53 protein-coding genes and 6 tRNA genes (1 of these 59 running past the window's edge) are annotated in these 57671 nt (G+C 55.2%); 44 read left to right on the forward strand and 15 right to left on the reverse strand.

Features of this window, described 5'->3' with window-relative positions:
* Positions 1-10: 10 nt before the first annotated feature.
* Positions 11-87: transfer RNA gene (locus tag BJ887_RS00980), tRNA-Asp, on the forward strand.
* Positions 88-140: 53 nt separating this feature from the next.
* Positions 141-216 (forward strand) — tRNA-Trp (locus tag BJ887_RS00985).
* Between the two features lie 98 nt (positions 217-314).
* Here the strand turns inward: BJ887_RS00985 and hdfR are convergent.
* Positions 315-1136 (reverse strand): HTH-type transcriptional regulator HdfR, encoded by an 822-nt coding sequence (gene hdfR / locus BJ887_RS00990; protein WP_014172169.1) that lies wholly within the window; start codon positions 1134-1136, stop codon positions 315-317.
* Between the two features lie 118 nt (positions 1137-1254).
* On the opposite strand from hdfR, the gene BJ887_RS00995 reads away from it, so the two are divergent.
* On the forward strand, positions 1255-1593 hold the full coding sequence (locus BJ887_RS00995) for a DUF413 domain-containing protein (RefSeq protein ID WP_014172168.1): 339 nt from the start codon (positions 1255-1257) through the stop codon (positions 1591-1593).
* Between the two features lie 27 nt (positions 1594-1620).
* Here BJ887_RS00995 and BJ887_RS01000 read toward each other — a convergent pair whose 3' ends face one another.
* Entirely contained in the window at positions 1621-3141 is a 1521-nt protein-coding gene (locus BJ887_RS01000; RefSeq protein WP_121339078.1) for a YifB family Mg chelatase-like AAA ATPase, read from the reverse strand.
* A gap of 339 nt (positions 3142-3480) precedes the next feature.
* Here BJ887_RS01000 and ilvL point away from each other — a divergent pair, with 339 nt between their 5' ends.
* The 7 genes from ilvL to ilvA all read left to right on the forward strand — a co-directional run bounded on the left by ilvL (position 3481) and on the right by ilvA (position 10031).
* On the forward strand, positions 3481-3579 hold the full coding sequence (ilvL, locus tag BJ887_RS01005; RefSeq protein ID WP_001311244.1) for an ilv operon leader peptide: 99 nt from the start codon (positions 3481-3483) through the stop codon (positions 3577-3579).
* Between the two features lie 86 nt (positions 3580-3665).
* Positions 3666-3716 carry a peptide IlvX gene (ilvX, locus tag BJ887_RS01010; RefSeq protein ID WP_102046757.1) on the forward strand — a complete coding sequence of 17 codons (51 nt, stop codon included), beginning with the start codon at positions 3666-3668 and terminating at the stop codon, positions 3714-3716.
* A 2-nt stretch (positions 3717-3718) separates the two neighbouring features.
* The gene (ilvG, locus tag BJ887_RS01015; protein WP_025202771.1) at positions 3719-5365 is read left to right on the forward strand and encodes an acetolactate synthase 2 catalytic subunit; all 1647 of its coding nucleotides are present in this window, start codon (positions 3719-3721) and stop codon (positions 5363-5365) included.
* Positions 5362-5625 carry an acetolactate synthase 2 small subunit gene (ilvM, locus tag BJ887_RS01020; protein WP_014172166.1) on the forward strand — a complete coding sequence of 88 codons (264 nt, stop codon included), beginning with the start codon at positions 5362-5364 and terminating at the stop codon, positions 5623-5625. Before ilvG ends, ilvM begins: the two co-directional genes overlap by 4 nt.
* A gap of 18 nt (positions 5626-5643) precedes the next feature.
* Positions 5644-6573 (forward strand): branched-chain-amino-acid transaminase, encoded by a 930-nt coding sequence (ilvE, locus tag BJ887_RS01025; protein ID WP_121339080.1) that lies wholly within the window; start codon positions 5644-5646, stop codon positions 6571-6573.
* 60 nt (positions 6574-6633) lie between these two features.
* Positions 6634-8484, forward strand: a complete 1851-nt coding sequence (ilvD, locus tag BJ887_RS01030; protein WP_014172164.1) for a dihydroxy-acid dehydratase — start codon at positions 6634-6636, stop codon at positions 8482-8484.
* 2 nt (positions 8485-8486) lie between these two features.
* Positions 8487-10031 carry a threonine ammonia-lyase, biosynthetic gene (gene ilvA, locus BJ887_RS01035; RefSeq protein WP_121339101.1) on the forward strand — a complete coding sequence of 515 codons (1545 nt, stop codon included), beginning with the start codon at positions 8487-8489 and terminating at the stop codon, positions 10029-10031.
* Here ilvA and ilvY read toward each other — a convergent pair.
* The gene (ilvY, locus tag BJ887_RS01040; protein ID WP_020882896.1) at positions 10028-10918 is read right to left on the reverse strand and encodes an HTH-type transcriptional activator IlvY; all 891 of its coding nucleotides are present in this window, start codon (positions 10916-10918) and stop codon (positions 10028-10030) included. The two genes, ilvA and ilvY, sit on opposite strands and share 4 nt — an antisense overlap.
* Positions 10919-11071: 153 nt before the next feature.
* Here ilvY and ilvC point away from each other — a divergent pair, with 153 nt between their 5' ends.
* On the forward strand, positions 11072-12547 hold the full coding sequence (ilvC, locus tag BJ887_RS01045) for a ketol-acid reductoisomerase (RefSeq protein WP_014172161.1): 1476 nt from the start codon (positions 11072-11074) through the stop codon (positions 12545-12547).
* 68 nt (positions 12548-12615) lie between these two features.
* On the opposite strand, the gene ppiC is transcribed toward ilvC, so the two are convergent.
* Complete coding sequence (gene ppiC, locus BJ887_RS01050) at positions 12616-12897, reverse strand: peptidylprolyl isomerase PpiC (RefSeq protein ID WP_008501570.1); 282 nt, start codon at positions 12895-12897, stop codon at positions 12616-12618.
* Positions 12898-12982: 85 nt separating this feature from the next.
* On the opposite strand from ppiC, the gene rep reads away from it, so the two are divergent.
* Positions 12983-15007, forward strand: a complete 2025-nt coding sequence (rep, locus tag BJ887_RS01055; RefSeq protein ID WP_014172160.1) for a DNA helicase Rep — start codon at positions 12983-12985, stop codon at positions 15005-15007.
* A 48-nt stretch (positions 15008-15055) separates the two neighbouring features.
* On the opposite strand, the gene gppA is transcribed toward rep, so the two are convergent.
* Positions 15056-16540: a guanosine-5'-triphosphate,3'-diphosphate diphosphatase gene (gene gppA, locus BJ887_RS01060; protein WP_121339082.1), complete on the reverse strand. Its 1485-nt coding sequence runs from the start codon at positions 16538-16540 to the stop codon at positions 15056-15058.
* 6 nt (positions 16541-16546) lie between these two features.
* Positions 16547-17812, reverse strand: a complete 1266-nt coding sequence (rhlB, locus tag BJ887_RS01065; protein ID WP_014172158.1) for an ATP-dependent RNA helicase RhlB — start codon at positions 17810-17812, stop codon at positions 16547-16549.
* A 144-nt stretch (positions 17813-17956) separates the two neighbouring features.
* Between rhlB and trxA the strand changes: the two genes are divergently transcribed.
* The 17 genes from trxA to BJ887_RS01150 all read left to right on the forward strand — a co-directional run bounded on the left by trxA (position 17957) and on the right by BJ887_RS01150 (position 33112).
* Positions 17957-18286 carry a thioredoxin TrxA gene (gene trxA / locus BJ887_RS01070; RefSeq protein ID WP_004386384.1) on the forward strand — a complete coding sequence of 110 codons (330 nt, stop codon included), beginning with the start codon at positions 17957-17959 and terminating at the stop codon, positions 18284-18286.
* Between the two features lie 341 nt (positions 18287-18627).
* A complete protein-coding gene (gene rho / locus BJ887_RS01075; protein ID WP_008501566.1) occupies positions 18628-19887 on the forward strand; it encodes a transcription termination factor Rho in 1260 nt (419 codons plus the stop codon).
* Positions 19888-20129: 242 nt separating this feature from the next.
* Complete coding sequence (wecA, locus tag BJ887_RS01080; RefSeq protein WP_014172155.1) at positions 20130-21233, forward strand: UDP-N-acetylglucosamine--undecaprenyl-phosphate N-acetylglucosaminephosphotransferase; 1104 nt, start codon at positions 20130-20132, stop codon at positions 21231-21233.
* Between the two features lie 13 nt (positions 21234-21246).
* Positions 21247-22293, forward strand: a complete 1047-nt coding sequence (gene wzzE / locus BJ887_RS01085; protein ID WP_020882894.1) for an ECA polysaccharide chain length modulation protein — start codon at positions 21247-21249, stop codon at positions 22291-22293.
* Positions 22294-22349: 56 nt separating this feature from the next.
* Positions 22350-23480 (forward strand): non-hydrolyzing UDP-N-acetylglucosamine 2-epimerase, encoded by a 1131-nt coding sequence (wecB, locus tag BJ887_RS01090; protein ID WP_014172153.1) that lies wholly within the window; start codon positions 22350-22352, stop codon positions 23478-23480.
* On the forward strand, positions 23477-24739 hold the full coding sequence (gene wecC / locus BJ887_RS01095) for a UDP-N-acetyl-D-mannosamine dehydrogenase (protein WP_121339084.1): 1263 nt from the start codon (positions 23477-23479) through the stop codon (positions 24737-24739). The genes wecB and wecC overlap by 4 nt, the downstream gene beginning before the upstream one ends.
* On the forward strand, positions 24736-25413 hold the full coding sequence (gene rffC, locus BJ887_RS01100; RefSeq protein ID WP_044867830.1) for a dTDP-4-amino-4,6-dideoxy-D-galactose acyltransferase: 678 nt from the start codon (positions 24736-24738) through the stop codon (positions 25411-25413). Before wecC ends, rffC begins: the two co-directional genes overlap by 4 nt.
* A 4-nt stretch (positions 25414-25417) precedes the next feature.
* The gene (gene rffA, locus BJ887_RS01105) at positions 25418-26548 is read left to right on the forward strand and encodes a dTDP-4-amino-4,6-dideoxygalactose transaminase (RefSeq protein WP_020882890.1); all 1131 of its coding nucleotides are present in this window, start codon (positions 25418-25420) and stop codon (positions 26546-26548) included.
* Between the two features lies 1 nt (position 26549).
* On the forward strand, positions 26550-27800 hold the full coding sequence (wzxE, locus tag BJ887_RS01110) for a lipid III flippase WzxE (RefSeq protein WP_014172149.1): 1251 nt from the start codon (positions 26550-26552) through the stop codon (positions 27798-27800).
* On the forward strand, positions 27797-28876 hold the full coding sequence (locus tag BJ887_RS01115; RefSeq protein ID WP_121339086.1) for a TDP-N-acetylfucosamine:lipid II N-acetylfucosaminyltransferase: 1080 nt from the start codon (positions 27797-27799) through the stop codon (positions 28874-28876). Before wzxE ends, BJ887_RS01115 begins: the two co-directional genes overlap by 4 nt.
* The gene (wzyE, locus tag BJ887_RS01120) at positions 28873-30225 is read left to right on the forward strand and encodes an ECA oligosaccharide polymerase (RefSeq protein ID WP_020882888.1); all 1353 of its coding nucleotides are present in this window, start codon (positions 28873-28875) and stop codon (positions 30223-30225) included. The genes BJ887_RS01115 and wzyE overlap by 4 nt, the downstream gene beginning before the upstream one ends.
* Before the next feature lie 12 nt (positions 30226-30237).
* Positions 30238-30978: a lipopolysaccharide N-acetylmannosaminouronosyltransferase gene (gene wecG / locus BJ887_RS01125; protein ID WP_047356050.1), complete on the forward strand. Its 741-nt coding sequence runs from the start codon at positions 30238-30240 to the stop codon at positions 30976-30978.
* A 197-nt stretch (positions 30979-31175) separates the two neighbouring features.
* The gene (locus BJ887_RS01130) at positions 31176-32561 is read left to right on the forward strand and encodes an amino acid permease (protein WP_014172144.1); all 1386 of its coding nucleotides are present in this window, start codon (positions 31176-31178) and stop codon (positions 32559-32561) included.
* Positions 32562-32663: 102 nt separating this feature from the next.
* Positions 32664-32740 (forward strand) — tRNA-Arg (locus BJ887_RS01135).
* 67 nt (positions 32741-32807) lie between these two features.
* Positions 32808-32883, forward strand: a tRNA-His gene (locus BJ887_RS01140).
* A 21-nt stretch (positions 32884-32904) separates the two neighbouring features.
* Positions 32905-32991, forward strand: a tRNA-Leu gene (locus tag BJ887_RS01145).
* Positions 32992-33035: 44 nt separating this feature from the next.
* Positions 33036-33112: transfer RNA gene (locus tag BJ887_RS01150), tRNA-Pro, on the forward strand.
* A gap of 506 nt (positions 33113-33618) precedes the next feature.
* Here BJ887_RS01150 and BJ887_RS01160 read toward each other — a convergent pair.
* From BJ887_RS01160 to hemC, 5 genes are all read right to left on the reverse strand, one after another.
* Entirely contained in the window at positions 33619-34830 is a 1212-nt protein-coding gene (locus BJ887_RS01160) for an MFS transporter (protein ID WP_121339088.1), read from the reverse strand.
* Between the two features lie 170 nt (positions 34831-35000).
* Positions 35001-36200, reverse strand: a complete 1200-nt coding sequence (gene hemY, locus BJ887_RS01165; protein WP_032679218.1) for a protoheme IX biogenesis protein HemY — start codon at positions 36198-36200, stop codon at positions 35001-35003.
* A 2-nt stretch (positions 36201-36202) separates the two neighbouring features.
* Positions 36203-37396: a uroporphyrinogen-III C-methyltransferase gene (hemX, locus tag BJ887_RS01170; RefSeq protein WP_121339089.1), complete on the reverse strand. Its 1194-nt coding sequence runs from the start codon at positions 37394-37396 to the stop codon at positions 36203-36205.
* Positions 37397-37417: 21 nt separating this feature from the next.
* Positions 37418-38158, reverse strand: coding sequence for a uroporphyrinogen-III synthase (gene hemD, locus BJ887_RS01175; RefSeq protein ID WP_121339090.1), 741 nt, complete (start codon positions 38156-38158; stop codon positions 37418-37420).
* Positions 38155-39096, reverse strand: coding sequence for a hydroxymethylbilane synthase (gene hemC / locus BJ887_RS01180; protein ID WP_032669623.1), 942 nt, complete (start codon positions 39094-39096; stop codon positions 38155-38157). The genes hemD and hemC overlap by 4 nt, the downstream gene beginning before the upstream one ends.
* Positions 39097-39442: 346 nt before the next feature.
* On the opposite strand from hemC, the gene cyaA reads away from it, so the two are divergent.
* Positions 39443-41986 (forward strand): class I adenylate cyclase, encoded by a 2544-nt coding sequence (gene cyaA, locus BJ887_RS01190; protein ID WP_014172138.1) that lies wholly within the window; start codon positions 39443-39445, stop codon positions 41984-41986.
* A 43-nt stretch (positions 41987-42029) separates the two neighbouring features.
* Here the strand turns inward: cyaA and cyaY are convergent, their stop codons facing one another.
* Positions 42030-42350, reverse strand: a complete 321-nt coding sequence (cyaY, locus tag BJ887_RS01195; RefSeq protein WP_014172137.1) for an iron donor protein CyaY — start codon at positions 42348-42350, stop codon at positions 42030-42032.
* A gap of 135 nt (positions 42351-42485) precedes the next feature.
* Here cyaY and BJ887_RS01200 point away from each other — a divergent pair, with 135 nt between their 5' ends.
* From BJ887_RS01200 to corA, 8 genes are all read left to right on the forward strand, one after another.
* The gene (locus BJ887_RS01200) at positions 42486-42689 is read left to right on the forward strand and encodes a lipoprotein (protein ID WP_025202779.1); all 204 of its coding nucleotides are present in this window, start codon (positions 42486-42488) and stop codon (positions 42687-42689) included.
* A gap of 35 nt (positions 42690-42724) precedes the next feature.
* Positions 42725-43549, forward strand: a complete 825-nt coding sequence (dapF, locus tag BJ887_RS01205) for a diaminopimelate epimerase (protein WP_020882883.1) — start codon at positions 42725-42727, stop codon at positions 43547-43549.
* Positions 43546-44253 carry a DUF484 domain-containing protein gene (locus tag BJ887_RS01210; RefSeq protein ID WP_014172135.1) on the forward strand — a complete coding sequence of 236 codons (708 nt, stop codon included), beginning with the start codon at positions 43546-43548 and terminating at the stop codon, positions 44251-44253. The genes dapF and BJ887_RS01210 overlap by 4 nt, the downstream gene beginning before the upstream one ends.
* Positions 44250-45152 carry a tyrosine recombinase XerC gene (gene xerC / locus BJ887_RS01215; RefSeq protein ID WP_014172134.1) on the forward strand — a complete coding sequence of 301 codons (903 nt, stop codon included), beginning with the start codon at positions 44250-44252 and terminating at the stop codon, positions 45150-45152. Before BJ887_RS01210 ends, xerC begins: the two co-directional genes overlap by 4 nt.
* Complete coding sequence (gene yigB / locus BJ887_RS01220) at positions 45152-45868, forward strand: 5-amino-6-(5-phospho-D-ribitylamino)uracil phosphatase YigB (protein ID WP_025202780.1); 717 nt, start codon at positions 45152-45154, stop codon at positions 45866-45868. The genes xerC and yigB overlap by 1 nt, the downstream gene beginning before the upstream one ends.
* Positions 45869-45948: 80 nt before the next feature.
* Positions 45949-48111, forward strand: a complete 2163-nt coding sequence (gene uvrD, locus BJ887_RS01225; RefSeq protein WP_020882882.1) for a DNA helicase II — start codon at positions 45949-45951, stop codon at positions 48109-48111.
* A 149-nt stretch (positions 48112-48260) separates the two neighbouring features.
* Positions 48261-48317 carry a YsgD/CorL family protein gene (ysgD, locus tag BJ887_RS22990; RefSeq protein ID WP_212743980.1) on the forward strand — a complete coding sequence of 19 codons (57 nt, stop codon included), beginning with the start codon at positions 48261-48263 and terminating at the stop codon, positions 48315-48317.
* Between the two features lie 151 nt (positions 48318-48468).
* Positions 48469-49419, forward strand: coding sequence for a magnesium/cobalt transporter CorA (gene corA / locus BJ887_RS01235; protein ID WP_020882881.1), 951 nt, complete (start codon positions 48469-48471; stop codon positions 49417-49419).
* A gap of 42 nt (positions 49420-49461) precedes the next feature.
* Here the strand turns inward: corA and rarD are convergent, their stop codons facing one another.
* Together rarD and yigI are read right to left on the reverse strand one after the other, a co-directional pair.
* Positions 49462-50358: an EamA family transporter RarD gene (rarD, locus tag BJ887_RS01240; protein ID WP_014172130.1), complete on the reverse strand. Its 897-nt coding sequence runs from the start codon at positions 50356-50358 to the stop codon at positions 49462-49464.
* A gap of 51 nt (positions 50359-50409) precedes the next feature.
* On the reverse strand, positions 50410-50877 hold the full coding sequence (yigI, locus tag BJ887_RS01245; RefSeq protein WP_014172129.1) for an acyl-CoA thioesterase YigI: 468 nt from the start codon (positions 50875-50877) through the stop codon (positions 50410-50412).
* Positions 50878-51038: 161 nt separating this feature from the next.
* Here yigI and pldA point away from each other — a divergent pair, with 161 nt between their 5' ends.
* The 3 genes from pldA (at position 51039) to rhtC (ending at position 54510) form a co-directional block, all read left to right on the forward strand.
* Positions 51039-51908, forward strand: coding sequence for a phospholipase A (gene pldA / locus BJ887_RS01250; RefSeq protein ID WP_020882880.1), 870 nt, complete (start codon positions 51039-51041; stop codon positions 51906-51908).
* A gap of 90 nt (positions 51909-51998) precedes the next feature.
* On the forward strand, positions 51999-53828 hold the full coding sequence (gene recQ, locus BJ887_RS01255) for an ATP-dependent DNA helicase RecQ (RefSeq protein ID WP_121339091.1): 1830 nt from the start codon (positions 51999-52001) through the stop codon (positions 53826-53828).
* A 61-nt stretch (positions 53829-53889) separates the two neighbouring features.
* Complete coding sequence (rhtC, locus tag BJ887_RS01260; RefSeq protein WP_014172126.1) at positions 53890-54510, forward strand: threonine export protein RhtC; 621 nt, start codon at positions 53890-53892, stop codon at positions 54508-54510.
* Here rhtC and rhtB read toward each other — a convergent pair.
* The gene (rhtB, locus tag BJ887_RS01265; RefSeq protein ID WP_014172125.1) at positions 54507-55127 is read right to left on the reverse strand and encodes a homoserine/homoserine lactone efflux protein; all 621 of its coding nucleotides are present in this window, start codon (positions 55125-55127) and stop codon (positions 54507-54509) included. The genes rhtC and rhtB overlap by 4 nt on opposite strands.
* Before the next feature lie 109 nt (positions 55128-55236).
* Here rhtB and pldB point away from each other — a divergent pair, with 109 nt between their 5' ends.
* The 3 genes from pldB to BJ887_RS01280 all read left to right on the forward strand — a co-directional run.
* Positions 55237-56229: a lysophospholipase L2 gene (gene pldB / locus BJ887_RS01270; protein ID WP_020882879.1), complete on the forward strand. Its 993-nt coding sequence runs from the start codon at positions 55237-55239 to the stop codon at positions 56227-56229.
* A gap of 32 nt (positions 56230-56261) precedes the next feature.
* Positions 56262-57062: a sugar/pyridoxal phosphate phosphatase YigL gene (gene yigL / locus BJ887_RS01275; RefSeq protein ID WP_020882878.1), complete on the forward strand. Its 801-nt coding sequence runs from the start codon at positions 56262-56264 to the stop codon at positions 57060-57062.
* A gap of 82 nt (positions 57063-57144) precedes the next feature.
* Positions 57145-57671 carry the 5' portion of a carboxylate/amino acid/amine transporter gene (locus BJ887_RS01280; protein WP_020882877.1) on the forward strand. The gene runs 373 nt beyond the window's last position, so only the first 527 of its 900 coding nucleotides appear in the window; its start codon is at positions 57145-57147; the stop codon falls past the right edge of the window.

Below are 57671 nucleotides of genomic sequence, written 5' to 3' on the forward strand. Positions count from 1 at the left end.
AGTCTTCGGTGGAGCGGTAGTTCAGTCGGTTAGAATACCTGCCTGTCACGCAGGGGGTCGCGGGTTCGAGTCCCGTCCGTTCCGCCACTTATTAAGACATTAAGCCTGCCTACCCGGCAGGCTTAATGGCAAAAGACTTTAGGGGCGTAGCTCAGTTGGTAGAGCACCGGTCTCCAAAACCGGGTGTCGCGAGTTCGAGTCTCTCCGCCCCTGCCATATATAATCCTTTGCTTCGGCAAAGGATTTTTTTTTGCCTGAAAGACGCCGAGTCCCCTTTTCAGACGTTGCAGCCAGCATTTCTGCTGGCGCATGCATCAATCCATGATGTTGATTTTCAGAAGATCTTTTATCTGCGATTGCTTATCGCTGTTCTGGAGCCAGATGGCATACAGCGGTCTGGAAAGCGTGGTGGAGTCCACAACGGTATGCAACCCGGGTTTCGTGTCTGCCCAGCGAACAGGTAACCAGGTGCACCCCTTCAGCAAGGAGAGCTGCTGACAGGCGATCTCCGCAGAGCTGGTTGTTAACTGTGGCACATCATCCGGAGCAATCAATCCCGCCTCGTGTTGCTGGAAATCCGGCCCCCACTCCAGACGCAGATAGGTCAGGTCGGCTTTCATCATTGAAGGCTCGGAGGCATAAAGCGCAAGGCCAAACTGGCCAACAATCTGGCTGCTAAATTCGTCCATTTTGGGGGCTTCGGTCGTGATCAGAAGATCCAGCTGGCGTTCGTGCAGTTGCTTAACGAGCGACTGACGTTGCGCAATCCGCGCTTCAAATTGCAAATGGTTGTGGGAAGGGTAGAGCCGGGTAAGCCACTGACTGAGCATACATTCCCACAACGATGCGCTGGCCCCAATGGAGAACTCGTTATGCCTCGAGGTGTGCGCAACCTCTTTACGTGCCGCCTGCCAGGTGTTCATCAGGGTCTCTGCATACGGCAGCAGTTTTTCACCGGCTGGCGTGAGGCGTATGTTGTTGCGATGGCGGGTAAAAAGGTTCACACCCAGTTGATTTTCCAGCTGTCGAATACGAAAACTGACCGCTGACTGCGTCAGGTAAAGGGCTTCCGCTGCTCGCCCAAAGTGGCGCGTTCTGCTCACTTCCAGGAAAGTTTTTAGCAATTCCGTATCCACATCTTTCTCCGCAAAATAATTTGTCGTTATGATTTAAATGTTTTGTTTTACACTCTGTCAAGCGTAACTAATACTCCGCGCCATAAATAGCTCGGCCAAAGAATTAGGAGCGTGTAGGATGGCGGAAAGCTTTACGACGACTAATCGTTTTTTCGACAATAAAAATTATCCACGCGGGTTCTCTCGTCACGGCGATTTCACCATCAAAGAGGCGCAGATGCTTGAGCGTCATGGTTATGCCTTTAACGAGCTGGATCTGGGTAAACGTGAGCCTGCAACTGAAGACGAAAAACAGTTTGTCGCAGTCTGCCGTGGCGAGCGTGAGCCACAGTCTGAAGCAGAACGTGTATGGATCAAGTATATGGCACGCATTAAGCGTCCAAAGCGTTTCCATACGCTGTCTGGCGGTAAGCCGCAGATGGAAGGTGCTGAAGACTACACTGAGTCTGACGACTAACAAGAAAAGGGGCTGTGGCCCCTTTTTTTATGCCAGTAACTTTTGCAGGTGCAGGAGCAAGCGATCGATCGCACGATAACTTAACGCTTCCTGCAGATGCCGCCTCTCAATGTCAGGGCACTTTTCCACATCGGCGATGGTGCGGGCGACTTTTATAAGACGCTGCCATGCGCGAATGGAAAGTCCAAAGCGCGTCAACGTATCCTCCAGCCAGCATGAATCTTCAGTCTTAAGAGGACAAAACTGCCGAATCTCAGCGTTATCCAGACGGGCATTCAGCTTATGTTGACGCATATACTGCCGGGCCTGCGCGGCGATAACCCGCTCGCGAACCTCCACCGTACTCTCTCCTCTGGCGCTGCTCTGGTTGAGCAGGCCGGGAGGAGGCAAGGGGATTTCCAGCGACAAATCGAAACGATCCAGGAAAGGACCAGATAACTTCCCCAGGTAGCGCAGCGTCTGTTCAGGCGTGGAGCGATTGTGGTTTCCCTGATAATGGCCCGATGGGCTGGGGTTCATTGCCGCTACCAGCTGGAACCGCGCGGGATAGCTTATTTTGGCGCGTGTACGGGAGATGTGGATCTCACCCGATTCGATGGGCTCCCTCAGCGCATCCAGAACGCGGCGTTCAAATTCAGGCAGTTCATCCAGAAACAGGATGCCGTTGTGCGCCAGAGAGATCTCTCCCGGCCCTGGTATGGTGCCACCGCCGACCATGGCCGCCAGTGAGGCACTGTGGTGTGGAGAGCGAAACGGGCGACGTCGCCACTGTTTTTGCAATGACACTGAACTCACCAGACTAAATATCGCCGCGCTTTCCAGCGCTTCATGGTTATTAAGTGGAGGCAGTAAACCATTCAACCTGCTCGCCAGCATCGTTTTTCCTGTACCCGGTGGGCCAATCAGCAACAGGTTATGTCCGCCAGCAGCGGTGATCTCCAGCGCCCGCTTCCCCTGCTCCTGACCGTAAATATCGCTCAGATCGTCCGGGCTTTCTGCCAGGGGATCGCCTGATTCTTCCGGCTCTGACAGCACATGTTGCCCCTCAAGATACGCGCACACTTCCTGTAAATGCCCGGCTAGCAGACATCCTCTCTCGGCTATCAGGCTCACTTCTGCACCATTTTCATTGGCAACAATGATTTGTCGACCTGCGCGAATGGCCTCCAGCGCACCCGAGATGGCACCAGGAACGCCCCTCAGCGCGCCTGTGAGCGCCAGTTCACCGATGAACTCATATGCGCCTAGTCTGCTGCTGTTAAGCTGCTCAGAGGCGGCGAGGAGCGCTATAGCGATAGGTAAATCATATCGCCCTCCCTCTTTAGGCAAGTCTGCAGGCGCAAGGTTGATGGTGATTTTCTTTGCCGGAAAGGTATAACCGCTATTAATAATCGCACTGCGCACCCGATCTCTGGCTTCCTTTACCGTGGTCTCCGGCAATCCAACCAGCGTCAGCCCGGGCAGCCCGTTGCTGAGATGAACTTCTACCGAAATAAGCGGTGCTTTTACGCCAATGGCCGCTCGGGTATAAACAACTGACAGTGACATAAGCACCTCCTCAGGAGATGACTATGCCTGTGACCGATATGCATGTTTAGCAGCATTTAGCGGATTTACGCATCCTCTTCCGAGTTTTTAACGTCAAGATGTAACCTTTTCTTTTCTGCGGAACCCTGCTCGCAAAAAAATGTACAGGCGACATACCGCTCTGTCCGTGCTGAAAAAATGAAAAATATTCACTATCTAATTTCTTTATATAAAACAATGCGTTCATAAAATATGATTCGCAGGCTAACGAAAGCAGCCATAAATAAATCTTGTGTTTGATTTAAAAACTGTGATACCTCTTTAGGTATTCCTTCGAACAAGATGCAAAAAGAACTGAAAATGACAGCCCTTCTACGAGTGATTAGCCTGGTCGTGATTAGCGTGGTGGTGATTATTATCCCACCGTGCGGGGCTGCACTTGGACGAGGAAAGGCTTAGAAATCAAGCCTTAACGAACTAAGACCCCCGCACCGAAAGGTCCGGGGGTTTTTTTATGACTAAAAAACTTACATGAGGAGCAGAGAATGACTAATAGCACAAAATTCTGTTTCTCCCGATTTATGACGGGGAACTAACTATGAATGGTGCACAGTGGGTAGTACATGCGTTGCGCGCACAGGGAGTCGACACTGTCTTCGGTTATCCGGGGGGCGCAATAATGCCGATTTACGATGCATTGTATGACGGCGGCGTGGAACACCTCTTGTGCCGACACGAGCAGGGCGCAGCGATGGCCGCCATTGGCTATGCACGTGCCACCGGTAAAACCGGTGTCTGCATGGCAACCTCAGGGCCGGGCGCCACAAACCTGATCACCGGCCTGGCGGATGCACTGCTTGATTCCGTTCCCGTTGTCGCCATCACCGGTCAGGTGGCCTCGCCCCTCATTGGTACTGATGCCTTCCAGGAAGTGGACGTGCTCGGCTTGTCACTGGCCTGCACCAAACACAGCTTCCTCGTTCAGTCTCTGGAAGAGCTGCCGCGTGTGATGGCAGAGGCGTTTGAGGTGGCAAACTCTGGTCGCCCTGGACCGGTTCTGGTTGATATCCCGAAAGATATCCAGGTTGCTCTGGGCGATCTGGAACCGCACTTCTCCACCGTTGAAAGCGACGATGCATTCCCGCACGCCGCGGTGGAAGAGGCGCGGCAGATGATTGCCCACGCTAAACAACCGATGTTGTACGTAGGGGGTGGGGTTGGTATGGCACAGGCCGTTCCCGCCCTGCGCGAATTCATCGCGGTTACGCAAATGCCCGCCACCTGTACGTTGAAAGGTCTTGGCGCGGTAGATGCTGACTATCCTTACTATCTGGGCATGCTGGGGATGCACGGTACCAAAGCGGCGAACCTGGCCGTGCAGGCGTGTGACTTGCTGATCGCCGTAGGTGCCCGTTTTGATGATCGTGTCACCGGCAAGCTGAATACCTTCGCCCCGAATGCTAACGTGATCCACATGGATATCGACCCGGCGGAGATGAACAAACTGCGTCAGGCGCATGTGGCCCTGCAGGGCAATCTCAACGCGTTATTACCGGCTTTACAGCAGCCTCTGAAAATCGACGCATGGCGTCAGCACACTGCCGATATGCGCGTTGAACATACCTGGCGTTACGACCATCCTGGTGACGCCATCTATGCGCCACTGCTGTTAAAGCAATTGTCCGACCGTAAACCGGCAGACTGTGTGGTCACGACGGATGTAGGCCAACACCAGATGTGGTCAGCGCAGCACATGACTTACACGCGCCCGGAAAACTTCATTACCTCCAGCGGCTTAGGGACGATGGGCTTCGGTCTCCCTGCCGCGGTAGGGGCGCAGGTTGCCCGCCCAAACGATACGGTTATCTGTATCTCCGGTGACGGCTCTTTCATGATGAACGTTCAGGAGCTGGGCACCGTTAAGCGCAAGCAGTTACCGTTGAAAATCGTCTTGCTCGATAACCAGCGTTTAGGAATGGTTCGTCAGTGGCAACAGCTGTTTTTCCAGGAACGCTACAGTGAGACTACCCTGACGGATAACCCTGATTTCCTCATGCTGGCCAGCGCCTTTGGTATCCCTGGCCAGCACATCACCCGTAAAGACCAGGTTGAAGCGGCACTCGACACCATGCTGTCAAGCGAAGGGCCGTACCTGCTTCATGTCTCAATCGACGAGCTTGAGAATGTCTGGCCGTTGGTACCGCCAGGTGCCAGTAACTCACAAATGCTGGAGAAATTATCATGATGCAACATCAGGTCGCCGTGCAGGCTCGCTTCAATCCAGAGACATTAGAACGCGTTTTGCGTGTAGTACGTCACCGTGGCTTTCAGATTTGCTCTATGAATATGGAGACGGCCACTGATGCTCAAAATATCAGTATCGAATTAACCGTTGCCAGCCCGCGGTCGGTCGACTTACTGTTTAGTCAGTTAACAAAACTGGTAGACGTTGCACATGTTGCCATCTGCCAGAGCACAACCACATCACAACAGATCCGTGCTTAAGCGCGACAGGAAGAGAAAATGACGACAAAAAAAGCTGATTACATTTGGTTCAATGGTGAGATGGTTCGCTGGGAGGACGCGAAAGTCCACGTTATGTCCCACGCGCTGCATTACGGTACCTCTGTCTTCGAAGGCATCCGTTGCTACGACTCACACAAAGGGCCAGTGGTGTTCCGTCATCGCGAACACATGCAGCGTCTGCATGACTCAGCCAAAATTTATCGTTTCCCGGTTTCTCAGAGCGTGGATGAGCTGATGGAAGCCTGCCGCGACGTGATTCGTAAGAACAACCTCACCAGTGCCTATATTCGTCCGCTGGTGTTTGTAGGTGATGTGGGCATGGGCGTGAACCCGCCAGCCGGTTATACCACCGATGTGATCATTGCTGCGTTCCCGTGGGGTGCTTATCTGGGGGCTGAAGCTCTGGAGCAGGGGATCGACGCAATGGTTTCTTCCTGGAACCGCGTGGCACCAAACACGATCCCGACGGCGGCAAAAGCGGGCGGTAACTACCTCTCCTCACTGCTGGTCGGTAGCGAAGCGCGCCGTCACGGTTATCAGGAAGGTATCGCGCTGGACGTGAATGGCTATATCTCTGAAGGTGCAGGTGAAAACCTGTTCGAAGTGAAAGACGGCATTCTGTTTACGCCGCCATTTACCTCTTCCGCTCTGCCGGGCATTACCCGTGACGCCATCATCAAGCTGGCAAAAGAGTTGGGTATCGAAGTCCGTGAGCAGGTCCTGTCCCGCGAATCCCTGTACCTGGCCGATGAAGTGTTCATGTCCGGTACCGCGGCGGAAATTACGCCGGTTCGTAGCGTAGACGGTATTCAGGTTGGTGCTGGCCGCTGTGGTCCGGTCACCAAACGTATTCAGCAAGCCTTCTTTGGCCTCTTCACCGGTGAAACGGAAGATAAATACGGCTGGCTGGATCAGGTTAATCAATAAGCATAAATATGGGACGGCACGCACCGTCCCATTCAATAGTCAGACGGGAGTAAATAAAGCATGCCTAAGTATCGTTCCGCCACCACCACTCATGGCCGTAATATGGCAGGTGCCCGCGCACTGTGGCGCGCCACCGGGATGACCGACGCCGATTTCGGTAAGCCTATTATCGCCGTGGTGAACTCCTTCACCCAGTTTGTGCCGGGCCACGTGCACCTGCGCGATCTCGGCAAACTCGTTGCCGAGCAAATCGAAGCCTCCGGCGGTGTGGCGAAAGAGTTCAACACCATTGCGGTGGATGACGGTATCGCGATGGGTCACGGGGGTATGCTCTATTCACTGCCGTCGCGTGAGCTGATCGCCGACTCGGTGGAGTATATGGTGAACGCCCACTGCGCGGATGCCATGGTTTGTATCTCCAACTGCGACAAAATTACCCCGGGGATGCTGATGGCTTCCCTGCGTCTGAACATTCCGGTGATCTTCGTCTCCGGCGGTCCAATGGAAGCGGGTAAAACCAAGCTTTCCGATAAAATCATCAAGCTCGACCTGGTCGATGCGATGATTCAGGGCGCGGATCCAAAAGTTTCTGATGAGCAAAGCGATCAGGTTGAACGTTCTGCGTGTCCAACCTGTGGCTCCTGCTCAGGTATGTTCACCGCGAACTCCATGAACTGTCTGACCGAAGCGCTGGGTCTGTCTCAGCCGGGCAACGGCTCGCTGCTGGCGACCCACGCCGACCGTAAACAGCTGTTCCTCAATGCCGGTAAACGCATCGTTGAGCTGACCAAACGCTACTACGAGCAAGATGATGAAAGCGCGCTGCCGCGTAATATCGCCAGCAAAGCCGCGTTTGAAAATGCCATGACGCTGGATATCGCCATGGGCGGTTCCACTAACACCGTTCTCCACTTGCTGGCCGCCGCGCAGGAAGCTGAAATCGACTTCACCATGAGCGATATCGACAAGCTGTCCCGCAAAGTACCGCAGCTCTGTAAAGTTGCGCCGAGTACCCAGAAATACCACATGGAAGATGTCCACCGTGCGGGTGGCGTACTGGGTATTCTCGGTGAACTGGATCGCGCCGGGCTGCTGAACCGCAACGTCAAAAACGTGCTCGGCCTGACGCTGCCGGAGTCGCTGGACAAATACGACGTCATGCTCACGAAAGACGATGCGGTGAAAAAGATGTTCCGCGCCGGCCCGGCAGGTATTCGTACCACCCAGGCCTTCTCACAGGATTGCCGCTGGGACACGCTGGATGACGATCGTGCAGAAGGCTGTATTCGCTCACTGGAACATGCCTACAGCAAGGACGGCGGTCTGGCCGTGCTCTACGGTAACTTTGCAGAAAACGGCTGTATTGTAAAAACCGCAGGCGTGGATGACAGCATTCTCAAATTCACCGGCCCGGCAAAAGTATACGAAAGCCAGGACGACGCGGTAGAGGCTATTCTCGGTGGCAAAGTGGTGGAAGGCGACGTGGTTGTCATTCGCTACGAAGGGCCGAAAGGCGGGCCGGGTATGCAGGAGATGCTCTATCCCACCACCTTCCTGAAATCCATGGGCCTCGGTAAAGCCTGTGCGCTGATCACCGACGGACGTTTTTCTGGCGGTACGTCTGGTCTCTCTATTGGCCACGTGTCACCGGAAGCGGCAAGCGGCGGCAACATCGCGATTATTGAAGATGGCGATCTGATCGAAATTGATATCCCGAATCGCGGTATTCAGTTGAAACTGAGCGACCAGGACATTGCGGCGCGTCGTGAAGCCCAGGAAGCTCGCGGTGACAAAGCCTGGACGCCAAAAGATCGCCAGCGCGACGTCTCCTTCGCCCTGCGAGCCTATGCGAGCCTTGCCACCAGTGCAGATAAAGGCGCGGTGCGCGACAAATCGAAACTTGGGGGCTAATGATGGCCGAGTCGCAACCGTTATCCGCCGCCCCTGAGGGGGCGGAATACCTCAGGGCGGTGCTACGTGCACCGGTCTATGAAGCCGTGCAGGTTACGCCGCTGCAGAAAATGGAGAAACTCTCCTCGCGCCTCGACAACGTGATTCTGGTGAAACGCGAAGACCGCCAGCCGGTACACAGCTTCAAGCTGCGTGGCGCCTACGCGATGATGGCCGGGTTGACCGACGAGCAAAAAGCGCGGGGGGTAATTACCGCCTCTGCGGGCAACCACGCGCAGGGCGTCGCGTTCTCCTCAGCGCGCCTGGGGCTGAAAGCGCTGATTGTTATGCCGGTTGCTACTGCCGATATCAAAGTGGATGCCGTACGCGGTTTCGGCGGTGAAGTGTTGCTCCACGGCGCAAACTTTGACGAAGCCAAAGCCAAAGCGATAGAGCTGGCGCAGCAACAGGGGTTTACCTGGGTGCCGCCGTTCGATCATCCGATGGTCATTGCCGGACAGGGGACGCTGGCGCTTGAGCTGCTGCAGCAGGATGCGCATCTCGACCGCGTCTTCGTGCCGGTTGGCGGTGGCGGCCTCGCGGCGGGCGTAGCGGTGCTGATCAAACAGCTGATGCCGCAAATCAAAGTGATTGCCGTTGAGGCGGAAGACTCGGCCTGTCTGAAAGCGGCGCTGGATGCCGGTCATCCGGTGGACTTACCACGCGTCGGGCTGTTTGCTGAAGGCGTGGCGGTTAAACGCATTGGCGATGAAACCTTCCGTCTTTGCCAGGAGTATCTTGACGATATTATCACCGTCGACAGCGACGCCATCTGCGCCGCAATGAAAGATCTGTTCGAAGATGTGCGTGCGGTAGCGGAACCTTCCGGCGCGCTGGCGCTGGCGGGGATGAAGAAATACATCGCGCAGCACAACATCCGCGGCGAGCGTCTGGCACATGTCCTTTCTGGTGCCAACGTGAACTTCCACGGTCTGCGCTATGTTTCCGAACGCTGCGAGCTGGGTGAGCAACGCGAAGCGCTGCTGGCGGTTACCATCGCGGAAGAGAAGGGCAGCTTCCTGAAGTTTTGTCAGCTGCTGGGCGGCCGTTCAGTCACGGAGTTTAACTACCGTTTTGCCGACGCCCGAGATGCCTGCATTTTTGTCGGCGTACGGTTAAGCCGTGGTCTGGAAGAGCGTAAAGAGATCCTCCACCTGCTCCACGAAGGTGGCTACAGCGTCGTGGATCTCTCCGACGATGAGATGGCGAAGCTGCACGTGCGATACATGGTGGGCGGGCGTCCATCGAAGCCGCTGCAGGAACGTCTCTACAGCTTCGAGTTCCCGGAGTCACCGGGCGCGTTGCTCAAGTTCCTGCATACGCTGGGCACGCACTGGAACATCTCTCTGTTCCACTACCGCAGCCACGGTACCGATTATGGACGCGTGCTGGCCGCCTTCGAACTGGGCGAGCACGAGCCTGATTTCGAAACGCGGCTGAACGAGCTGGGCTATGAGTGTCACGATGAAACCCATAACCCGGCGTTCAGGTTCTTCCTGGCGGGCTAGTGGTTAGGCAGTATCTGCCAGAAGGCATCAATAAGCGGCTCCTGCAGCCGCTTTTTTTGTGCGCACACGCCAAGCTCAAACGGCGTTTTTTCGTCGCTGCGCTCCAGAATCATCACGCGATTACGCACCGGTTCCGGGCTGTTCTCCAGGACCACTTCCGGCAGCAGTGCTACGCCGCAGCCCAGCGCCACCATTGACACCATCGCCTCATGCCCGCCAACCGTCGCGTAAATCGACGGGTTGCTGATCTTCTGGCGACGAAACCAGAGCTCAATACGTCGGCGCACCGGCCCCTGATCGGCCATGATAAAAGGCACCGTGGACCAGTCCGGTTTTTCCACCGACACCTGATTACGCACCGGGCAGGGTAACGCGGGGGCAATCAACACGACCGCCAGGTTCTCTAGCATTGAGAACGCGACAGCGCCCGGCAGGGTTTCGGGTTTCCCGGCAATGGCAAGATCCGCCTCGCCTGTCACCACTTTTTCCATTGCATCGGCGGCATCACCGGTGGTGAGTTTAATTTCCACCGACGGTTGTTCTGCGCGAAAGCGGTCAAGAATCGGCGGCAGATGGCTATAGGCCGCGGTCACGGAGCAGAAAATATGCAGCTCGCCGGACAGCGATGGCCCTTTCTGGTCAATGGTGTGTCGCAGCTGTTGATACTGCAGCAGCGTTTGTTGGGCAAATACCCGTAACTCCTCACCGGCTTCCGTCAGGGTGACGGTGCGGTTGTCGCGTACAAACAGGGGCTGACCGAGGTCTTCCTCAAGGCGCTGGATCTGGCGCGAAAGCGTGGAGGGACTGACGTGCATCGCCCGGGCGCTGCGCCCAAAGTGACGGCTTTCCGCCAGATGCAGGAACATTTTCAGATCGCGTAAATCCACTGATTTCACTCCCCCTTTTTACATTGCAAATATTGCAACGTGACGTTGTGAATATATCAATTTCCGCAATAAATTTCCTGTCATATAGTAAGTTCATTCTCGCAAAAGCGAACCGAACAATAAGCACAACAACACAACATCACGGAGTCCATTATGGCTAACTACTTTAATACACTGAATTTGCGCCAGCAGCTGGCGCAGCTGGGCAAATGCCGCTTTATGGCGCGCGACGAATTTGCCGATGGCGCGAGCTACCTTCAGGGTAAAAAAGTGGTCATCGTCGGCTGCGGCGCCCAGGGTCTGAACCAGGGCCTGAACATGCGTGACTCCGGTCTGGATATCTCCTACGCCCTGCGTAAAGAAGCGATTGCTGAGAAGCGTGCGTCCTGGCGCAAAGCGACCGAAAACGGTTTTAAAGTTGGTACCTACGAAGAGCTGATCCCCCAGGCAGACCTGGTGGTTAACCTGACGCCAGACAAACAGCACTCTGACGTTGTGCGTTCCGTGCAGCCGCTGATGAAAGACGGTGCGGCGTTGGGTTACTCCCACGGCTTTAACATCGTTGAAGTGGGCGAGCAGATCCGTAAAGACATCACCGTTGTGATGGTGGCACCGAAGTGCCCGGGTACAGAAGTACGTGAAGAGTACAAACGTGGCTTCGGCGTGCCAACGCTTATCGCCGTTCACCCGGAAAACGATCCGAAAGGTGAAGGTATGGCGATCGCCAAAGCATGGGCTGCAGCAACGGGTGGCCACCGTGCGGGCGTTCTGGAATCGTCTTTCGTCGCGGAAGTAAAATCTGACCTGATGGGTGAGCAAACCATCCTGTGCGGTATGCTGCAGGCGGGCTCTCTGCTGTGCTTCGACAAGCTGGTGGAAGAGGGGACAGACCCGGCATACGCAGAAAAACTGATTCAGTTCGGCTGGGAAACGATCACCGAAGCGCTGAAGCAGGGCGGTATCACGCTGATGATGGACCGTCTGTCCAACCCGGCGAAACTGCGTGCTTACGCGCTGTCTGAACAGCTGAAAACGATCATGGCACCGCTGTTCCAGAAACATATGGACGACATTATCTCCGGCGAGTTCTCTTCCGGCATGATGGCGGACTGGGCTAACGACGATAAGAAACTGCTGACCTGGCGTGAAGAGACCGGTAAAACCGCTTTTGAAACCGCCCCACAGTTTGAAGGTAAAATCGGCGAGCAGGAGTACTTCGATAAAGGCGTTCTGATGATTGCGATGGTGAAAGCTGGCGTTGAGCTGGCGTTCGAAACCATGGTGGATTCCGGCATCATCGAAGAGTCTGCCTACTATGAATCACTGCACGAGCTGCCGCTGATTGCGAACACCATCGCCCGTAAGCGTCTGTACGAAATGAACGTGGTTATCTCTGATACCGCCGAGTACGGTAACTACCTGTTCTCTTACGCTTGCGTACCGCTGCTGAAAGAGTTCATGACGACTCTGCAGCCGGGCGACCTGGGCAAAGCGATTGCGGAAGGTGCAGTGGATAACGCGCAGCTGCGTGATGTAAACGAAGCCATTCGCGGCCATGAAATCGAGAAAGTGGGCCAGAAACTGCGTGGCTACATGACCGATATGAAACGTATCGCGGTAGCAGGTTAATACCCGGGCGGGCTGATGCCCTGACCTGACTAAACGTACAAGGCCTTCTCTGAGAGAAGGCCTTGCTGTTATTTGCGGTACAGAACCTTAATAACATGGTAGCCAAACTGCGTGTGCAGTGGGCCTGTGGGTTCCAGCACCGGGCAGGAAAAGACCACTTTATCGAACGCCGGAACCATTTGACCCTGACGGAATTCACCTAAATCACCGCCGCGTTTACCTGACGGACAAATAGAGTGTTTCTTCGCCAGCTTGCCGAAGTCGGCGCCGTTTTTGATCTGCTCGAGAAGATCCAGAGCCAGTTTTTCTTCTTTTACAAGGATATGCAGTGCTGCCGCGGTTTTTGCCATGATCGTGCCTTGAGTGGTATGGATTAGGCTCGCTATACTACCACGCTGTTATTCTCCCCTCCTGACTTTCATTGAGTGATCATTTATGCGTTTAAACCCCGGACAACAACAAGCCGTCGAATTTGTCACTGGACCCTGTCTGGTGCTGGCGGGCGCGGGATCCGGCAAAACGCGCGTCATCACCAATAAGATTGCCCACCTGATCCGCGGCTGCGGGTATCAGGCTCGCCACATCGCGGCGGTGACGTTCACCAACAAAGCAGCGCGCGAGATGAAAGAGCGTGTCGGCCAGACGCTGGGGCGTAAAGAGGCGCGCGGTCTGATGATTTCCACCTTCCATACGCTGGGGCTGGATATCATCAAACGTGAATACGCCGCGTTGGGGATGAAATCCAACTTCTCACTGTTCGACGATACCGACCAGGTGGCCCTGCTCAAGGAGCTCACCGAGGGGCTGATCGAAGATGATAAGGTTCTGCTGCAGCAGCTGATCTCAACGATCTCCAACTGGAAAAACGATCTGATGACCCCGGCCCAGGCCGCGGCGATCGCCAAAGGCGAGCGGGATCGGATCTTCGCCCACTGCTACGGTCTGTACGATGCGCATATGAAAGCCTGTAACGTGCTGGATTTCGACGACCTGATCCTGCTTCCCACGCTACTGCTGCAGCGTAATGAAGAGGTGCGTGAGCGCTGGCAGAATAAAATCCGCTACCTGCTGGTGGATGAGTATCAGGACACCAATACCAGCCAGTATGAACTGGTGAAGCTGCTGGTGGGACAGCGCGCGCGTTTCACGGTGGTCGGAGATGACGATCAGTCCATTTACTCCTGGCGCGGTGCGCGTCCGCAAAACCTGGTCCTGCTGAGTAAAGATTTCCCGGCGCTGCAGGTGATCAAACTGGAGCAGAACTACCGTTCCTCCGGGCGTATCCTTAAAGCCGCGAACATCCTGATCGCCAACAACCCGCACGTGTTCGAAAAACGCCTGTTCTCCGAACTGGGTTACGGTACAGAGCTTAAAGTGCTCAGTGCCAACAATGAAGAGCACGAAGCGGAGCGGGTCACAGGCGAACTTATCGCCCACCACTTCGTCAATAAAACCGAATACAAAGATTACGCGATCCTCTATCGCGGCAACCACCAGTCACGCGTCTTTGAAAAGATGCTGATGCAAAACCGCATCCCGTACAAAATTTCGGGCGGAACCTCCTTCTTCTCGCGGCCCGAAATCAAAGATCTTCTGGCCTACCTGCGTGTGCTCACTAACCCGGATGATGACAGCGCGTTTCTGCGTATCGTGAATACCCCGAAACGGGAAATTGGCCCGGCGACGCTACAAAAGCTTGGCGAGTGGGCGATGACGCGTAATAAGAGTCTGTTTACTGCCAGCTTCGATATGGGGCTGAGTCAGACACTCACCGGACGCGGCTACGATTCATTAACCCGCTTTACCCACTGGCTTGGTGAAGTGCAGCGGCTGGCAGAGCGCGAACCTATCGCCGCCGTGCGCGACCTTATCCACGGTATCGACTACGAGTCCTGGCTGTATGAAACCTCCGCCAGTCCGAAAGCGGCCGAGATGCGCATGAAAAACGTTAACCAGCTGTTCAGCTGGATGACTGAAATGCTGGAAGGCTCGGAGATTGATGAACCGATGACCCTGACGCAGGTGGTTACCCGCTTTACCCTGCGCGATATGATGGAGCGCGGCGAGAGCGAAGAAGAGGCCGATCAGGTTCAGCTGATGACGCTGCATGCATCAAAAGGTCTGGAATTCCCGTATGTCTATCTGGTTGGCATGGAAGAGGGGTTACTGCCGCACCAGAGCAGCATTGATGAAGATAACGTCGATGAGGAGCGCCGTCTGGCCTATGTAGGCATCACGCGCGCTCAGAAAGAGCTGACCTTCACGCTGTGCAAAGAGCGTAGACAATATGGCGAACTGGTGCGCCCGGAGCCGAGCCGTTTCCTGCTGGAACTTCCGCAGGACGACCTCATCTGGGAGCAGGAGCGTAAAGTGATTACGGCTGAAGAGCGGATGCATAAGGGGCAGGCGAACGTCGCTAACATCCGCGCCATGCTGGCGAAAGCCAAAGAGAAGGGGTAGGTTGTTACACTCCCGGCAAGCGTAGCGCTACCGGGCATGTCCGCCCTGTTATTTCACCTCAAGCACCCAGTGTACGTAGCTTTGCCACTGACACTCCTGCTCGACCATCTCCGCCCCAAGCGGATGATTATCCAGCCAGTTTTCCGGCAACGTCAGCGAAAGTTTTTCGTCATCCGCCACCAGATTGAGTGCCGGCAGCAAATCATCGCGGCGGCGGCTGGCAAACAAAATAGCCAGACGCAGCAGGCGGCACATATGCTCGGCTACGCGCGGCGGCACGGCGTTTTGCTGATGCAAAGAGGAGAGGTCAACGGCATTGGTCTGGTTCAGCAGCAGCGTTGCCAGCAACTTTTTCTGCGCAGGGGTATAGCCGGGTAAATCGAGGTTACGCACCAGATAAGCGGCATGAGCCGGGGCCTGTTTAAAATCAATGCTCAGCCCGATTTCATGCAGTGCACAGGCACTTAGCAGCAGATCGCGACTCAAAGGGTCCAGATCCCAGGTGTTAGCCACATGATTGGCGAAGCGTGACGCCAGCTGTGCCACGCGGCCTGCCTGATCGATATCAACCAGGAAACGACGCTGCACGTTTCGCAGGGTACGGCTGCGAATGTCCTGATCGACCGACAGGTGCAACATCCCGTAGACCAGACCTTCACGCAGCGCGCCACCCGCCAGCGTCATACATTTGATGTTCAGTTCGGTGAAGATGGCGATCAGGATCGCGAGCCCGCTCGGGAATACCAGCGCGCGTTCAAGCGTCAGGCCTTCAATTTCCAGCTCTTCAAGACGCCCGCACTGAATGGCCCGCTGTTTAAGCTGCTGAAGCTTGGCAAGCGTGATCCGCTCATCCATGCCTTGCGCCATCATAATTTCCTGCAATGCCTGCACGGTACCGGAGGCCCCCACGCAGACTTTCCAGCCGTGGTAGCGCAGTTCGTCCATCACCGGGCGTAACACCTCGCGTGCGGCAGTTTCCGCCTCGTCGAAGTTTTCCTGACCCAGATTGCGGTCAGTAAAGTAGCGCTCAAGCCAGGTTACGCAACCCATCGACAGGCTGAATAGCGACGTTGCCTGCGCACCGGTGCCGGTCACGAGTTCGGTACTGGCGCCCCCGATATCCACAACCAGACGACGATCGTCGCCCCCTGTGGTGTGCGCAACGCCCTGATAAATCAGGCGCGCTTCTTCTTCACCGCTGATAACCTGCACCGGACAACCGAGAATTTCCTGCGCTTTGGCAATAAAATCCACGGCGTTAACCGCCAGGCGGAGTGTCGCTGTGGCGACGACGGTGATTTGGGAATGCGGGATATCCTGCAGACGCTCTGCAAAGAGTCGCAGGCACTGCCAGCCACGTTCCATGGCTTCAGGAGAGAGGTGATTATCGCTGCTCAGGCCCGCCGCGAGGCGGACCTTGCGCTTAATGCGCGTCAGCGTTTGTATGCTTCCCGCCACCTCGCGCACAACCAGCATATGAAAACTATTCGAACCGAGATCAATTGCCGCATAAAGCGAGGTGGAGCTGAGCATAATTTTTTAACCTGAGCGACGACGATTACGCGGCGCGCCAGATCGACGCGGGCCATTGCCGGAGCGGGCGCGGGTAAGGCGCTTAGCCGGCGGCAGTTCGCTTAATAGCGCATCCGGGTTGTACTTACTCACCGGAATAGAATGGCCGATGTACGTCTCAATCGCCGGCAGGTTCAGCGCATACTCTTCACACGCGAGGCTGATAGAGTGGCCGCTTGCACCCGCACGACCGGTACGACCGATACGGTGTACATAGTCTTCGCAGTCATCCGGCAGGTCATAGTTAAAGACGTGCGTAACGGCTGGAATGTGCAGGCCGCGCGCTGCGACGTCGGTGGCGACCAGAATATCGAGATCGCCACGGGTGAATTCTTCAAGAATACGCAGGCGTTTTTTCTGCGCAACATCGCCCGTCAGCAGGCCAACACGGTGACCGTCTGCAGCCAGATGGCCCCAGATATCTTCACAGCGGTGCTTGGTGTTCGCGAAGATAATGGCGCGGTCTGGCCACTCTTCTTCGATCAGCGTTTGCAGAAGACGCATTTTCTCTTCATTGGAAGGATAGAAGAGTTCTTCTTTGATGCGGTGGCCGGTTTTCTGCTCGGGTTCCACTTCCACATATTCGGCGTTGTTCATCTGCTCGAATGCCAGTTCGCGTACGCGATACGACAGGGTCGCAGAGAACAGCATGTTGAGGCGCTGATTCGCGGGTGGCATGCGGCGGAACAGCCAGCGGATATCTTTAATGAAGCCCAGATCGTACATACGATCAGCTTCATCCAGCACCACAACCTGGATGGCACCAAGGTTAATGTGGTTCTGTTTTGCGTAGTCGATAAGACGGCCGGTGGTACCGATCAGGATATCCACACCGCTTTCCAGCACTTTCAGCTGCTTATCGTAACCATCGCCGCCATAAGCCAGGCCGATTTTCAGGCCCGTAGCCTGCATCAGGGGTTCAGCGTCTGCGTGGATCTGTACCGCCAGTTCTCGCGTCGGGGCCATAATTAGCGCGCGCGGCTGGTTAACTTTGCGGTCTGCAATCGCTGGATGAGAAAGTAAATAATGAAACGTTGACGTTAAAAACGCCATCGTTTTGCCAGTACCGGTTTGCGCCTGCCCTGCTACGTCACGTCCCGCCAGCGTCAGCGGCAGGGCGAGAGCCTGAATGGGCGTGCAGTTATGAAACCCTTTATTTTCAAGGGCTTCGATCACTTTTGGGTGCAGGGCGAAGTCGGAAAACTTCTGTTCTGTTAAATGTGTTTTGCTCATAGTGTGGTAGAATATCAGCTTACTATTGCTTTACGAAAGCGTATCCGGTGAAATAAAGTCAACCTTTAGTTGGTTAATGCGACATCAACACGTCGTTGATGAGGGCGAAACCAACGCACCAGGCTTATTCCTGTGGAGTTATATATGAGCGATAAAATTATTCACCTGACTGACGACAGTTTTGACACGGACGTACTTAAGGCTGACGGGCTGACACTCGTCGATTTCTGGGCTGAATGGTGTGGTCCTTGCAAAATGATCGCCCCGATTCTGGATGAGATCGCTGACGAATATCAGGGCAAACTGACCGTTGCCAAGCTGAACATCGACCAGAACCCGGGCACCGCACCAAAATACGGTATCCGTGGCATTCCGACCCTGCTGCTGTTCAAAAACGGCGAAGTGGCAGCGACCAAAGTGGGCGCACTGTCCAAAGGTCAACTGAAAGAGTTCCTCGACGCTAACCTGGCGTAAGGTTTCTTTGCTGCGCGTCCAGAGCGCCTAAATTATGTGGAACTCTGGACGCCCGGCTGAAGTCGTGCTAAGTTAGCTATGACTTCGTTTTAAACATATCTTGTTGTTTGAATCTTGTTTTACCCGATACTTCCCGTTGTTGACACAAACAGTGCGTGAAGTTGCTAAATTCCGGGCTTGTCACTCAATCCGTCTTGTCGTTTCAGTTCTGCGTTTTTTCCCTGTGACCAGACAGCGAACAGACATGAGTTGATGGCCGCTAAACAGGCATGGATGACCCTGCCATACCATTCACAACATTAAGTTCGAGTATCACCCCGAGTTTAAGAACCCACACCATTATGAATCTTACCGAATTAAAGAATACGCCGGTTTCTGAGCTGATCACTCTCGGCGAAAATATGGGGCTGGAAAACCAGGCTCGTATGCGCAAGCAGGACATCATTTTCGCCATCCTGAAGCAGCACGCTAAGAGTGGCGAAGATATCTTTGGCGACGGTGTGCTGGAGATATTGCAAGACGGATTTGGTTTCCTCCGCTCTGCAGACAGCTCCTACCTCGCCGGCCCTGACGACATCTACGTATCCCCTAGCCAAATCCGCCGTTTCAACCTCCGCACTGGTGACACCATTTCAGGTAAGATTCGTCCTCCAAAAGAGGGTGAACGCTACTTTGCGCTGTTGAAAGTGAATGAAGTTAACTTCGACAAACCGGAAAACTCCCGTAATAAGATCCTGTTTGAGAACTTAACGCCGCTGCACGCGAACTCTCGCCTGCGCATGGAGCGTGGTAACGGCTCAACTGAAGATTTAACCGCTCGCGTCCTGGATCTGGCATCGCCAATCGGTCGTGGCCAGCGTGGTCTGATCGTCGCACCGCCAAAAGCGGGTAAAACCATGCTGCTGCAGAATATCGCGCAGAGCATCGCTTATAACCACCCAGACTGCGTACTGATGGTACTGCTGATTGACGAACGTCCGGAAGAAGTGACCGAGATGCAGCGTCTGGTTAAAGGTGAAGTGGTTGCTTCTACCTTTGACGAACCCGCATCTCGCCACGTTCAGGTTGCGGAAATGGTTATCGAGAAGGCGAAACGCCTGGTTGAACACAAGAAAGACGTGATCATCCTGCTCGACTCCATCACCCGTCTGGCGCGTGCCTACAACACCGTCGTTCCGGCTTCCGGTAAAGTGCTGACGGGGGGTGTGGACGCTAACGCCCTGCATCGTCCAAAACGCTTCTTCGGTGCGGCACGTAACGTGGAAGAGGGCGGCAGCCTGACCATCATCGCTACGGCGCTGATCGATACGGGTTCCAAAATGGACGAAGTTATTTACGAAGAGTTTAAAGGTACAGGTAACATGGAACTGCACCTCTCTCGTAAAATTGCTGAGAAACGCGTCTTCCCGGCTATCGACTATAACCGTTCCGGTACCCGTAAAGAAGAGCTGCTCACCACCCAGGAAGAGCTGCAGAAAATGTGGATCCTGCGCAAAATCATCCATCCAATGGGTGAAATCGACGCAATGGAGTTCCTCATTAACAAACTGGCGATGACCAAAACTAACGACGATTTCTTCGATATGATGAAACGCTCGTAACGCAAATAAAGCCAGCAAGCGCCACGTTTTTACGTGGCGTTTTTCTTTTATGGCTTATACGCTATTAATGCAGACTCCCATTTCAGACCAGTCAGTGCGACAATAAGACTGTTTGTGCAGTTAACGAAATAATTGATTGAAAAATATACAAAGGGAGTTGTAAGAAGCCTTCTTTATTACTTCTGAGGCAGGGGCTTCATGGTTATACTTCCGGGACTAACTTTTGTTGAGAGCAATCCATTGTGAATCTACTCACCGCCGTTACTGAGCTAATCAGTATTTTTTTATTCACAACCTGTTTTTTGTTCATCGCGCGTAAGGTGGCCAAAAGAATAGGGTTGGTGGATAAGCCTAATTTTCGTAAACGTCATCAGGGACTTATTCCTCTGGTTGGAGGGATTTCTGTTTACGCTGGTATCTGTTTCACGTTTGGTATTGCGGATTATTATATTCCACACGCCGCCCTCTACCTTGCCTGCGCCGGTGTCCTGGTGTTAGTCGGGGCGCTGGATGATCGGTTCGATATCGCGGTAAAAATTCGCGCCACCGTCCAGGCCGCCATTGGCGTGATCATGATGGTCGTTGGTGGGCTATACCTGAGAAGCCTCGGTTATGTGTTCGGACCCTGGGAGTTAGTACTGGGGCCCTTTGGCTTCTTCCTGACACTGTTTGCCGTCTGGGCGGCGATAAATGCTTTCAACATGGTGGATGGTATTGACGGCCTGCTCGGTGGATTGTCGTCGGTTTCGTTTGCCGCAATCGGCATCATTTTATGGTTCGATGGTCAGTACAGCCTGTCGATGTGGTGTTTTGCCATGATTGCCGCCATTCTGCCTTATATCCTCTTAAATCTCGGTGCGCTCGGTCGTCGCTATAAAGTGTTTATGGGTGATGCGGGCAGTACGCTGATCGGCTTTACCGTTATCTGGATTTTGCTGGAGACCACACAGGGTAAAACTCACCCGATTAGCCCGGTAACAGCGCTGTGGATTATTGCCATTCCGCTAATGGATATGGTGGCGATTATGTATCGTCGTCTGCGTAAAGGAATGAGTCCTTTCTCTCCCGATCGCCAGCATATTCACCATCTCATTATGCGTGCCGGTTTTACTTCACGTCAGGCGTTTGTGCTGATTACCCTGGCTGCCGCTATTCTGGCCGCAATTGGGGTGGCTGCGGAATATGCTCATTTCATCCCTGAATGGGTCATGTTGGTATTATTCTTGCTAGCGTTTTTCCTGTACGGCTACTGCATTAAGCGCGCATGGAAAGTGGCGCGGTTTATTAAACGTCTTAAACGCAGGATGCGTCGCAACAGTGGCAACAATACAACATTAACTAAGTAAAACCGGGACTATGATGACTCAACCGTTGGCGGGAGCGAAATCAGTGGTAACTGAGAATGAGCTGGATATTCGGGGTTTGTTTCGCGTGTTGTGGGCAGGCAAACTTTGGATTGCGGGGATCGCGCTGGGGTTTGCATTGTTAGCGCTGGCCTACACCTTCTTTGCAAAACAAGAGTGGAGCGCTACGGCAATCACTGATAAACCAACGGTTAATATGCTCGGGGGGTTCTATTCCCAGCAGCAGTTCCTGCGTAACCTGGATATCAAAGCCAATCTGGCCACCCCAGATCAGGCTTCCGTCATGGATGAGGCCTATAAAGAGTTTGTGATGCAGCTGGCTTCCTGGGATACGCGCCGTGATTTCTGGAGCCAGACGGATTATTACAAGCAACGGATGGTGGGCAACAGTAAAGCCGATGCCGCGCTGCTGGATGACATGATTAACAACATTCAGTTTATGCCGGGAGATGCGCTACGTAACGTCAACGACAGCGTCAAGCTGATTGCCGAAACCGCGCCGGATGCCAATAACCTGTTGCGCCAGTACGTTGCCTTTGCCAGCCAGCGTGCGGCAAGCCACCTTAATGAAGAGCTGAAAGGTGCCTGGGCTGCCCGTACTATCCAGATGAAAGCGCAGGTTAAACGTCAGGAAGAGGTGGCTAAAGCCATCTTCGCCCGCCGTGTACACAATATTGAGCAGGCGCTAAAAATTGCCGAACAGCACAATATTTCCCGCACCGAGACGGACGTGCCGGCAGATGAACTGCCTGATTCAGAAATGTTCCTTCTCGGGCGCCCAATGCTGCAGGCTCGACTGGAAAACCTCCAGGCCGTTGGCCCTGATTTTGACCTCGACTACGATCAAAACCGCGCGATGCTGAACACCCTGAATGTCGGTCCAACAATGGACCCGCGTTTTCAGACCTATCGTTATTTGCGAACGCCTGAAGAACCTGTAAAACGCGATAGTCCGCGCCGCGCATTCCTGATGATCATGTGGGGGATTGTGGGTGCACTGACTGGCGCAGGCGTGGCGTTAACGCGTCGTCGCACTAACTAAGAACGCCGTCTACGATGAAGGCTGCGGCCTTCATCGTTTAATCGAAGAGAATCGATGTGAAAGTACTTACCGTATTTGGCACCAGGCCGGAGGCCATTAAGATGGCACCTCTGGTTCATGCGCTGGCCAGTGATCCTGATATTGAAGCGAAAGTGTGCGTCACTGCCCAACACCGTGAGATGCTCGATCAGGTCTTAACTCTCTTTTCTATCGTCCCGGATTACGATCTCAATATTATGAAGCCGGGGCAGGGGTTAACGGAGATAACCTGCCGTATTCTGCAAGAGCTCAAGCCGATTCTGGAGTCCTTCAAGCCTGATGTGGTTCTGGTGCATGGCGATACCACCACCACGGTGGCAACCAGCCTGGCTGCGTTTTACCAGCGAATTCCTGTCGGCCACGTTGAGGCGGGTCTGCGTACCGGCAACCTTTACTCGCCGTGGCCCGAAGAGGCCAACCGCACACTCACCGGCCATCTGGCGATGTACCATTTTGCGCCCACCGAAAATTCACGACAGAACCTGCTGCGTGAAAATATTGCCGACAACAAAATCTTTGTCACCGGGAATACGGTGATTGATGCCCTGATTTGGGTTCGTGACCGCGTGCTGTCAAACAACGATCTTCAGAAAGAACTCGCCGCACGCTACCCCTTCCTGAACAATGGCAAAAAAACCATTCTGGTCACCGGCCACCGTCGCGAGAGCTTTGGACGCGGTTTTGAGCAAATCTGTCATGCCCTGGCGGAAATCGCCGCGCAGAATCAGGATGTGCAGATTGTCTACCCGGTACACCTTAATCCTAACGTCAGCGAGCCGGTCAATCGTATCCTTGGGCATATAGAAAACGTCCTGCTGATTGAACCGCAGGACTACTTGCCGTTTGTCTGGCTGATGAACCACGCCTGGCTGATCCTGACCGATTCCGGTGGTATTCAGGAAGAGGCGCCGTCTCTCGGCAAGCCTGTGCTGGTCATGCGTGAAACGACTGAACGCCCGGAAGCGGTGAAAGCGGGCACGGTACGTCTGGTCGGCACCAATGCACAGCTGATCGTCGAAGAGGTGACGCGCCTGCTGCACGACGACGAAGAGTATCAGGCGATGAGCCGGGCCCATAACCCGTATGGCGATGGGCAGGCTTGTGGCCGTATTTTGCATGCACTTAAACACAATCGGGTATCGCTATGAGTTTTACTACCATCTCTGTCATTGGTCTTGGCTACATTGGCTTGCCCACCGCGGCAGCGTTTGCCTCCCGTCAAAAACAGGTTGTGGGCGTGGATATCAACGCGCGTGCGGTGGAAACCATTAACCGTGGCGAAATTCATATCGTGGAGCCCGATCTCGACCGCGTGGTGAAAGAGGCGGTTGATGGCGGATTCCTGCGTGCCAGCACGACGCCGGTCGAGGCGGATGCATATCTTATTGCGGTGCCAACCCCCTTTAAAGGCGACCATGAGCCCGACATGGCTTACGTCGAAGCGGCGGCAAAATCGATTGCACCGGTCCTGAAAAAAGGGGCTCTGGTGATCCTGGAATCCACTTCGCCCGTCGGTGCTACCGAACAGATGGCGCAGTGGCTGGCGCAAGCCCGACCTGACTTACGCTTCCCGCAGCAGGTGGGCGAGCAAGCTGATATCAATATTGCTTACTGTCCTGAGCGCGTGCTGCCAGGTCAGGTGATGGTAGAGCTGATTAAAAACGATCGCGTGATCGGCGGCATGACGCCAGTCTGTTCTGCACGCGCCAGCGCGCTTTACAAGATTTTCCTTGAAGGCGAATGTGTGGTGACCAACTCCCGCACCGCCGAAATGTGCAAGCTCACGGAAAATAGTTTCCGGGACGTGAATATCGCCTTCGCGAATGAACTGTCGCTGATTTGCGCCGATCAGGGGATTAACGTCTGGGAGTTGATTAGCCTGGCGAATCGCCATCCGCGCGTGAATATCCTCCAGCCTGGCCCGGGCGTGGGCGGTCACTGTATCGCCGTCGACCCGTGGTTTATTGTGGCGCAAAACCCGGCGCAGGCCCGCCTGATCCGCACCGCGCGTGAAGTGAATGACAGCAAGCCACACTGGGTGCTCAGTCAGGTGAAAGCCACCGTAGCGGACTGTCTGGCTGAGAGCGGCAAACGCGCCAGTGAGCTGAAAATTGCCTGCTTTGGTCTGGCATTCAAACCGAATATTGACGACTTACGCGAAAGCCCGGCGATGGAGATTGCAGAGATGATCGCTGGCTGGCACACCGGCGAAACGCTGGTGGTTGAACCCAATATTCATGAACTGCCGGCAAAACTGGCGGGCCACTGTACGTTGACCGCGCTGGATGAGGCGCTGGCGACGGCGGATGTGCTGGTGCTGCTGGTGGATCATAAAGAATTTAAAGCGACGTCCGGTGATGCCGTACGCCAACAGTACGTGGTTGATACGAAAGGTGTCTGGCGTTGAGCCACCTGAAGGGGGTTCTCGAGTCCCTTGAGTGGGAGAGTGCCTTTTTTGGTCTGCCATCAGCCATCGTGCGCCTGCGCGACGATGCGCCGGTTCTGACTGACGCCGATTTCACCGCCTGGCCGCGGGTGCAGGCCAGGATCCCCGCAGACCGTGCCGACCTGCTCGATGCGCTCCAGCAACAAGGTTTTCAGCTGGTTGAAGGCGAGGTTGATCTGTCCATTACGCTCGTCCGTCATGATTCGCCCGGTGCGGAAGTGGCAACGGAGCAGGATATCCCCGCGCTGCGTCAGATGGCGGCGCAGGCGTTTGCCCGGAGCCGTTTTCGCGCACCGTGGTATGCACCGGACGACAGTGGGCGTTTCTACGCCCAGTGGGTAGAGAACGCGGTAAAAGGCACCTTTGACCATGTATGCCTGGTGTTTCGCACTGCAGACGGCCAGATTGAGGGATTTGTCTCGCTTCGTAAGCTCAACGCGAACGAGGGGCGTATTGGTTTATTAGCCGGGCGCGGCATGGGCGAAAAACTCATGCAGGCGGCGCTTCACTGGGCGCAGCAGCAACAGCTTTTGACTCTGCGGGTGGCAACCCAGATGGGCAACACCGCCGCGCTTAAACGTTATATCGCGAGTGGTGCCAACATCGACGCCACCGCTTACTGGTTATACAGGTGACAAGATGATTCCATTTAACGCACCACCCGTCGTGGGCACTGAACTCGACTATATGCAGTCTGCTATGGGCAGCGGCAAACTCTGTGGTGACGGTGGTTTTACCCGTCGCTGCCAGCAGTGGATGGAGCAGCGGTTTCACAGTGCTAAAGTCCTGCTGACCCCGTCCTGTACCGCATCGCTGGAAATGGCGGCGTTGCTGCTGGATATCCAGCCGGGCGATGAAGTGATCATGCCGAGCTATACCTTCGTTTCTACGGCGAATGCCTTTGTCCTGCGTGGTGCGAAAATCGTCTTTGTGGATATTCGCCCGGATACCATGAACATTGATGAGACGCTGATTGAAGCGGCAATCACGGACAAAACGCGCGCGATTGTGCCGGTTCACTACGCGGGTGTGGCGTGTGAGATGGACACCATCATGGCGATCGCCAAAAAACATGACCTGTTCGTGGTTGAAGATGCCGCTCAGGGCGTGATGTCGACCTATAAAGGTCGAGCGCTGGGAACGATCGGCCATATCGGCTGCTTTAGCTTCCACGAAACCAAAAACTATACCGCCGGTGGCGAAGGTGGTGCGACGCTGATTAACGACCGTGCGCTGGTCGAGCGCGCGGAAGTGATCCGTGAAAAAGGCACCAACCGCAGCCAGTTCTTCCGGGGACAGGTAGACAAATATACCTGGCGCGATATTGGCTCAAGCTATCTGATGGCCGATCTGCAGGCGGCATACCTGTGGGCGCAGCTGGAGGCAGCGGACCGCATTAATCTTCAGCGCCTGTCCCTGTGGCAAACTTATTACGACGCGCTGCAACCGCTGGCACAAGCCGGGCGAATTGAGCTGCCGACCCTTCCGGCTGATTGCGTCCATAATGCCCATATGTTCTATATCAAACTGCGCGATAACGACGATCGCAGCAAGTTGATTGCCTGGCTAAAAGAAGCCGAAATTCTGGCGGTGTTCCACTATATCCCGCTGCACTCCAGCCCGGCAGGAGAGGCATTTGGGGTCTTCGCGGGTGAAGATCGCTACACCACGAAAGAAAGTGAGCGTTTGCTTCGTTTGCCACTGTTCTACAACCTCGCGCCTGTTAACCAGCGTACGGTGATTAACACCCTTCTGAGTTATTTCGGCTGATATGTCTCTGGCAAAAGCATCGGTGTGGACCGCCGCGTCCACACTTGTCAAAATTGGCGCCGGGCTACTGGTCGTCAAGCTGCTGGCCGTCTCATTCGGCCCTTCAGGCGTCGGGCTGGCGGGGAATTTCCGTCAGCTTGTGACCGTCCTTGGGGTACTGGCCGGCGCAGGGATTTTCAACGGCGTCACGAAATACGTTGCGCAGTACCATGATGATGCGGCCCAGCTTCGCCGTGTTGTCGGTACATCCTCGGCGATGGTCACCGGCTTTTCGACCCTGATGGCGGTTATTTTCCTGCTGGCAGCGGCACCCATAAGCCAGGGGTTATTTGGTCACACCCATTATCAGGGGCTGGTTCGTCTGGTCGCGCTGGTTCAGCTGGGCATTGCCTGGGCTAACCTGTTGTTGGCGCTGATGAAAGGCTTTCGTGATGCGGCCGGGAACGCACTGGCGTTAATCCTCGGCAGCGTCATCGGCGTGATTGCCTACTATTTTTGCTATCGGCTGGGCGGCTATGAAGGCGCGTTGCTGGGGCTGGCGCTGGTACCGGCATTAGTGGTCGTTCCGGCGGCGTTCATGCTAATGCGTCGGGGCACCATTCCGTTGAGTTACCTGAAACCTCAATGGGATAAGGTGCTGGCAAGCCAGCTGGGAAAATTTACCCTGATGGCGCTCATCACCTCCGTCACGCTCCCCGTCGCCTATGTGATGATGCGAAACCTGCTGGCGGCGCATTACAGCTGGGACGAAGTTGGGATTTGGCAAGGGGTGAGCAGTATTTCCGATGCCTACCTCCAATTTATAACGGCTTCCTTTAGCGTCTATTTGCTGCCAACCTTATCGCGCCTGACCTCCAGGCAGGATATCACGCGCGAAATTTCCCGCTCACTGCGGTTTGTCCTTCCCGCCGTTGCGGCAGCCAGTTTAACCGTATGGCTATTGCGCGATGTCGCCATCTGGCTGCTCTTCTCCGCGAAGTTTACCGCCATGCGCGATCTGTTTGCCTGGCAACTGGTGGGCGATGTACTGAAAGTGGGGGCTTACGTTTTTGGTTATCTGGTGATTGCGAAAGCCTCGCTACGGTTGTATATCCTGGCGGAAATCAGCCAGTTTGCATTACTGACCGCATTCTCACACTGGTTGATCCCGGCACACGGTGCGCTGGGGGCGGCTCAGGCCTATATGGCAACCTATATCGTTTATTTCGCTGCCTGTTGCGGCGTATTTTTACTTTGGCGTAAACGCGCATGACTGCACTGATTCACATACTGGGATCGGATATCCCACACCATAACCAGACCGTGTTACGGTTCTTCAATGATGAACTGGCATCGGGGGATCCCGACGCTCGTGAGTTTATGGTTGCCGGTCAGGATAATGGCCTGAGCGTGGCGTGTCCGGCGCTGACTCTCTCTTTCTGGCCGGACAAGGCTGCGCTGGCGAAGGCGGTTGTTGCCAAAGCCAAAGCGGATCGTGAGCAACGTTTCTTTTTCCATGGGCAGTTTAATACCGGCCTGTGGCTGGCGCTCCTGAGCGGGGGGATCAAACCTTCGCAGTGCAGCTGGCATATCTGGGGAGCCGATCTTTACGAAGTCTCCAGCGGCTGGAAATTCCGTCTTTTCTACCCGTTGCGGCGCATGGCGCAGGGGCGTGTGGGATGCGTTTTCGCGACCCGTGGCGATCTCAATTATTTTGCTAAACGCCACCCTGACGTACGCGGTGAGCTACTCTATTTCCCGACCCGAATGAACCCGGCGCTGAACAACATGGCGAATGATACGCCGCGCGAGGGTAAACTGACGATTCTGGTGGGTAATTCAGGCGATCGCAGCAATGAACATCTTGCCGCGCTCAGGGCGGTACATCAGCAGTTTGGCGACACCGTCAACGTGATTGTGCCGATGGGGTATCCGGCCAACAACGATGCCTATATCGATGAGGTCCGCCAGCAGGCACTCGCGTTATTTAGCGCCGCGAATGTGCACATTCTCCACGATAAGCTGGAATTTGATGAGTATCTTGCGCTGCTGCGTCGGTGCGATCTGGGCTATTTCATCTTTGCCCGTCAGCAAGGAATTGGCACGCTGTGTCTGCTGATTCAGGCGGGTGTGCCCTGCGTACTCAATCGCGAAAACCCGTTCTGGCAGGACATGGCGGAGCAGCATCTGCCGGTGCTGTTTACTTCCGATGTGCTTAACGAAGAGGTGGTCCGCGAAGCGCAGAGACAACTGGCGCTGGTGGACAAAAGTGCCATCGACTTCTTTAGCCCGAACTACCTCACGCCGTGGCACCGCGCGCTGCGTATCGCTGCAGGAGACAAAGCATGAGCCAGTTGCAATTCAGCGGCTTACTGATCGTTTGGCTTCTGAGCACTTTATTCATCGCCACGCTCACCTGGTTCGAGTTTCGCCGGGTGCGTTTTAACTTTAACGTCTTCTTCTCGTTACTGTTTCTTCTGACCTTCTTTTTCGGATTCCCGCTGACCAGCATTCTGGTCTTCCGGTTTGACGTGAGCGTTGCCCCGCCCGAGATCCTGCTTCAGGCGATCCTGGCTGCGACCTGCTTCTACGCCGTCTACTACGCCACCTATAAAACGCGCCTGCGTTCAGCGCAATCCACCGCGCCGCGCCGGGCGCTCTTCACCATGAACCGGGTGGAGACGCACCTGACGTGGGTGATGCTGATGACGATCGCGCTGGTAAGCGTGGGTATCTTCTTCATGCATAATGGTTTTCTGCTGTTCAAGCTCCAGTCCTACAGCCAGATTTTTTCTGCCGAAGTGTCGGGCGTGGCGCTTAAGCGCTTCTTCTACTTCTTCATTCCGGCGATGCTGGTGATCTTTTTCCTGCGTCAGGACAGCAAAGCCTGGCTGTTTTTCCTGGTGAGTACCGTTGCCTTCGGTTTCCTGACCTACATGATTGTGGGAGGGACGCGTGCAAATATCATCATCGCTTTCGCAATCTTCCTGTTTATCGGCATCATCCGCGGGTGGATCTCTTTATGGATGCTGGTGGCTGCTGGGGTGTTTGGCATTGTTGGTATGTTCTGGCTTGCCCTGAAGCGCTACGGGCTCAACGTAGCCGGTGACGAGGCGTTTTACACATTCCTCTATCTCACGCGCGACACCTTCTCGCCGTGGGAAAACCTGGCGTTGTTGCTGCAAAACTACGACAAAATCGATTTCCAGGGTCTTGCGCCTATTGTGCGCGACTTTTATGTCTTTATCCCAACCTGGCTGTGGCCAGACCGTCCCGGCGTCGTACTCAACACGGCAAACTATTTTACCTGGGAAGTGCTGAACAACCACTCAGGTCTTGCGATCTCACCTACGTTGATTGGCTCGCTGGTGGTGATGGGGGGAAGCTGGTTTATCCTGCCGGGGGCGGTGGTGGTGGGGCTGATCATCAAGTGGTTTGACTGGCTCTACGTGCGCGGCAACGAAGAAACAAACCGCTATAAGGCGGCTATTTTGCACAGTTTCTGCTTTGGTGCCATTTTCAATATGATCGTTCTGGCGCGAGAAGGGCTGGATTCATTCGTGTCGCGCGTGGTTTTCTTCATGGTCGTTTTTGGCATCTGCCTGTTACTGGCCAAACTGTTGTACTGGCTGTTTGACAGTGCAGGGCTTGTGCATAAGCGCGAGCCGCAGGGCAGCACAACGCTGTCGCAAGTGTGAGTAGGGAAAGTCATGACGGATAAAACTTCTGCACCGCGCTATACGCTGCGCGGTCTGCAGCTTATTGGCTGGCGCGATATGCAACACGCGCTGGATTTTCTGTTCGCTGGTGGTCAGATGAAATCTGGTACGCTGGTCGCCATTAATGCGGAAAAGATGCTGGCGGTGGAAGACAACGCCGAAGTGAGAGGCCTGATAGAAGCGGCTGAATTTAAATATGCCGACGGTATCAGCGTGGTGCGTTCAATCCGCAAAAAGTATCCAGGCGCTAATGTATCTCGCGTGGCAGGGGCCGATCTCTGGGAGCAACTAATGGCACGCGCAGGGGCGGAAGGCACGCCAGTATTCCTGATTGGCGGTAAGCCGGAGGTACTGGCGCAGACCGAAGCGAAATTGCGCAGTCAATGGAATGTTAACATCGTGGGCAGCCAGGATGGCTACTTCAAACCAGAGGCCCGGCAGGCGCTGTTTGAACGCGTTCGCGACAGTGGAGCGAAAATCATCACCGTGGCGATGGGCTCCCCACGCCAGGAGATCCTGATGCGTGACTGCCGTCAGGTGTGTCCGGATGCCCTTTATATGGGCGTCGGCGGAACGTATGACGTCTTTACCGGCCATGTTAAGCGTGCGCCCAAAGTCTGGCAAAACCTGGGGCTGGAGTGGCTGTATCGCCTGCTATCTCAGCCGACGCGGATTACACGACAGATCCGTCTGCTTCGCTACCTTACCTGGCACTACACCGGGAAAATGTAATCAAAATGTAGCGCGATATGCTGTTCGCGCTGCAACTCTCCTGCAAAACTGCTGCGAATCTGTGCAATGCATTCATTTTTTTTATGCATCGTTTGCCATTTGCCGCATTTTAAGAAACCATTCGCCCCGTATTTTAGTACCCCTAAAAAACAATACCCGGCCTGAAGTCGGGAAACAGCAAACACAATCGAGGATCTATGGCAGAGAAAAAACCGGAGCTACAGCGTGGGCTGGAGGCTCGTCATATTGAACTGATAGCGCTGGGCGGCACTATCGGCGTGGGCCTGTTTATGGGCTCCGCAAGCACGCTCAAATGGGCAGGACCTTCGGTCTTGCTGGCTTATATCATTGCGGGATTGTTCGTTTTCTTCATCATGCGTTCGATGGGCGAAATGCTCTTCATGGAGCCCGTCACGGGTTCCTTCGCCGTTTACGCGCACCGATATATGAGCCCGTTCTTTGGCTACCTGACGGCATGGTCATACTGGTTTATGTGGATGGCGGTTGGCATCTCTGAAATCACGGCGATAGGGGTCTATGTACAGTTCTGGTTCCCGGACATGGTCCAGTGGATACCGGCGCTGATTGCCGTGGGGCTGGTGGCACTGGCAAACCTTGCTGCGGTTCGTCTTTATGGTGAAATCGAATTCTGGTTTGCGATGATCAAAGTCACCACTATCATCGTGATGATTGTGGTCGGGCTGGGCGTTATCTTCTTCGGCTTTGGCAACGGCGGGCACGCCATTGGCTTTGGTAACCTGACCGAAAACGGCGGCTTCTTTGCGGGCGGCTGGAAGGGCTTCCTGACGGCACTGTGTATCGTTGTGGCCTCTTATCAGGGGGTCGAGCTTATCGGTATTACCGCGGGTGAAGCGAAAAACCCGCAGGTTACGCTGCGCAGCGCCGTAGGCAAGGTGCTGTGGCGTATCCTGATTTTCTATGTGGGGGCGATCTTCGTTATCGTAACCATCTTCCCGTGGAATGAAATTGGCACGACCGGTAGCCCGTTTGTCTTGACCTTCGCGAAGATTGGCATCACGGCGGCAGCAGGCATCATTAATTTTGTGGTTCTGACGGCGGCGTTGTCAGGCTGCAACAGCGGGATGTACAGCTGCGGACGTATGCTCTACGCGCTGTCCAGAAACAACCAGCTGCCAGCGGCAATGGCGAAAGTTTCGCGTGCGGGCGTACCGGTTGCGGGTGTGGCGGTGTCGATTGTGATCCTGCTGATTGGCTCCTGCCTGAACTACATCATCCCGAATCCGCAGCGCGTGTTCGTTTATGTCTACAGCGCCAGCGTGCTGCCAGGTATGGTGCCCTGGTTTGTTATCCTGATTAGCCAGCTGCGTTTCCGTCAGGCACATAAAAAGGCCATCGCCAGCCATCCGTTCCGTTCCATTCTGTTCCCGTACGCCAACTATTTGACGATGGCGTTCCTGGTTTGCGTATTAATCGGAATGTACTTTAATGAAGATACGCGCATGTCGCTGTTTGTCGGGATGATCTTCCTGGCGGCGGTGACCGCGGCGTATAAGCTTTTTGGTCTGGGCCGCCGCGCTACCTCGCAGAAAGTGGAGGAATAAGCGGCAAAATGTGCAAACCATAACCAAACGCGCATTTTTTTCAAAAAAGCACTAGACAGCGGGGTCGGAGGTACGTAATATCCAGCCCCGCAACGGCGCTAAGCGCCCGTAGCTCAGCTGGATAGAGCGCTGCCCTCCGGAGGCAGAGGTCTCAGGTTCGAATCCTGTCGGGCGCGCCATTTTAGTCCCGGCGCTAGAGCTGCGGTGGTCTGAGAAGTAGTCAGTACCGCGTGAAAGAATACAGTGGTGGCTATAGCTCAGTTGGTAGAGCCCTGGATTGTGATTCCAGTTGTCGTGGGTTCGAATCCCATTAGCCACCCCATTATTGAAAGAGTTGTGAATTGCGAAGGTGGCGGAATTGGTAGACGCGCTAGCTTCAGGTGTTAGTGTTCTTACGGACGTGGGGGTTCAAGTCCCCCCCCTCGCACCACGACTTTTTAATGAATTGAACTAAAAATTCAAAAAGCAGTACATCGGCGAGTAGCGCAGCTTGGTAGCGCAACTGGTTTGGGACCAGTGGGTCGGAGGTTCGAATCCTCTCTCGCCGACCAATTTTGAACCCCGCTTCGGCGGGGTTTTTTGTTTTCTGCGCCTTTCCCCCTCTGTAGTGATTCCACGACAACAGCCGGCTTCATTGTCGCGATTCAGCGACACATAACACACTGAAAGTAAAAGATATAATAATTTGGCGGCATTCGTGTCTCCTCCAGACGACATTTCGTCGTGTTTATCAGCAGGTTGTAGGGTCTAAGATACCGCTCAACAACATAATTTCCTTTTATCTTAAAATGTTGCGCGATGTAAAAGTTCTGCGTGTTAAGTTGGCACGTTACGTGCAATAATATACGTGTAGATGCTCATTCCATCTCTTATGTTCGCCTTAGTGCCTCATAAACTCAGGAATGACGCAGAGCCATTTACGGTGCTTATCGTCCACTGACAGATGTCGCTTCGGCCTCATCAGACACCATGGGCATAACGTTGAGTGAAGCACCAAATATGTTGTCTTACAGACCTGTTTTAACGCCTGCTTTTATAGCAGGCGTTTTTTTATGCCTTATTCCCGGTAAACGTACATGATCAGGGCGACCAGAATCAGAGCGGCTGACGAAACGCTGTAAAGCGCCTGTATGGAGCCAAACCCTGCCGCCGCCATCGCGGCAATACCGGTGAAAAGCGAGGCACTGAGCGTTTGCCAGCGCCAGGCTTTACTGCTGGCCGAAGCCATGTGCGTGGTTTGAAAACTGCTGAGTACGGCAAATGTGCCAGCCGCAAAGAGAACATTTGAGGCCAGGTGTGCGACAAAAATCATCCCCAGCGCGCATGCCATCCACCCGGACAACAGCGGGAGCATCCCAAACGCAGCAAGGAAGATGCCGAGACACAGTAAAATCCGTGGCGTGCGTGCTGCAAAACGCGTCAGGCTGTCTCTTTTTAGCAGCAGGGGACCGCAAAGTTGTCCCATGCTTCTTGCAAAAAGCAGTGGCAAAGCAAGGCTGGCCGCATCCTGAGGATGGATCTGCTGTGCCATTGCCGGAAGAAGTGCCATGGCCGGTGAACCGACGGCGGCCAGCGCAGGCAAAATCAGCAAACTGCGTTTCTGCCGGATGGTCAACATCTGCCAGCGTAAAGCCGCAGGCGCTTTCTCTTCAGTGGGGACTGCCAGCGTGGGCGCGAAATATACACGACCCACCAGCCAGAGCATGAACAGCGATCCGAGAAAACTGATGGCATCAATGGCCAGCAAGGCGAGGATGGCGATCTTCTGGAAAAGTACCATTCCCAGCCCGGTGCCTAACAAAACCTGAGCGGCAAAAATCACATTCTCGAGGCAGGTTGCGGCAGGCAGTTCTGCTTCTCTGAGTCCGCGTTTAAAGAGCAGCGTCAGGGCAGGCCAGCTCATTCCGCTAAGCAGTGCTTCGGTGGACTGCACGGCCAGTAACGCAGGGATACTGTGATAGTGCACGCCGAGCAGGGGAAAGAGCAGGGCCAGTAAGCCAAGCCCCTCGGTGAGTATCAACAGGGATATCGGAGAATAGCGCGCACACAGCTTTTCACTGATGAGGCTGCCGACAAAGCCAGGTAGCGTGGCGAAAAGAAAGGCGAGGGTAAGCAGCGCGGGCGGGGCGGACCATGCTAACAGTAAGCCGAAGACCACCACCTGGGTTACGCCATTTCCCAGTGATGTAAAGATAAAGGCACAGGTCAGCAGGCGCAGCCAGCGGTGGCAGCGCAGCGCTTCAATAAGCGCGTACAAAAGGGAGTTCATGACGATTTCCTTTCAAAAACGATTCAGTCCACGCGGCACTCGTCGCGTGTATGGAAAAAAGTTAATGAAAAGACGTCGTTACATTGGCGGGTTCGTTTTCAGATGACGTGGTAAAGAATGTAGCAGGCGAAGGGGAATAAAAAAAGGAGGCCGTCTGGCCTCCTTGTTGTTTATTGCTGGATGCCATTATTTTGCAGCGTTAATAACAGCCCATCGCGGCGCATGGCGGCAGCCTCTTCCGGCTTGTGCTGCTTGTCCAGCGAATCGGCAAGCCACGCGTAGTCAAACGCGTCCGGGCGCTGTTTCAGCGCTGCACGGAAGGCGAGACTCGCTTCCTGCCATTCACCGTGCTTCATCAGCGACTGGCCCAGCGTACTCCACAGCAGTGGACGGTCGCCGACGGCTTTAATCTGCTGACGCAGCATTTTTTCAATTTGCTCAGGGTTATTGGTTTTCAGACGCGGGATCACCATAACCAGGCGATCGTCATACTGTCGCTTCAGTCCGTCGAGGAGGATCTCCTGCGCCGTGTCATGATCGTCACATTCAATCAGATGTTCTGCCATCGCAACCTGCAACGGAACCTGCTGACGCGTTTTCCGGCTCTGATTCTTCCACCAGGTTTTCAGGCCATCGCTGCCGAGATCGGCACGCGCCTGATCCATCAGGCCAATCCATGCCAGACGCTGAAGTTCATCACGATGCTCATCATCACCGACGTCGGCTTTGGCCATCGACGGAATGATATCCAGCAGTGAACCCCAGGCACCGGTGCGAATATAGGCCTGCTCGGCAAGACGCAGCACTTCCGGGTGGCGTGGCGAGACTTCCAGCAGACGGTCGATACCGTGACGTGCGGCGTGGTTTTCGTTGCGGGCCAGCTGCAGTCGAACGCGGGTGATCTCAACGGGAATCGGGTCTTTCGGAGATAGTTCTGACGCGCGTTCCAGATGCTGGTTGGCGCGGGCTTCGTCACCCCGCTGTTGCGCTGCCTCGGCGGCCAGCAGATAGTTCACCACCGGCTGTTCGGCATGGTCAGCATTTTTCGACATCAGCTTTTCAACCTGCTGATAGTCACCCTCGGCCAGCTTAAGCAGTGCCTGCTCAGTCTGCTTACGGGCGCGGCGGCGTTTACGGCCAACGAACCAGCCACGCGTATGCGCACCGGTACGGAAAATTCGGCGCAGGATCCACTCTACTGCAAGGAGCACCACCACACCGAGGATCAGGATGATCACCAGACCCGTTACGCTGGTTTCAATGTTGTAGTTATCGGTCTGGATCAGGACGTAACCCTGATGACCGGCAAGCATCGGCCCCAGGACGATCCCGGCGATCAGCAGGATGAAGAGTAAGAGTACTTTAAGCATCATTACTCTCCTCGTGGCGCGCTTTCAGGCGCTGGCGCGGCGGCAGGGGCCTGGGCGTGAGGTTCTGCCGGAACGCCCGGCTGCGCCAGCAGGTTGCGCACGCGCGTCTGCATCAGTTTCTCCAGAATCGGCTGGCTTTCCAGCTTGTCCGGCACGTTCATGGTGATGTTCTGCTGGCTCAGTTTATCAATGTCATCGAGGAAAGCCGTGGTCGTGGCATCATCGGTATTGTAGTAAGCACGTACCCATGTCGAGACGTTATCAAGCGCCTGTTTGTAGGTTTCTTCCTGATGACGCGGTACGGCTTGGGCCGCCACCAGCAGGCGGGAGCGAATGTTTTCGCGCAGATAAATGTCCTGATTCGGCGCTAACAGCGGAACGGCGGTTTCGTCACGGCGGCGGATAGTAATGAAGCTATCCATAAAGTTCTGCCAGCTTTTTTGCAGGTTCACGCGCCATTCGCTCAGGGAGCTGGAAAGCTCGGTGCCGTCAGAATCCATCGGGGAGTCATCGTCGTTGTTATCCGCCAGCTGCAGGTTATCAATCTGGTTTGAAAGCTGATTGACCTTCAGGATGATGCCATCGTAGTCCACCTGCGAAACGGCAGAGAGGCTGGCGATATCTTCGGTAATGGCACGACGCGCGGTAATGAGGCTCGGATCGTTCATGTCTGCCAGGCTCGCATCAGCGCTTTTCAGCAGCGCGGCGGCGGTGGTGACGTCCTGATCGCTCCAGAGCTTACGTCCGGCCAGCTTCACCAGGAAATCGGCCTGCGAGAGCAGCCAGGTTTTGGCATCGGTACCGGAAATCGTGGCGACTTTCTGCTGCACGTCGTCCAGCTGTTTGGTCAGCTCTTCCTGTTTGCTGTTCGCCTCAGCGAGCGCCGCGGACTGCTGTTTAATCACCGTTTCCAGTTCAGTTTTCTGCGTCTCCTGCGCTTTTTGCAGGGCGGTAAGCTGATTGACCAGCGTGTCGTTGGTCGCCGTCTGGCTGGAGCCTTGCTGTTTCACCAGGCCATAGAGGCCAACGCCTGCGGCCAGCGCAATGGCGATGGCTATCGCGCTCAGCGCGAGGCTGGTTTTATTGCTGCCGTTCTTCTTCTCAACGGTTTTCTCAGTCGTTTCTGACTGCGGCGTGATGTCCACAGTCTCCCTGGTCTCTTCAACCACGGCGGAGGATTTATCGTGTTCCGTCATTATGGCTTCCCATTATGAGAGTTATTGTAATGCGCGCAGCAGCGCATCGTTGTCAGCGTTATCAGCGATCCGAATATCTTGCCAGCCCAGTTCCCGGGCCTGGTTCGCCAGACGCTCACTGACGACCAGAAGCCGGCAGTGGAGTAACCAGTTTTCACGATACCAAAGGGGCACCAGCGACCAGAGCTGCTGCAGCATTTCACCGCTGGTCACCACCAGGGTCGTAATGCCGCGCATATGCCAGCGCATCGCCTCTTCCGCACCATCGTAATGTTTTGCACAACGCTGATAGCATTCGCAGAACGTGACCTTAGCCCCGCGTTCCCGCAGCGTTTCACCCAACAGTTCGCGCCCGCCGTTACCGCGTAAAATGAGTGCACGCTTTCCGGCAATAGTTTGTAATTCAGGTAATTGTAGCAAGACTTCGCTGATTTCCCGATCTAACGGGTAACGAACGTCTGTTCCGCTTACGGTATGCAACGCCAGTGCCGTTGTACGACCAATCGCAAAATAGTGAGGGGCGGTTGGCCAGTTAAGCCCCTGCTGTTGCAGCTGCGCCTGGGCAAATTCCACCGCATGTTGCGACAGCGCAAACAGCAAGTCGCCCTGCTGGAGGGTATTCATATGGTCGGCAAGCGCGGACAGCTCCCGACCGGGGGAGAATTCAATGAGCGGAAAACTCCAGGCCACCTGCCCCAGTGCGCGCAGACGGCTCACTAACTGCTCTCCTGCGGGAGAAGGGCGGGTGACAAGAATACTCATGCAGGGGGTTCTCCATTATAAACCTCAGCCAGGATCTCACGGGCGCCGTTATCCAGCAGCTCTTCTGCCAGCGACACGCCAAGCTGTTCGGCATCTTGCGCTTTACCACGACGTTCGCCGCGGACCATCTGTGAACCATCCGGTGCGCCAACCAGCGCTCGCAGCCACAGTTCACCGTTAATTAATTCAGCATAGCTGCCAATCGGCACCTGACACCCTCCTTCGAGGCGGGTGTTCATGGCGCGCTCGGCGTTAACGCGGATGGCTGTCTCGTCATGGTTCAGCGGGGCAAGCAGCGCGCGGGTACGCTCATCATCCAGACGGCATTCAATGCCGACGGCCCCCTGACCCACAGCCGGCAGCGACAGCTCAGGCGGCAACGCGACGCGAATGCGCGACGTCAGCCCCAGGCGCTTCAGACCCGCAACCGCGAGGATAATGGCATCGTAATCGCCGTTATCCAGCTTGCTCAGACGCGTACCAACGTTACCGCGCAGCGAACGAATGATCAGGTCCGGACGACGTTCTGCCAGCTGACACTGACGACGTAAACTGGACGTGCCAACCACGCTGCCTTCTGGCAACGCATCGAGCGAATCATAGTGATTGGAGACAAACGCATCGCGCGGATCTTCACGCTCGCAAATGGTCACCAGCCCCAGCCCTTCCGGGAACTCGACGGGCACATCTTTCATCGAATGTACGGCGATATCGGCGCGGTTCTCAAGCAATGCCAGTTCCAGTTCTTTGACAAACAGGCCCTTGCCGCCCACTTTAGCCAGTGGCGTATCAAGGATCACGTCACCGCGCGTGACCATCGGCACCAGCTCGACGCACAATCCACTGTGGCAGGCTTCAAGGCGCTGCTTAACATAATGTGCCTGCCAGAGCGCAAGAGGGCTTTGGCGTGTGGCAATTCTCAAAACATTGTCTAACATGCTTGTTACCGTCATTATCAATCGCTAACCATCCTAACATTGTTGACTCTGGGATGGCAGTTTTACGGTGATGAAGAAGAGAGGGACAGGGCGGGGTTCTCGTCAGCCACAGCCGTATTAAGGAATTTACACGTACAGAACGGTGCTACACTGTATGTAGCGCATCTTTCTTTACGGTCAACCGGCAAGGTGTTAAATTGATCACGTTTTAGACCATTTTTTCGTCGGTACCACCATAATGATAAGGGCGAAAAAAGGTAACGGTTCTCTTTTTGTAATACTGCGGGTCCGCTGTTATTTCTGTTTTGAATAGCGTGCGACACCCGGAAACATCAGGCGATACGTCTTGTACCTCTATATTGAGACTCTGAAACAGAGACTGGATGCCATAAACCAACTGCGTGTCGATCGCGCGCTTGCTGCTATGGGCCCTGCTTTCCAGCAGGTATACAGTCTTCTGCCGACATTATTGCACTATCACCATCCGCTGATGCCTGGCTACCTTGACGGTAACGTTCCCAGAGGCATCTGTCTTTTCACGCCTGATGAAACCCAACAACACTACCTGACCGAACTTGAACTCTACCGTGGCATGCCGCCGCAGGAATCACCGAAAGGTGAACTGCCGATTACAGGCGTTTACACCATGGGCAGCACCTCCTCGGTTGGGCAAAGCTGTTCTTCGGACCTGGACATCTGGGTCTGTCATCAGTCCTGGCTCGATAACGACGAGCGTCAGCTGCTGCAGCGAAAGTGCAGCCTGCTGGAAAGCTGGGCCGCGTCGCTTGGCGTAGAAGTCAGTTTCTTCCTGATTGATGAAAACCGTTTCCGTCATAACGAAAGTGGCAGTCTGGGTGGTGAAGACTGCGGCTCAACCCAGCACATCTTACTGCTGGACGAGTTTTACCGTACTGCCGTACGCCTGGCCGGTAAGCGTATTCTGTGGAATATGGTGCCGTGCGACGAAGAAGAGCATTACGACGATTACGTAATGTCGTTGTACTCCCAGGGAGTGCTGACACCAAATGAATGGCTGGATCTGGGTGGCCTCAGTTCGCTTTCCGCCGAAGAGTACTTTGGCGCGAGCCTCTGGCAGCTCTATAAAAGCATTGATTCGCCGTATAAGGCCGTGCTGAAAACCCTGCTGCTGGAAGCCTATTCCTGGGAATACCCCACGCCGCGTTTGCTGGCGAAAGATATCAAGCAGCGTCTGCACGACGGAGAAATTGTCTCCTACGGGCTGGATGCTTACTGCATGATGCTTGAACGCGTCACCGAATATCTGAAAGCCATTGATGACACCACGCGTCTCGATCTGGTGCGTCGATGTTTCTATCTCAAAGTCTGTGAAAAACTCAGCCGCGAACGCGCATGCGTGGGCTGGCGTCGTGAAGTGGTCAGTCAGTTGGTTAAAGAGTGGGGATGGGACGAAGAACGTCTGTCGATGCTTGATAACCGCGCCAACTGGAAAATCGATCAGGTGCGTGAAGCGCACAACGAACTGCTCGACGCCATGATGCAAAGCTACCGCAACCTTATCCGCTTTGCGCGTCGTAACAATCTCAGCGTTTCCGCCAGCCCGCAGGATATCGGGGTGTTGACGCGTAAACTGTACGCGGCGTTTGAAGCATTGCCGGGTAAAGTCACGCTGGTTAACCCGCAGATTTCACCGGACCTGTCAGAACCGAACCTGACCTTTATCTATGTGCCGCCGGGCCGCGCAAACCGCACCGGGTGGTACCTGTACAACCGTGCGCCAAGCATGGACTCGATCATCAGCCATCAGCCGCTGGAATATAACCGCTACCTGAACAAGCTGGTGGCCTGGGCCTGGTTCAACGGCCTGCTGACCTCGCGTACCCGGCTGTTTATCAAAGGCAACGAGGTTGTCGATTTAGCCAAACTGCAGGAGATGGTGGCGGATGTCTCTCACCACTTCCCGCTGCGTCTGCCGGCGCCGACGCCAAAAGCGCTTTACAGCCCGTGTGAAATTCGCCATCTGGCGATTATCGTCAACCTGGAATATGACCCGACGGCGGCCTTCCGCAATCAGGTGGTCCATTTTGATTTCCGCAAGCTGGATGTCTTTAGCTTTGGCGAGCAGCAAAACTGCCTGGTGGGCAGCGTAGACCTGCTGTACCGCAACTCGTGGAACGAAGTGCGTACTCTGCACTTCAATGGCGAGCAGGCGATGATCGAAGCGCTGAAAACGATTCTTGGCAAGATGCACCAGGACGCTGCGCCGCCGGACAGCGTTGAGGTGTTCTGCTATAGCCAGCATCTGCGCGGTCTGATCCGTACCCGCGTGCAGCAGCTGGTTTCAGAGTGCATCGAACTGCGCCTCTCCAGTACCCGTCAGGAAACCGGTCGCTTTAAAGCGCTGCGCGTCTCCGGACAGACCTGGGGCCTGTTCTTCGAGCGCCTGAATGTTTCAGTACAGAAGCTGGAAAACGCCATCGAGTTCTACGGCGCCATTTCGCACAACAAGCTGCATGGCCTGTCAGTGCAGGTGGAAACCAACCACGTGAAACTGCCACAGGTCGTGGATGGCTTTGCGAGCGAAGGGATTATTCAGTTCTTCTTTGAAGAGTCGGGTGACGACGCCGGTTTCAACATCTACATCCTGGATGAGACGAACCGCGCTGAGGTTTATCACCACTGTGAAGGCAGTAAAGAGGAACTGGTGCGCGACGTCAGCCGCTTCTATTCGTCCTCACATGACCGCTTTACCTACGGCTCCAGCTTCATCAACTTTAACCTGCCACAGTTCTACCAGATTGTGAATGTAGACGGACGTTCGCAGGTGATTCCGTTCCGTACGCAGGCCGTTACGCCAGCGGTTCCCGCCAGCCAGGACACTACCCCGCTGTTGCAGCAGTATTTCTCCTGACAGTTTTTGCCCGGTATGCAGCGCACCACCGGGCAAAACAGACTCAACGAAAACGCACGTCTTCGCCTGCCTGCGCGGTCGCCGCCTGTTCCAGCAGATCCCAGAACGTTTCGCCGCTACGGTCACACACCCATTCGCCCTCTTTCAGATCGAAATGGTAGCCACCCTGTTTGGCGGCCAGCCAGACCTGGTGAAGCGGCTCCTGGCGGTTAATAATAATTTTGCTGCCGTTTTCGAAGCTCAGGGTCAGAATGCCGCCGTTGATCTCACAATCGATATCGCTGTCGCCGTCCCAGTCGTCAAGCCGCTCTTCGATGGTCATCCATAAGGTGTCTGCAAGGCGATGGAATTCACTGTCGTTCATGGTTTTGTTCCTGTTTTTCGTGATGCCGGCAGTATAACGCTAAATAATTCCCGTTGCAGGAAAGCGGCAAACTCTTGCTTTTGTGTCTTCTCCTGCGATGATAGAAACAGATTTGAACTTACGGGCAACTTTATAATGAAAAACGTTTTCCGAACGCTTGCCGTTCTCATCACGCTGTTTAGTCTGACGGGCTGTGGACTGAAGGGACCGCTTTACTTCCCGCCAGCGGATAAAACGGCGCCGCCGCCGACGAAACCTGTGCAAAGCGGTATTGAGTCTTCCACGCCAGACACGAACGATCGTGGCAATAATGGTGGTCCGACTCAGGTTAATCTCTGACGATTACGTTCTGTACCCGCGCAATGGAGCGAATGATGCAGTTCTCTAAGATGCATGGCCTTGGCAACGATTTTATGGTCGTCGACGCGGTAACGCAGAATGTCTTTTTCTCCCCGGAACTGATCCGCCGCCTGGCGGATCGGCATCTGGGCGTGGGGTTCGATCAGCTGCTGGTGGTTGAGCCGCCGTACGATCCTGACCTCGATTTCCACTACCGTATTTTTAACGCTGACGGCAGTGAAGTCTCCCAGTGCGGCAACGGTGCGCGCTGTTTTGCCCGCTTTGTCCGCCTGAAAGGGCTGACGAACAAGCGCGATATCCGCGTCAGTACCGCGAATGGTCGCATGGTGCTCAGCGTCACCGATGACGATCTGGTTCGCGTGAATATGGGCGAGCCGAACTTTGAACCTTCCGCCGTGCCGTTTCGCGCAAACAAAGCGGAAAAGACCTATATTATGCGTGCGGCAGAGCAGACAGTATTGTGTGGCGTCGTCTCGATGGGAAACCCGCACTGCGTGATTCAGGTTGATGATGTAGAGACCGCCGCCGTTGAAACCCTCGGCCCGGTGCTGGAAAGCCATGAACGCTTCCCGGAACGCGCGAACATTGGTTTTATGCAGGTGGTGAAGCGTGAACACATCCGTCTGCGGGTGTATGAACGCGGCGCGGGCGAAACCCAGGCCTGCGGAAGCGGTGCCTGCGCGGCAGTGGCCGTCGGCATCGCTCAGGGGTTACTGGCAGAAGAGGTTCGCGTGGAGTTACCAGGCGGTCGTCTTGATATCGCCTGGAAAGGACCGGGTCATCCGCTGTTTATGACTGGCCCGGCGGTACATGTCTATGACGGGTTTATCCATCTATGAAGCAACCAGGGGAAGAACTGCAGGAAACGGTGACGGAACTGGACGACAGTGCTGTTGTTGATTATCTGCTGAACAATCCCGCGTTTTTTATTCGCAATGCACGTCTTGTCGAACAGATGCGCGTGCCGCATCCGGTGCGCGGGACCGTGTCGCTGGTCGAATGGCATATGGCTCGGGCGCGCAACCACATCAATCAGCTTGAAGAGAACATGACGCTGCTCATGGAACAGGCGAACAATAACGAAAGCCTGTTCTATCGACTGCTGCATCTGCAGGCGCGTCTGGCCTCGGCCCACAGCCTTGACGAGTTTCTCAGCCGTTTCCACCGCTGGGCGCGAGAACTGGGGCTTGCAGGCGCAACCCTTCGTCTCTTCCCCGACCGCTGGCGCATTGGTGCACCGTCTGGTTTCACCCATCTGGCGCTGAGCCGTCAGGCGTTTGAGCCGCTACGTATTCAGCGCCTGGGTCATCAACATCACTATCTGGGGCCGCTGAACGGACCAGAATTGCTGGTGGTATTGCCAGAAGCCAAAGCGATTGGTTCGGTGGCCATGTCATTGATGGGGCGCGATGGCGACTTAGGCGTGATGTTATTTACCAGTCGCGACGCGCATCACTATGAGCAGGGGCAAGGTACGCACCTGTTGCAGGAGATCGCCCTGATGCTGCCTGAGCTGCTGGAGCGCTGGATTGAGCGCGTATGACGGACGGACTTCTTGCCACTGACGTCGCGCGATTTCTGCGCTACCTGGGGGTTGAACGTCAGCTTAGCCCCATAACGCTGCTGAACTATCAGCGTCAGCTTGATGCCATCATGCAGATTGCCGATGAAATCGGCCTGAAAAGCTGGCAACAATGTGACGCTGCGACGGTTCGTGGCGTCGTCGTGCGTAGCCGCAGGAAAGGGTTAGGCCCGGCGAGTCTGGCGCTCAGGCTCTCTGCCCTGCGCAGTTTCTTCGACTGGCTGGTGAGCCAGGGCAGCCTTAAAGCCAACCCGGCGAAAGGCATTGCCACGCCAAAAGCACCGCGTCATCTGCCTAAAAATATCGACGTCGATGATGTCAATCGCCTGCTGGATATCGATCTTAACGATCCGCTGGCGGTGCGTGACCGCGCGATGCTGGAGGTGATGTACGGTGCCGGACTGCGTCTGTCTGAACTGGTCAATCTCGATATAAAACATCTCGATCTGGACACCGGCGAAGTGTGGGTGATGGGCAAGGGCAGCAAAGAGCGCCGCTTGCCGATTGGTCGCAACGCTGTCGCCTGGATTGAGCACTGGCTTGACCTGCGCGGGCTGTTTGGCGCGGAAGAAGATGCGCTGTTCCTGTCGAAACTCGGCAAGCGGATCTCGGCGCGTAATGTGCAGAAGCGTTTTGCGGAGTGGGGCATTAAGCAGGGGCTGAACAGCCATGTTCACCCGCACAAGCTTCGCCACTCTTTTGCGACCCACATGCTTGAATCAAGCGGCGATCTGCGCGGCGTGCAGGAACTGCTCGGCCACGCGAATTTGTCCACCACCCAGATTTATACCCACTTAGACTTCCAGCACCTTGCCTCGGTGTATGACGCGGCGCATCCACGCGCCAAACGGGGGAAATAATGCGTTTTTACCGCCCACTGGGTCAGATATCAGCCCTTACCTTTGACCTTGATGACACCCTTTATGATAACCGCCAGGTGATCCTGCGTACCGAGCAGGAGTCGCTGGCGTTTGTGCAGAACTATCACCCGGCGCTGAAGACGATGCAGAACAAGGACTTCCAGAAGCTGCGTCAGTCCCTGCGGGAGACCGAGCCGGACATTTACCATGACGTGACCGAATGGCGTCGACGTGCGGTTGAGCAGGCGATGCTGAATGTTGGCATGAGCGCGCGTGATGCGGCGATAGGGGCTGAAGCGTCCATGGAAAACTTCGCCAAATGGCGCAGCCGTATTGATGTGCCACAGGAAACCCACGATACGCTGGCCGCGCTGGCAGAGAAGTGGCCGCTGGTGGCGATTACCAATGGCAATGCCCAGCCTGAGCTGTTTGGTCTTGGCGATTATTTTGAGTTTGTGCTGCGCGCGGGCCCGCACGGGCGCTCGAAACCGTTTAACGATATGTATCACCTGGCGGCGGAAAAACTGAACCTGCCGCTCGGCGAAATGTTGCATGTGGGTGATGACCTGACCACGGACGTGGCCGGGGCGATCCGCTGCGGCATGCAGGCCTGCTGGATCAAGCCGGAAAACGCTGACCTGATGACAACGCCGGACAGCCGTCTTCTGCCGCACGTGGAAATTTCACGGTTGGCATCCCTCACGACGCTGATATAATCATCAATTGTTCTGTATAAATTAACAGGGTTTTGGCGAAGGAATCACATTCGCCTGCCTGACATTACGTGACGGTGCCAATGGACGTTTCTTACCTGCTCGACAGCCTTAATGACAAACAGCGTGACGCGGTTGCCGCTTCGCGCACCAACATGCTGGTGCTGGCTGGGGCGGGCAGTGGTAAGACACGCGTGCTGGTACACCGTATTGCGTGGCTGCAGAGCGTGGAAAACTGCTCGCCGTACTCCATTATGGCGGTGACGTTTACCAACAAGGCGGCGGCAGAGATGCGCCACCGAATCGCACAGCTGATGGGCACCAGCCAGGGCGGCATGTGGGTGGGGACTTTCCACGGTCTGGCGCATCGCCTGCTGCGGGCGCACCACATGGACGCTAACCTGCCGCAGGATTTCCAGATCCTCGACAGCGAAGATCAGCTGCGTCTGCTGAAGCGTCTTATCAAGGCGATGAATCTCGACGAGAAGCAGTGGCCGCCGCGTCAGGCAATGTGGTACATCAACGGACAGAAAGACGAAGGGCTGCGTCCGCACCATATCCAGAGCTTCGGCAACCCGGTCGAGCAAACCTGGCAGAACGTTTATAAAGCCTACCAGGAGGCGTGCGATCGCGCAGGTCTGGTGGACTTTGCTGAGCTGCTGCTGCGTGCGCATGAGCTGTGGCTCAACAAGCCGCATATTCTGCAGCACTATCGTGAACGCTTCACCAATATTCTGGTGGACGAATTCCAGGATACCAACAACATCCAGTATGCATGGATCCGCCTGCTGGCCGGTGATACCGGCAAGGTGATGATCGTCGGTGATGACGATCAGTCCATCTATGGCTGGCGTGGGGCGCAGGTGGAAAACATTCAGCGCTTCCTCAATGATTTCCCCGGTGCTCAGACCATCCGTCTGGAGCAGAACTACCGTTCGACCAGCAACATTCTGAGTGCCGCCAACGCCCTGATTGAGAACAACAACGGGCGTCTCGGTAAAAAGCTGTGGACCGATGGCGTTGACGGTGAACCGATCTCTATCTACTGCGCATTCAACGAACTTGATGAAGCGCGCTTTGTGGTGAACCGTATTAAAACCTGGCAGGACAACGGCGGCGCGCTGGAGCAGTGTGCCATTCTCTATCGCAGCAACGCCCAGTCGCGTGTGCTGGAAGAGGCGTTGCTGCAGGTGAGTATGCCGTACCGTATTTACGGTGGCATGCGCTTCTTCGAACGTCAGGAGATCAAAGACGCACTCTCGTATCTGCGTCTGATCGCAAACCGTAATGACGATGCGGCGTTTGAGCGCGTGGTGAATACCCCAACTCGCGGCATCGGTGACCGTACCCTGGACGTGGTGCGTCAGGCCTCCCGCGATCGCCAGCTGACACTCTGGCAGGCGTGCCGCGAGCTGTTGCAGGAGAAAGCGCTCGCCGGACGTGCAGCCAGCGCCTTACAGCGCTTCCTGGAGCTGATTGATGCCCTGGCACAGGAAACGGCCGATATGCCTCTGCACGTACAGACCGACCGGGTGATTAAAGACTCCGGCCTGCGCACCATGTATGAGCAGGAGAAAGGCGAAAAGGGCCAGACCCGTATTGAGAACTTAGAGGAACTGGTGACGGCAACGCGCCAGTTCAGCTACAACGAAGAAGACGAAGATTTGATGCCGCTGCAGGCGTTCCTCTCCCACGCGGCGCTGGAAGCGGGCGAAGGGCAGGCAGACACCTGGCAGGATGCGGTTCAACTTATGACCCTGCACTCCGCCAAAGGTCTGGAGTTTCCGCAGGTGTTTATCGTCGGGATGGAAGAGGGGATGTTCCCGAGCCAGATGTCGCTGGATGAAGGTGGGCGTCTGGAGGAGGAGCGTCGTCTGGCCTATGTTGGCGTGACGCGCGCGATGCAAAAGCTGACGCTGACCTATGCCGAAACCCGACGCCTGTACGGTAAAGAGGTGTATCACCGTCCGTCGCGCTTTATCGGCGAACTGCCGGAAGAGTGCGTGGAAGAGGTACGCCTGCGCGCCAGTATCAGCCGCCCGGTCAGCCATCAGCGTATGGGCTCGCCGATTGCTGAAACGGACACCGGCTACAAGCTGGGTCAGCGCGTGCGTCATGCTAAGTTTGGTGAAGGCACCATCGTCAATCTGGAAGGTAGCGGCGAGCACAGCCGCCTGCAGGTGGCGTTCCAGGGGCAAGGTATCAAATGGCTGGTGGCAGCCTACGCCAGGCTGGAAACTGTGTAACTTTCAGAAAAATATCATTATTTTGTAATAATCTGCTAGCCTTATACGTTGAAGGTCAATTAATGCCCTTCAGCGTTCCGTTGCGTGTTGACGCCACTATTACTGCTGGCGTAACATGCGCGCACGATTACGCTAAGAGGACATTCGCCTTGGACACACCCAGTAGATACTGGCTCAATTCCCTGTCATCCAGGAACAACTCCTAAGGCTATCTCCTCTTGCTGATGGCCTTAGTGGTTGTCAGCGACCTGCATTATTCCCGTCGCGCTGAGTCAGGCTGTTTAATGGTCTGAAACCCAATTTGTTTCTGTGTGCCCACCGAACTGTCCGATATTTTTTGCATTGGGAGTCCCGGTCATGTTGAGCGCATTTCAACTCGAAAATAACCGACTGACTCGGCTTGAAGCCGAAGAGTCACAGCCCCTCATTGATGCCGTATGGGTGGATCTGGTCGAGCCGGACGACGATGAGCGCCTTCGCGTACAATCTGAGCTGGGGCAAAGCCTGGCAACCCGCCCGGAACTGGAAGACATCGAAGCATCTGCTCGTTTTTTTGAAGATGAAGACGGTCTGCATATTCACTCCTTCTTCTTCTTTGAAGACGCCGACGATCACGCAGGTAACTCCACCGTGGCGTTTACCATTCGTGACGGTCGCCTGTTTACCCTGCGCGAGCGTGAGCTGCCCGCGTTTCGTCTCTACCGCATGCGCGCCCGTAGCCAGGCGATGGTCGACGGTAATGCCTACGAACTGCTGCTGGACCTGTTTGAAACCAAAATCGAACAGCTGGCGGATGAAATTGAAAACATCTACAGCGACCTGGAAAAGCTGAGCCGCGTCATTATGGAAGGCCATCAGGGCGATGAATACGACGAAGCGCTTTCGACGCTGGCAGAGCTGGAAGATATCGGCTGGAAGGTGCGTTTGTGTCTGATGGATACCCAGCGCGCGCTGAACTTCCTGGTGCGTAAGGCGCGTCTGCCGGGCGGTCAGCTGGAGCAGGCGCGTGAGATCCTGCGCGATATCGAATCCCTGCTGCCGCACAATGAATCGTTGTTCCAGAAGGTCAACTTCCTGATGCAGGCGGCGATGGGCTTTATCAATATCGAGCAGAACCGCATCATCAAGATCTTCTCGGTGGTCTCGGTGGTCTTCCTGCCACCAACGCTGGTGGCCTCGAGCTACGGGATGAACTTTGAGTTTATGCCGGAGCTTAAGTGGAGCTTTGGCTACCCAGGCGCGATTATCTTTATGATCCTCGCCGGGCTGGCGCCGTACCTCTACTTCAAGCGCCGTAACTGGCTGTAAACTTCAGGCGGGTGGCGCTGTGCCTGCCCGCCTTATCACCGCTTACAATCCTTTGCGCGTTCTGCGCTGGGTATAAAGGGCGTCTGCAACAAAAATCGCCAGCGCCACCCAGATAAAGGCAAACGTCACCATCTTATCTGCGCCCGGTACTTCACCGTAAAACACTACTGCCAGCAGGAACATCAGCGTCGGACCGATGTACTGAAAGAAGCCCAGCGTGGAGAGACGCAGGCGCGTCGCGGCACCGGTGAAGCACAGCAGAGGAATGGTGGTTACCACACCGGCCGCCATCAGCATCAGATTCAACGACAACGGGTTACTGCCCATATGGCTGGTTGCGCTGTCGGCAATACCAAACAGGTAAATCGCCGCGACCGGCAATAGCCACAGGGTTTCAAACAGCATCCCGGTCTGCGCTTCCACGGCTATTTTCTTCCGGACCAGCCCGTAAAACGCAAAGCTGAACGCCAGGCCCAGAGCGATCACGGGCAGCGAACCGAAGGTCCACAGCTGGACCAGCACGCCGCAAAAAGCGAGGATGACCGCCAGCCACTGCATGCGACGGAAGCGCTCGCCCAGGAAAATCATGCCCAGAACAATGTTGACCAGGGGATTAATAAAATAGCCCAGGCTCGCTTCGAGCATGTGATGGTTATTGACTGCCCAGATAAAGAGCAGCCAGTTGCCGCCTATCAGCACGGCTGAGAGGGCCAGCAGGAACACCTTTTTCGGCGTTTTCAGCAGCGTTTTGACGCCAGACCACTGACGGCTAACGCTCATCAGCGCGATCATAAAGAAAAACGACCAAATCACACGGTGTGTGAGGATCTCGTCAGCGGGTACGTAAGCGATAAACTTGAAGTACGCCGGTGCGATACCCCAAATAAAATAAGCGGCAAGGGCGAGTAGTACGCCCTGCCGCGTTTGTTTAGCATCCATCGGGATAATCCGTTACAAAAAAGTGAATTAATTTTACCCGATTTTAGGGTTTCAACCCACCATATAAGTGGCAGTTGCGCTGGCGATATAGACCTGCTCTTCGTTATGCAATTCAACGCGGGCGACGGCGACCTTATTCCCCGCGCGCAGCAGGCTGCTGGTGGCGGTAAAACGGTTTCCGCGCCCGGGACGCAGGTAATCGACGCGTAAATCGATGGTGCCCATACGCGACAAACGCTGGCGCAATTCGTCTTCATTGATGGTGTCATGGCGCGTCAGCGTACTGCCCACACAGACCAGGCCCGCCGCCACATCCAGCGCTGAGGCAATCACCCCGCCATGCAAAATACTCTGCGCCCAGTTGCCTACCATCATCGGCTGGTTGTTGAAGCTTAGCTGGGCAAACGCTTTCTCGTAGCGCTCGAGTTCCAGACCCAGTGCACGGTTAAACGGCATATGGTATACAAAAATCTCGCCCACGAGTTTTAACGCTTCTTCGGCGGTAAGCATGGCTGACATGAGGCATCACATCCTTATTGTTAATAAAATGTTGATTTTATGCTTCAGCAATAAGGAATTCCACTTTCAGAAACGAGGATGCAGCAGTTGTCGCAGAAGTATGTAGAATATCCGCCACATAACAATTCAACTAATTAACTCTTTGCAGGAGAACACCACCGATGCGGACGTATCTGGCCTGGTTACTGGCGGCGGTTGCGCTGCCCCTCACAGCATATGCCCAGGAAGCGACGATTAAAGAAGTTCACGACCAACCTGCCGTGCAGGGCAGCATTATCGCGAACCTTCTTCAGGAACATGATAATCCGTTCACGCTGTATCCGTATGACACCAACTACGTGATATACACGCAGACCAGCGATCTCAACAAAGAGGCGATAAGCTCCTATAACTGGTCCGATAATGCGCGTAAAGACGAAGTGAAGTTCCAGTTAAGTCTCGCGTTCCCGTTCTGGCGCGGCATTCTGGGACCGAATTCGGTGCTCGGCGCCTCTTACACGCAGAAATCCTGGTGGCAGCTTTCCAACAGTGGCGAATCTTCACCGTTCCGTGAAACCAACTATGAGCCGCAGCTGTTCCTCGGTTTTGCGACCGATTATGAATTCGCGGGCTGGACGCTGCGTGACATTGAGGTGGGCTTTAACCACGATTCAAACGGACGCTCCGACCCTACCTCGCGCAGCTGGAACCGTGCCTATACGCGACTGATGGCGCAAAACGGCAACTGGATGGCTGAAGTGAAGCCGTGGTTTGTGGTGGGCGATACCGACGACAACCCGGATATCACCAAATATATGGGTTACTATCAGCTCAAAATCGGCTATCAGTTGGGTGACGCGGTGCTGAGCGCCAAAGGCCAGTACAACTGGAACACCGGTTACGGTGGCGCGGAACTGGGCCTCAGTTATCCGGTGAGCAAGCACGTTCGCCTCTATACTCAGGTTTACAGCGGTTACGGCGAGTCGCTTATCGATTACAACTTCAACCAGACCCGTGTAGGTGTGGGCGTGATGCTGAACGATATTTTCTAGGCAGCTCGAATGTTTTTTCGTTAAACGTTGAAGTTTCTCTCTCAGGCGCTGAAAATAGCGCCTGTTTTATTTCTGGCAAATGGGGTTAACGTGGCGCAGGCGGAAGTATTGAATCAGGAATCGCTGGCTAAACAGGTTTTGCATGAAACCTTTGGCTACCAGCAGTTCCGCCCTGGCCAGGAAACCATCATTGAAACCGTACTGGAAGGCCGCGATTGTCTGGTGGTCATGCCTACCGGCGGCGGTAAATCCCTCTGCTATCAGGTGCCCGCGCTGGTGCTCAACGGCCTGACGGTCGTGGTATCGCCTCTTATTTCCCTGATGAAAGATCAGGTCGATCAGCTCCTTGCCAACGGCGTGGCGGCGGCCTGCCTTAACTCCAGCCAGACCCGCGAGCAGCAGCAAGAGGTCATGGCCGGTTGCCGTACCGGGCAGGTTCGCCTGCTGTATATCGCGCCGGAACGTCTGATGCTGGATAACTTCCTCGATCATCTGTCGCACTGGAATCCGGTCCTGCTGGCGGTGGATGAAGCCCACTGTATCTCCCAGTGGGGACATGATTTCCGCCCGGAATATGCGGCGCTCGGCCAGCTCCGTCAGCGTTTTCCCAAACTGCCGTTTATGGCGCTCACCGCGACGGCAGATGACACCACGCGTCAGGATATCGTCCGGCTGCTGGGGCTGAACGATCCGCTGATTCAGGTCAGCAGCTTCGACCGCCCGAACATCCGCTACATGCTGATGGAAAAATTCAAGCCGCTGGATCAGCTTCTGCGCTACGTGCAGGAGCAGCGCGGGAAGTCCGGCATCATCTACTGCAACAGCCGCGCGAAGGTGGAAGACACGGCCGCGCGCCTGCAGAACCGTGGTTTTAGCGCCGCCGCCTACCATGCCGGGCTGGAAAACGCGGTTCGCGCCGATGTGCAGGAGAAATTCCAGCGCGATGATCTGCAGATTGTGGTGGCGACGGTGGCGTTCGGAATGGGGATCAACAAGCCGAACGTGCGCTTCGTCGTACACTTCGACATTCCGCGCAATATCGAATCGTACTACCAGGAAACCGGCCGCGCCGGGCGTGATGGACTGCCTGCAGAAGCCATGCTGTTTTACGATCCGGCAGACATGGCGTGGCTGCGCCGTTGTCTGGAAGAGAAACCGCAGGGCCAACTGCAGGATATCGAACGCCACAAGCTCAACGCGATGGGCGCGTTTGCCGAAGCGCAAACCTGCCGCCGTCTGGTGCTGCTCAACTACTTTGGCGAGGGGCGTCAGGAGCCGTGCGGCAACTGCGATATCTGTCTTGACCCACCAAAGCAATACGATGGCCTGATGGATGCGCGCAAAGCGCTCTCGACCATCTATCGTGTGAACCAGCGCTTCGGCATGGGCTACGTGGTGGAAGTGTTGCGTGGGGCGAATAACCAGCGTATCCGCGACATGGGACACGATAAGCTGCCCGTCTACGGTATCGGCAAAGACCAGAGCCACGAGCACTGGGTAAGCATCATCCGTCAGCTGATTCACCTGGGCTTTGCCACGCAAAACATTGCCCAACACTCCGCGCTTCAGCTTACCGAAGCGGCACGTCCGGTGCTGCGCGGGGATATCGAACTGAAGCTCGCGGTTCCGCGCGTTGTCGCCCTGAAGCCGCGGGTGATGCAAAAATCGTACGGCGGCAATTACGACCGCAAGCTGTTTGCCAAACTGCGCAAGCTGCGTAAAGCCATTGCTGATGAAGAGAACATTCCGCCCTACGTGGTCTTCAACGATGCGACGCTTATCGAGATGGCAGAGCAGACGCCGCTCAGCGCCAGCGAAATGCTCAGCGTCAACGGCGTTGGTACGCGCAAGCTGGAGCGCTTTGGCAAAGAGTTTATGGCGCTTATCCGCGCTCATGTCGACGGTGACGATGAGGAGTAGTCAGCCAGCCTAAAAAATGTCAGGATGGTGACTCACTTAATTATTTCCCTGCGAGTTAATTATGTTAATGCTATTTCTTACCGTGGCGTTAGTGCACATCGTTGCGCTCATGAGCCCGGGCCCTGACTTTTTCTTCGTGTCACAAACCGCCGTCAGCCGCTCCCGCAAAGAAGCGATGATGGGGGTGCTGGGTATCACCATGGGCGTTATGGTCTGGGCGGCTGTGGCGCTGCTTGGTCTGAACCTGATTCTGGCGAAGATGGCCTGGTTGCACAACATCATCATGGTTGGCGGGGGGCTTTACCTTTGCTGGATGGGCTACCAGATGCTGCGCGGGGCGTTGAAGAAAGAAGAGAAAAAGCCGGAAGAGCCGAAAGTTGAGCTGGCAACGGGCGGCCGGAGTTTTATTAAAGGGCTGCTCACCAACCTGGCGAACCCAAAAGCGATTATCTATTTCGGCTCCGTGTTCTCCCTGTTTGTGGGTGACAACGTGGGTGCGGGTGCGCGTTGGGGCATTTTCCTGCTGATCGTGGTGGAAACTTTTGCGTGGTTTACCGTGGTTGCCAGCCTGTTTGCCTTACCGGCGATGCGCCGCGGTTACCAGCGTATTGCGAAGTGGATTGACGGCTTCGCCGGCGCGTTGTTCGCCGGCTTTGGCATTCATCTCATCATTTCTCGCTAAGCATGACGCGCTGACGCAAGCAGCGCGCCTACCAGCATAAACAGCGAACCAAAGATTTTGTTCAGGGCCTTCATCTGCTTAGGCCCTTTAATCCATACCGCAATCCGCTGCGCCAGCGTCGCGTAACCAATCATCACGATGATATCGACAACAATGGTGGTCGCACCCAGCACCACGTACTGCATGACCTGTGGCTGATGCGGGACGATAAACTGCGGGAATAGCGCGGCGAGGAAAACAATACTTTTCGGGTTGGTCAGGTTCACAAACACCGCGCGTTTAAACAGGCGCCCGCGTGTTTGCGTCTGGGCGAGCGTATTAAGATCAATTGAGCCTGCCGCACGCCACTGCTGAATACCAAGCCAAATCAGGTACGCTGCACCGGCCCATTTCAGCACGTCAAAGGCCAGTACCGAGCGGGAGAACAGCGTACCCAGACCAATGCCCACCAGCACGATATGAATGCCCAGACCGGTCTGCAAACCGGCAATGGACGCCGCGGCACCGCGATAGCCGTGGTTGATGGAGGTGGTCATGGTGTTAATGGCGCCTGAACCTGGGGAAAGGCTAAGGATGATGGATGTCAGCAGATAAGCGAACCACCACTCGAAGGTCATTTGAAACTCCCGAATTGTCTGTTTTTATGCCACAATACGCTATTGTTACGTCATTTTGTGACCGATGACGAAAAAACGATATTCCTTGGCTTACGGGGGTGGAAACCCGATGTTTCAGCAGAAAAAGGACTGGGAAACACGAGAAAACGCATTTGCTGCTTTCTCTATGGGGCCGCTGACCGATTTCTGGCGTCAGCGTGAGGAAGATGAGTTTACGGGTGTTGGCGATGTTCCGGTACGCTTTGTGCGTTTCCATGATGAGAAAAACGATCGGGTGATCGTGGTCTGTCCGGGACGTATTGAGAGCTACATCAAATACGCTGAACTGGCCTATGACCTGTTCCATCTGGGCTTCGATGTGTTGATTATCGACCATCGCGGGCAGGGGCTTTCTGGCCGCTTATTGTCGGACACGCATCGCGGTCATGTGGATAACTTCAGCGATTACGTCGACGATCTTGCCGCCTTCTGGCAGCAGGAAGTTCAGCCGGGCCCATGGCGTAAGCGCTATATTCTGGCGCACTCCATGGGTGGGGCGATTTCGACGCTGTTTTTACAGCGCTATGACCACCAGTGTGATGCCATTGCGCTCACCGCGCCGATGTATGGCATCGTCATGCGTTTTCCGGACTGGATGGTGCGCCATATTCTCGACTGGGCTGAGGGCCATCAGCGCATTCGTGAAGGGTATGCCATCGGGACAGGGCGCTGGCGCGCGCTGCCGTTTGCCCTCAACGTATTGACCCATAGCCGGCAGCGTTATCGCCGTAACCTGCGTTTTTATGCCGATGAACCGCGCCTGCGCGTCGGTGGCCCGACATATCACTGGGTGCGGGAAGGGATCCTTGCCGGTGAACAGGTGCTTGCTGGTGTTGGTAAAGATGATACGCCGACACTTCTGATTCAGGCTGAAGAAGAGCGTGTGGTGGATAACCGCATGCATGACCGCTTTTGTGAACTCCGCGCTGCCGCCGGTCACCCTTGCGAAGGGGGTAAACCGCTGGTCATCAACGGCGCGTACCATGAGATCCTTTTTGAAAAGGACGCTATGCGCTCAGTCGCGCTCAACGCCATTGTTGAATTTTTCGACAGGCATAATTGATTGTTGTTTTACCACCAGAGGTTGAAATCCCTATGTACCAGGTTGTTGCATCTGATTTAGATGGCACGCTGCTTTCTCCCGACCATACCTTGTCGCCTTACGCGAAAGAGACCTTAAAGCTTCTGACCGCCCGCGGAGTGAACTTCGTGTTTGCCACCGGCCGCCACCACGTGGACGTGGGGCAGATCCGCGATAATCTTGAGATCAAATCGTACATGATCACCTCCAACGGTGCGCGCGTGCACGATACCGATGGCAACCTGATCTTTACGCATAACCTGGATCGCGACATTGCCGCCGATCTGTTCGGCGTAGTGCATAACAACCCGGACATTATCACTAACGTTTATCGCGATGACGACTGGTTCATGAATCGCCATCGCCCGGATGAAATGCGTTTCTTCAAGGAAGCGGTATTTAACTATTCCCTGTACGAGCCAGGCCTGCTGGAGCCGGAAGGGATCAGCAAGGTGTTCTTTACCTGCGAAAGCCACGAAGCGTTGTTACCGCTGGAACAGGCGATTAATGCGCGTTGGGGTGACCGCGTCAACGTGAGTTTCTCGACCCTGACCTGTCTGGAAGTTATGGCGGGGGGAGTTTCCAAAGGGCACGCGCTGGAAGCCGTGGCGAAACGTCTGGGCTTCGAACTGAAAGACTGTATCGCCTTCGGTGATGGCATGAACGACGCCGAGATGCTCTCTATGGCGGGCAAAGGCTGCATTATGCAGAATGCACACCAGCGTCTGAAAGACCTGCACCCGGAACTGGAAGTGATTGGGTCTAACGCTGACAACGCGGTACCAAAATACCTGCGCAAACTGTTCCTTGAATAATCTTCATTTGATTGTTTATTGCTCAGTTGTCAACTAAAGAGTTCGCTACAATGCCTGTCCTTCTTTCTGAGAGACAAGCATTGTGGCGCTACTCATTATTACCACTATCCTGTGGGCCTTCTCTTTTAGCCTGATTGGCGAGTACCTCGCCGGGCACGTCGACAGCTACTTCTCGGTGCTGATGCGCGTGGGGCTGGCGGCGCTGGTATTCCTGCCCTTCCTGCGTACACGCGGGCAATCGCTGAAGACCATTTTGCTGTACATGCTGGTGGGGGCGATGCAGCTCGGCATCATGTACCTGTTCAGCTTCCGGGCTTACGTCTACCTGTCTGTCTCTGAATTTCTGCTTTTCACCGTGCTTACGCCGCTCTATATCACGCTGATTTACGATCTGCTCAGCAAACGTCGTTTGCGCTGGGGATATCTGTTGAGCGCGGCGCTGGCGGTGATCGGGGCGGCGATTATTCGCTACGACAAAGTGAGCGACCACTTCTGGACCGGGCTGATGTTCGTGCAGTTGGCGAACCTCAGCTTTGCCATCGGTATGGTCGGGTACAAGCGCCTGATGGAAACCCGACCGATGCCACAGCATAACGCGTTCGCCTGGTT

Origin of the sequence: Enterobacter sp. WPR_3_1 (assembly GCF_003635055.1) — a bacterium.
GTDB classification, from domain to species: Bacteria; Pseudomonadota; Gammaproteobacteria; order Enterobacterales; family Enterobacteriaceae; genus Enterobacter; species Enterobacter ludwigii.

What these genes read in the sequence shown, in the direction of transcription:
- BJ887_RS00995 (WP_014172168.1), top strand. Translation starts at nt 1,255, where the DNA reads ATGGCGGAAAGCTTTACGACGACTAATCGTTTTTTCGACAATAAAAAT.
- BJ887_RS01000 (WP_121339078.1), bottom strand. Translation starts at nt 3,141, where the DNA reads ATGTCACTGTCAGTTGTTTATACCCGAGCGGCCATTGGCGTAAAAGCA.
- ilvL (WP_001311244.1), top strand. Translation starts at nt 3,481, where the DNA reads ATGACAGCCCTTCTACGAGTGATTAGCCTGGTCGTGATTAGCGTGGTG.
- ilvG (WP_025202771.1), top strand. Translation starts at nt 3,719, where the DNA reads ATGAATGGTGCACAGTGGGTAGTACATGCGTTGCGCGCACAGGGAGTC.
- ilvM (WP_014172166.1), top strand. Translation starts at nt 5,362, where the DNA reads ATGATGCAACATCAGGTCGCCGTGCAGGCTCGCTTCAATCCAGAGACA.
- ilvE (WP_121339080.1), top strand. Translation starts at nt 5,644, where the DNA reads ATGACGACAAAAAAAGCTGATTACATTTGGTTCAATGGTGAGATGGTT.
- ilvD (WP_014172164.1), top strand. Translation starts at nt 6,634, where the DNA reads ATGCCTAAGTATCGTTCCGCCACCACCACTCATGGCCGTAATATGGCA.
- ilvA (WP_121339101.1), top strand. Translation starts at nt 8,487, where the DNA reads ATGGCCGAGTCGCAACCGTTATCCGCCGCCCCTGAGGGGGCGGAATAC.
- ilvC (WP_014172161.1), top strand. Translation starts at nt 11,072, where the DNA reads ATGGCTAACTACTTTAATACACTGAATTTGCGCCAGCAGCTGGCGCAG.
- ppiC (WP_008501570.1), bottom strand. Translation starts at nt 12,897, where the DNA reads ATGGCAAAAACCGCGGCAGCACTGCATATCCTTGTAAAAGAAGAAAAA.
- rep (WP_014172160.1), top strand. Translation starts at nt 12,983, where the DNA reads ATGCGTTTAAACCCCGGACAACAACAAGCCGTCGAATTTGTCACTGGA.
- gppA (WP_121339082.1), bottom strand. Translation starts at nt 16,540, where the DNA reads ATGCTCAGCTCCACCTCGCTTTATGCGGCAATTGATCTCGGTTCGAAT.
- rhlB (WP_014172158.1), bottom strand. Translation starts at nt 17,812, where the DNA reads ATGAGCAAAACACATTTAACAGAACAGAAGTTTTCCGACTTCGCCCTG.
- trxA (WP_004386384.1), top strand. Translation starts at nt 17,957, where the DNA reads ATGAGCGATAAAATTATTCACCTGACTGACGACAGTTTTGACACGGAC.
- rho (WP_008501566.1), top strand. Translation starts at nt 18,628, where the DNA reads ATGAATCTTACCGAATTAAAGAATACGCCGGTTTCTGAGCTGATCACT.
- wzzE (WP_020882894.1), top strand. Translation starts at nt 21,247, where the DNA reads ATGACTCAACCGTTGGCGGGAGCGAAATCAGTGGTAACTGAGAATGAG.
- wecC (WP_121339084.1), top strand. Translation starts at nt 23,477, where the DNA reads ATGAGTTTTACTACCATCTCTGTCATTGGTCTTGGCTACATTGGCTTG.
- rffA (WP_020882890.1), top strand. Translation starts at nt 25,418, where the DNA reads ATGATTCCATTTAACGCACCACCCGTCGTGGGCACTGAACTCGACTAT.
- wzxE (WP_014172149.1), top strand. Translation starts at nt 26,550, where the DNA reads ATGTCTCTGGCAAAAGCATCGGTGTGGACCGCCGCGTCCACACTTGTC.
- BJ887_RS01115 (WP_121339086.1), top strand. Translation starts at nt 27,797, where the DNA reads ATGACTGCACTGATTCACATACTGGGATCGGATATCCCACACCATAAC.
- wzyE (WP_020882888.1), top strand. Translation starts at nt 28,873, where the DNA reads ATGAGCCAGTTGCAATTCAGCGGCTTACTGATCGTTTGGCTTCTGAGC.
- wecG (WP_047356050.1), top strand. Translation starts at nt 30,238, where the DNA reads ATGACGGATAAAACTTCTGCACCGCGCTATACGCTGCGCGGTCTGCAG.
- BJ887_RS01130 (WP_014172144.1), top strand. Translation starts at nt 31,176, where the DNA reads ATGGCAGAGAAAAAACCGGAGCTACAGCGTGGGCTGGAGGCTCGTCAT.
- BJ887_RS01160 (WP_121339088.1), bottom strand. Translation starts at nt 34,830, where the DNA reads ATGAACTCCCTTTTGTACGCGCTTATTGAAGCGCTGCGCTGCCACCGC.
- hemY (WP_032679218.1), bottom strand. Translation starts at nt 36,200, where the DNA reads ATGCTTAAAGTACTCTTACTCTTCATCCTGCTGATCGCCGGGATCGTC.
- hemX (WP_121339089.1), bottom strand. Translation starts at nt 37,396, where the DNA reads ATGACGGAACACGATAAATCCTCCGCCGTGGTTGAAGAGACCAGGGAG.
- hemD (WP_121339090.1), bottom strand. Translation starts at nt 38,158, where the DNA reads ATGAGTATTCTTGTCACCCGCCCTTCTCCCGCAGGAGAGCAGTTAGTG.
- hemC (WP_032669623.1), bottom strand. Translation starts at nt 39,096, where the DNA reads ATGTTAGACAATGTTTTGAGAATTGCCACACGCCAAAGCCCTCTTGCG.
- cyaY (WP_014172137.1), bottom strand. Translation starts at nt 42,350, where the DNA reads ATGAACGACAGTGAATTCCATCGCCTTGCAGACACCTTATGGATGACC.
- BJ887_RS01200 (WP_025202779.1), top strand. Translation starts at nt 42,486, where the DNA reads ATGAAAAACGTTTTCCGAACGCTTGCCGTTCTCATCACGCTGTTTAGT.
- dapF (WP_020882883.1), top strand. Translation starts at nt 42,725, where the DNA reads ATGCAGTTCTCTAAGATGCATGGCCTTGGCAACGATTTTATGGTCGTC.
- BJ887_RS01210 (WP_014172135.1), top strand. Translation starts at nt 43,546, where the DNA reads ATGAAGCAACCAGGGGAAGAACTGCAGGAAACGGTGACGGAACTGGAC.
- xerC (WP_014172134.1), top strand. Translation starts at nt 44,250, where the DNA reads ATGACGGACGGACTTCTTGCCACTGACGTCGCGCGATTTCTGCGCTAC.
- yigB (WP_025202780.1), top strand. Translation starts at nt 45,152, where the DNA reads ATGCGTTTTTACCGCCCACTGGGTCAGATATCAGCCCTTACCTTTGAC.
- uvrD (WP_020882882.1), top strand. Translation starts at nt 45,949, where the DNA reads ATGGACGTTTCTTACCTGCTCGACAGCCTTAATGACAAACAGCGTGAC.
- corA (WP_020882881.1), top strand. Translation starts at nt 48,469, where the DNA reads ATGTTGAGCGCATTTCAACTCGAAAATAACCGACTGACTCGGCTTGAA.
- rarD (WP_014172130.1), bottom strand. Translation starts at nt 50,358, where the DNA reads ATGGATGCTAAACAAACGCGGCAGGGCGTACTACTCGCCCTTGCCGCT.
- yigI (WP_014172129.1), bottom strand. Translation starts at nt 50,877, where the DNA reads ATGTCAGCCATGCTTACCGCCGAAGAAGCGTTAAAACTCGTGGGCGAG.
- pldA (WP_020882880.1), top strand. Translation starts at nt 51,039, where the DNA reads ATGCGGACGTATCTGGCCTGGTTACTGGCGGCGGTTGCGCTGCCCCTC.
- rhtC (WP_014172126.1), top strand. Translation starts at nt 53,890, where the DNA reads ATGTTAATGCTATTTCTTACCGTGGCGTTAGTGCACATCGTTGCGCTC.
- rhtB (WP_014172125.1), bottom strand. Translation starts at nt 55,127, where the DNA reads ATGACCTTCGAGTGGTGGTTCGCTTATCTGCTGACATCCATCATCCTT.
- pldB (WP_020882879.1), top strand. Translation starts at nt 55,237, where the DNA reads ATGTTTCAGCAGAAAAAGGACTGGGAAACACGAGAAAACGCATTTGCT.
- yigL (WP_020882878.1), top strand. Translation starts at nt 56,262, where the DNA reads ATGTACCAGGTTGTTGCATCTGATTTAGATGGCACGCTGCTTTCTCCC.